We start from the raw sequence: 56,069 nt of genomic DNA on the forward strand, positions 1-56,069 counted from the left end.
TGGCAAATATTTGCCACATTCCCCAAACGCTTCTATTGGTGGTCGAGCTAGACCGCCGCGTTCGGCGCCGTTGCAGCGGCGAAGTGCGACGGCATGGTCGCAGCCCACGCGCCGGCGAGCTCCGCGACCTGGACCTCCTGGCCGGCCACGCGCAGCACACCGTCGTCGGTGGTCTCGCCCAGCACGGCGACCGTGATGTCCGCGGAGTTCGCGCGCTCCACGGCGGCCTCTGCGCGGTCGCTGGTCACGGCGACCACGACGCGGGAGGCGGACTCGGAGAACAACGCGGTGAACGCGTCTTCGTGCACGCCCTCCAGGTTCAGCTCCGCGCCCTTGTCGGAGCCGAGCAGCAGCTCGAACACCGCCTGGGACAGGCCGCCCTCGGACAGGTCGTGCGCGGCTGCGATGCCGGCGGCGTTGCCGGCGAAGAACTCCGCCAGGCGCGCCTCGTTGGCCAGGTCCACCTGCGGCGGCAGGCCGGCCAGGCCCGCGCCGGAGATGTCCTGCCACACGGAGCCGCCGAACTCGTCCTTGGTTTCGCCCAGCAGGATCAGGGTGTACTGCTCGTCCGTGGACGGCAGCGCGTGCGGGATGGCCTTCTCCACGTCCTCCATCACACCCAGCACGCCGACCACCGGGGTGGGCAGGATCGGCGTCTCGCCGGTCTGGTTGTAGAAGGACACGTTGCCGCCGGAGACTGGGATGGCGAGTTCAGCGGAGCCGTCCGCAAGCCCGTGCACCGCCTCGCGGAACTGCCACATCACATCCGGGTTCTCCGGGGAGCCGAAGTTCAGGCAGTTGGTCACCGCAACCGGGGTGGCGCCGGTGACGGCGACGTTGCGGTACGCCTCCGCCAGTGCCAGGCGCGCGCCCATGTTCGGGTCGAGGTAGGTGTAGCGTCCCGACGCGTCGGCGGAGACGGCCACGCCGCGGTTGGTTTCCTCGTTGATGCGCAGCACGCCGGAGTTGGCGTACTTGGCCTGCACGGTGTTGCCGCGCACGTAGCGGTCGTACTGCTCGGTGATGAAGTCGCGGGAGCACAGCGCGGGCGATGCGACCATCTTCAGCCATGCGTCCTTGATGTCGCTTTGCTTCTCAACGTCACCTCCGGCCTGCACACCATCCTGCCAATCCGGGCGCGCGTAGGGACGCTCGTAGACCGGGCCCTCGTCGATAGTTGACGGCGGGGCGTCCACCACGAGCTCACCGTTGTGGAACACCTGCAGGCGGTCCTCGTCCGAGGTGACCTCGCCGATGACAGACGCGAGCACGTCCCACTTGGCGCAGATCTCCATGAACTTGTCTACGTCCTCCGGCGCCACCACCGCGCACATGCGCTCCTGGGACTCGGAGGCGAGGATCTCCGCGGCGGACATATTCTCCGCGCGCAACGGGACGTTGTCCAGGTTGACGGTCATGCCGCCGTCGCCGGACGCGGCCAGCTCTGAGGTGGCGCAGGACAGGCCGCCGCCGCCGAGGTCCTGGATGCCCTCTACCACGCCGGCGGCGTATAGCTCGAGGCAGCACTCGATGAGGACCTTCTCCGCGAACGGGTCGCCCACCTGCACGGCCGGCAGCTTGCGCTCCTCGCCCTCCTCGAAGGTGGCGGAGCCCAGCACGGACACGCCGCCGATGCCGTCGAGGCCGGTGCGGGAGCCGAACAGGATGACCTTGTTGCCGGTGCCGGACGCGAACGCCAGGTGGAGATCATCCACCTTCAGCGTGCCCACGCACAGCGCGTTGACCAGCGGGTTTCCGGCGTATGCCGGGTCGAAGACGGTCTCGCCGCCGATGTTGGGCAGGCCCAGGCAGTTGCCGTAGCCGCCGATGCCGTGGACCACGCCCGGCAGGACACGTTTGGTGTCTTCAGCGTCGATAGGCCCGAAGCGCAGCTGGTCCATCACTGCGATCGGGCGGGCACCCATGGCCATGATGTCGCGGACGATGCCGCCGACGCCGGTGGCAGCGCCCTGGTACGGCTCCACGAAGGAGGGGTGGTTGTGGCTTTCCACGCGGAAGGTCACCGCGTCGCCGCCGCCGATGTCCACCACGCCGGCGTTCTCGCCGATGCCGGCGAGGATCTTCGACGCCATCTCCTCGGTCATGGTCTGGCCGAAGTAGCGCAGGTGCGTCTTGGAGGACTTGTAGGAGCAGTGCTCGGACCACATCACGGAGTACAGCGTCAGCTCCGCGTCGGTAGGCCTGCGGCCCAGAATGGCCTTGATCTTGGCGTACTCGTCGTCTTTCAGGCCCAGCTCGGCGTACGGCTGCTCGAGCTCCGGGGTGCCGAAGGCGTTGTCGACGGTGTCGTTGTGCACGGTCATTTCGGGTCTACGCTCCGATCTTCGAAATCGCGTCGATGGCGGAAGTGAACAAGCCGAGACCATCCGTGGACGGGCCGGTCAGCGTCTCAATGGCGTGCTCCGGGTGCGGCATGAGGCCGACCACGCGACCGGTCTCGTTGGTCACGCCGGCGATGCCGTTGATGGAGCCGTTGAAGTTGTCCGAGTAGCGGAACACCACGCGGCCTTCCTTCTCCAGCGCCTCAATGGTCTCCGGGGCGGCCTGGAAACGGCCTTCGCCGTGCTTAGCGGGGACGTAGATGCGCTCGCCCAGCTGGCTGGTCCACGCGGTGTCGGTGTTCTCCACCTCAAGGTAGGTGTCCACGCAGTGGAAGTTCAGCCCCTTGTTGCGGGTCAGCGCGCCCGGCAGCAGGCCAGTCTCGGTGAGGATCTGGAAGCCGTTGCAGATGCCGAGCACCGGCATGCCCTTCTTGGCAGCCTCCACCACGGCGCCCATCATCGGGGCCTGCGCAGCGATCGCGCCGGAACGCAGGTAATCGCCGTAGGAAAAGCCGCCCGGGACGACAACCGCGTCCACGCCGGTCAGGTCATTGTCCGCGTGCCACAGCTGGCGCAGCTCGGCACCGGCGAGACGGACGGCGCGCAGCGCGTCGACGTCGTCAAGCGTGCCCGGAAAAGTAATGACTCCGATAGTTGCGCTCATCGCACAACCTCGAAGTCCTCGATAACAGTGTTGGTCAGCAGCGTTTCAGCCATGCGCTGCAGCTCGGCGTCGGAGACCGAATCATCCACCTCAATTTCAAAGCGCTTGCCCTGGCGGACGTCGGTCACCCCCTCGACTCCGATTCGGCCCAGTGCGCGGAGCACCGCCTGACCCTGCGGGTCAAGAATTTCGGCCTTGGGCATGACATTAACGACGACTCGTGCCATGAGAATCCTTCACGTTTCGGGAGGTTGAACGACCTTTGCGGTACGCGCGTCAGTATATCGGACGCCCCGACACGGCCCGAAACCCTTGCTGACCGGCAAAAAGTGAACGCATGGTGAATTCTTGGGAAAACCTGTCATCTCGCCGAGCGCAATCTGAGAGTCGCAGTTAGTTTGTTTTTGCTATCAACCGTCTTTCTTGAGTTTCCGAGAGGTAACCATGTCCACACCCCGTAAGAGCCTCGGCGCCGCGTTTGCGATCGCGCTGGCAGCAGGCACCGTCTCCGTCGTCGCCCCGACTGCATCCGCAGCCCCGGACGGCTCCAACGTCGTCATCAACGAGGCGTACGGCGGCGGTGGCAACTCGGGTGCCGCGTACACCCACGACTTCGTCGAGCTGTACAACCCGACTGACAAGGACATCGACATCACCGGTTGGACGCTGGACCAGCAGTCTGCCAAGGGCGGCTCTGGCGCAATCGTTTCTCTGAAGGGCGTTATCCCCGCCGGCGGATACTTCCTCATCCAGGGAAATCCGGGCGACACTGGCGCGGGCGAATCACTCCCCACTCCCGACCAGGAGGCAGGCTTCAACTTCGGAGCCAAGGGTGCAATTGCAGTTCTCGCAGACGCTAACGGCGAGGTAGACCGCGTCGGTTGGGGCAGTGCCACAAAGCCGGAGGGCACAGCAGTCTCCGGCACCGCAAACGGGACATCCGTCCAGCGCAAGACCGTCGGCGTTGACACCGACAACAACGCGAATGACTTCACCGTCGACGCGCCGACACCGCAGAACTCAGGCAACGCTGGCGAGACTCCCGTTGACCCCACCCCGGAGGATCCGACGGATCCGACGCCTCAGCCTGAGCAGCCGCAGCCGGGCGAGATCACCCCGATTGCCGAGATCCAGGGCACCGGCGCCGACTCCCCGCTGGCAGGCAAGACCGTAACCACCGAAGGCGTCGTCACGGCGGTGTACGAAGAGGGTGGCAAAAACGGCTTCTTCCTCCAGACCGCCGGCACCGGCGAGATCAAGAACCCGGGCGATGCCTCCGACGGCATCTTCGTCTACATGGGCCGCAACCAGAACTTCCCGGCAATCGGCGATTCGCTCCAGGTCACCGGCGAGGTGAAGGAGCACTTTTCGCAGACGCAGATCACGGTGTCGTCGATAGGCAAGCTCGAAGAAGCGCTGGAAGCGCCGAAGGCTGTCGAGATTGACACGCTTCCGCTTGGCGACGACGCACGCGAGCCGTACGAGGGCATGCTCGTGCGTCCGACTGGCGCGTACACGGTGACCAACAACTACGAGCTCAACACCACCGGCAACCTGGGTCTCGCGCCGGGGACCAAGGCATTCCGCAACCCGACCGACGAGATCGTCCCGGATAAGGCGAAGGTCGCGGAGATCAACGCGCAGCAGGCTGCAAAGATTGTCTACCTCGACGACGGCCGCACCCGCGACTACTTCAAGACAGACAAAAACACCCCGCTGCCGTACCTCGTCACCTCCGACAACGGCGTGAAGTCCATCCGCACTGGCGATCAGGTGGACTTCCAAACCGACGTCGTCGTCGACTACTCGTGGGACCAGTGGCGCTTCCAGCCGCTGCGGCCGATCACCGGCAAGAACGACGCCGAGGAGCTCCCGATCACGTGGGAGGACTCGCGCGCGACGTCCTACGACGTGCCGGACACCGTCGAAGGCGACAATTCCATCGGCTTCTTCAACGTGCTCAACTACTTCACCTCCCTGGGCAATGACGAGTCGGGCTGCAAGGCGTACTCCGACAAGGACGGCAACAAGGTCGGCACCAACCGCTGCAACGTCCGCGGCGCGTACTCCCAGGCTGCGTTTAACGATCAGCAGGCGAAGATCGTCACCGCGATCAACAAACTCGACGCGCACGTGCTCGGCCTGTCCGAGATTGAAAACGGTGCTCGCGTCACCGGCGATGTCGCGCAGCGCGACAACGCATTGTCCAACCTGGTCAAGGAGCTAAACAAGGCCGCTGGCGAGAACAAGTGGGACTACGTAAAGTCCCCGTCTGCGCTCGGCACTGCCGAGGACTTCATCCGCGTCGGTTTCATCTACCAGCCGGCTGAGGTCGAGCCGGTCGGCGAGTCCCGCATCTTCGACGACCCGGCCTTCACCCGCATGGCGCGCCAGCCGCTGGCGCAGGAGTTCAATACGGTCAAGCGTGACGACGACGACAACTTCGTCGCCGTGGTCAACCACTTCAAGTCCAAGGGCTCCGTGGCAAACGGCGATAAAGATTCGGGCGACGGTCAGGGCAACAACGCCAATGTCCGCGTTGCGCAAGCGCAGGCGCTGCTCGACCACATGGCCAAGCAGGACGATTGGCAGGAGCTGCCGACCTTCCTCGTCGGCGACTTCAACGCCTACACCATGGAAAACGCGCTGAACACGCTGCGCGGTGGCGGCTACACGCTGATCCACCACAAGAAGGACTTCCCGCAGGAGTCCTACCAGTTCAACGGCCAGCTCGGCTCCCTGGACCACGTCTTCGCCAACGACGCCGCCAACGCGCTCGTCCAGGACTCCGCCGTCTGGAACATCAACGGCGACGAGTCGGTTGCGTTCGAGTACTCGCGTCGTAACTACAACGTCCAAGACTTCTTCGGCGACGGCGACAACCCGCTCTACGGCTACGGCAACCCGTTCCGTTCCTCCGACCACGACCCGGTCAAGGTCGGTTTCGGCACCAAGCTCGATGAGAAGGATGATGCTGACAAGTTCGCCCCAGAAGCAAGCGAGGCCGTCACCGTCACCCAGGGCGATGAGCTGCCCGATGCGAAGACCACAGTGAAGGACGCAGACCAGCTGCCGGCGGACACAAAGTTCGAGTGGACCAAGCCTGCGAACACCGACACTGTCGGCGACGACCAGGAAGGCGAGATCACCGTCACCTACCCGGACGGGTCCGTCGACACGGTGAAGGTCGTTGTGAATGTGAAGCCGAAGGCTGAAGAGGAAGAACCGCAGCCGGAGGAAGATCAGCCGCGCTACATCGTCAAGGCAGAAGTCAACGACGCTGGCGAGCTCGTTGTCACCTACGACAACGGTGAAACTGAGAACCTCGGCAAGGTCAAGGGCACTGACGGCAAGAACGGTGCCGACGGTAAAGACGGTCAGCCTGGCAAGGACGGCGCCGACGGTCGCGACGGTGTCGACGGCAAGGACGGTCACGGTGTGAAATCCTTCGAGGTCAACGACGAGGGCCACTTGATCGTTACCTACTCGGATGACGAGACCGAAGACCTCGGCAAGGTCACCGGCGACAAGGGCGCTGACGGCGAGCCAGGCAAGGACGGCGCTGACGGTAAGGATGGTCGCGATGGCGTCGACGGCGAGAAGGGCCCGAAGGGCGACAAGGGCGAGACCGGCGCCGCGGGCCAGGACGGTAACGACGGCGTAGACGGCAAGCCGGGCAAGGACGGCGCTAATGGCGACAAGGGCTCTGACGGCGAGCCAGGCAAGGACGGCGCCGACGGTAAGGACGGCCGCGACGGCGAGAAGGGCCCGAAGGGTGACAAGGGTGACACCGGCGCTGCAGACCAGGACGGTAAGAACGGCGAAAACGGCGTCGATGGCCGCGATGGCAAGGATGGCGAGAATGGCCGCGGTATCGCCGAGGCTGTCCTCAACGAAGACGGCGAGCTTGTCCTCACCTACACCGACGGCGAGACCCAGAACCTGGGCCGCGTGACGGGCACCGACGGCAAGAACGGCGAGAAGGGCGCAGACGGTGCTGATGGCCGCGACGGCGCTGATGGCAAGGACGGCGCCAACGGCACCAACGCCCCGGCCGATGAAGGCTCCAGCGCGAGCGACCGCTGCCTACCGGCGGTGGGCATCACTGCCCTGCCTCTGCTGGCGCTGATCCCGCTCGGTCTGGCAGCCACCATGGACATTCCGGCGCTGGCTCCGGTGAAGGCGCAGATCGAGAAGGTCGGCGAGCAGCTGCCGGTTCCGGTGGAGACTGCCGCCGGTATCGCTGGCGCCGCCGTGGCAATCGCGGCGATCGCCACTTTGGCAACGGCGTGCAGCACCGAGGATGGTTCCTCTAAGTAGGACCGCAACTCACACCACGCGTCAGCCCCGACCCGGGAATCTCCCGGATCGGGGCTTCCCGCATTGAAAACAGTTTCCAATAGTGGTTGGATATCCCCTATGCGAAATCGTTTTCATCTCACTCCTTTGGCCGCGGTTGCGGCTACCGCTCTGGTTGGCGCGCTGGGCGGATGCTCGTCGGAAAGCAATGATGCGAGCGGCAGCGACATCATCGCCACCACGAACGTGTGGGCGGACGTGGCCTCCGCTGCCACGGGCAGCGACGTGGACGCGATCATCACCGGCGATGCTGTGGACCCGCACCACTACGAGCCGTCCGCGAAGGACCTCTCGCGCATCAAGGAAGCGGACACCGTCGTGGCCAACGGCGGCGCGTACGACGCCGCGCTCTACACCGCCGCTGAGCAGGACCGCATCATCTACGCGATCCCGCTTCTCGACGAGCACGAGGCCCACGAGCACGACCACGACCACGACCACGAACATGCCCACGACCACGCGCACATGCCCAACTCCCTGGACGAGCTCGAGCACGCCTGGTTCGCGCCGGAGAAGGTGCTGCAGGTCGCGGAGGACATTGCGGATCGCACCGGTGGGGACGCGTCAGACGTCAAGCAGCGCATCGGCGACATCCAATCCAAGCTCAACGCGGTGCCGCACGTGCACATCGGCATGACTGAGACGATCGCGGCCGGCCTGGTGTGGGGCACGGAGCTGCACGACATCACGCCCGAGGAGTACGTCAAGGCCAGCCTGAACCACCAGGAGCCGTCCGCATCTGCAGTGGCGGCGTTCCTGGAGCAGATCGAGCGCGGCGAGCTGGACATGCTGTTCGTGAACCCGCAGAGCACCAACAGCGCCACCCAACGGTTGGCGGATGCGGCGAAGGCGCATAATGTTCCCGTTGTTGAAATCCGGGAGACGCCCCCGGCCGGCCAGAACTTCCTGGACTACTTCGAGGAGATCGTGGGTCAGATCACCGACATCGCAGCCCATGCTGAGCCGACCGGCCACCACCACTAGGAATTGCCAATTTGATCGCTGAGCTTCGCAGCGCCGCAGTCGAACCACTCTGGCGCGACCTCACCCTCACCGTCGAACCCGGCGAATTCATTGCGGTCCTCGGCCCCAACGGCGTGGGCAAGTCCACCCTGCTGGGCACGCTGATGGGCACGCGCAAGCTCACTTCTGGGCAAGCGAAAGTCCACGGCCCGATCGGGTTCATCCCGCAGCAGCACATGTTTCCGAAGGACCTTCCGGTGCGCGGGCGCGATCTGGTTGCGTTGGCGATGGGGAAAGGGGCGAGGCCGGAGGACGTCGATAGGCAATTGGCTTCGGTGGGGGCGCAAGGTTTTGCCGAGCGCCGCGTCGGTGTGCTTTCCGGCGGCCAGCAGCAGCTCATCCGCCAGGCGCAGGCGTTTGCACAAAACCCGGAGCTTTTGCTTTGCGACGAGCCCCTGCTCTCCCTCGACCCCGCCCGCGCACGCGACACAGTGCAGCGCCTCGCCGAGCACCCGGCGGCCGTGATCTGCGTAACGCACTCGATTAACCCGGTACTGGGCGTGGTGGACCGGGTGCTGTACCTGGGCCCGGAGAGGCACGTGGTGGGAAGTGTTTCCGAAGTGATGCGCTCCGAGGTGCTCAGCGAGCTCTACGGCACCCGCGTGGACGTGGTCGAAGTTGACGGACGGATGGTGGTCCTGTGAGTGCATTTTGGGCGGACACGTCCTACCTGCTCGGGCAGGGGTTCGTGCAGACGACGCTGGTGGCGTGCGCGCTGCTGGGCGTGCTGTCCGGCGTGATGGCGCCGCTGATCGTGCTGCGCCAGATGTCGTTTTCGGTGCACGCGACCTCGGAGCTCGCGCTCATGGGCGCCTCCGCGGCGCTGCTGTTCGGGCTGAACGTCGGCTTCGGCGCGGTGGCTGGTGCTGTGGTGGCAGCGCTAGTGTTGGCCGCGCTTGGACTCAAGGGCCAGCAAGACTCCGCCGTGGGCGTGGCCATGAGCTTCGGCATGGCGCTGTCCGTGTTGTTCATCCACTTGTACCCGGGGAACTCGAACAGGGCTTTGGCGCTGCTGACGGGCCAGATTGTCGGCGTGTCGGCGCAGAACGTGGCGCTGCTGGCGGGGACGACGGTATTAGTAGCCGGCGCGGTGCTGGTGCTGTGGCGGCCGCTGCTGTTCTCCTCCGCGGACCCCGTAATGGCCGCCGCGTGCGGGGTTCCCGTACGGACGATGGCCCTGGTGTTCGCGGTGCTGGTCGGCATCGCGTCGGCGCAGTCAGTGCAGATCGTCGGCGCGCTGCTGGTGATGTCGCTGCTGATCACCCCCGGCGCGTCCGCCGCTCAAGTCACGGCGAACCCGAAGCTTGCGGTGGTGCTGTCCGTGGTGTTTGCGGAGGTCGCGGCCGTCGGCGGAATGGTGCTCTCGCTCGCCCCCGGCATGCCAGTGAGCGTGTTCGTGGCCTTTATCTCGTTCGGGATCTACCTGGTGTGCCGGGTGATCGGCAGGGTGCGGGACTAGCTAGCGGTACTCCCTGTAATCCGCCGGTTGAGCACCCTTGTCCACCGCTGCGGCGGCTGCGGCGAGGAAGTCGCGGCGCACCTTCTTCTGCCCCAGCTCGCGCCCGGAGACCGACAAACGTATTGTGTTGCCCTTCTCCGCGCCGCGCTCGGCGGCCTTGATCACATTGCGGCGCCACCACTTCGCGGCGCCGTACCCCTCACCCACCGACAAGTTGCGGCCCTGCGAGAACTCACCCTGTTCAATGCGGTAGATGCCCTTCGTGGAGGCGGCGACGGTGAACCCGAACTCACCGAGCACCTTCAGAGTGCCGTCCGACATGCGCCAGCGCGGCGGCGCAAACATGTCCAAGTCGAATCCCAGCGCGGACATCTGGCGCGTCGCGCCTTTGAGACGCAGCCGCGCCTCGTGCTCCCCCAGGCTGGCGAACTCGCTGCGGCGCCCCTGCACCGGCTGGTCGAAGCCGTTGAGCATGAGGGCGCGGTGTTCGAGCTGCTCGTTGAGCCAGGAGCGCGTGGCGTCGTCCTTAGCCAGGTGCCACTTCTTGTCGATGTGCGGCGCCACCAACAACGACACCGGCACCCCCTCCCGATCCAGGTCGCGCACCATGCTGGCAACGTCCTCCAACGTCGCGTCGAAGATGGAGGAAATTGAAACAAGTACGCGCCCAGGCATAGGGGAAATTATCGCACACCTAGACAGTTAGTGCCGGGTGAAAAATGTTCACAGAGTTCGCACACATGTTCTATCTCGGCGGACTCGTGTCAGACGGGGTTCTACTATGCGAATTCAAGTGCAATGAAAGGAGGTGCTCCAGATGAGTGCAGTGCTCGACCAAGCGGTCAACCAAATCGTCGACGGGCTGCGTTCGCTCGCCAACGTGATGCGGGAACCGGACTCGCTCCACCTCGCCTCCACCCACGTGGCCATGGAGCGCCTCCACGCCTGCCTGCCGCTGCTGTCCAACGCAGACGCCGCGTTCGCTTTCCTCTGCGACCGGGACGGCGCCGGCGCCCTTGTCGGCGCGAACCACGCCGTGGAGTATCTGACACGGAGCTTGGGCTTGTCCCGTCGAGAAGCATTCGCTCTCTTGGAGCAGGGCAAGAGGCTCTACGGCGAACCCGAGGTGCCCGAGCCGGAGCCGAGCGAAAACAAAGAGGACCGCAAACGCAAGGAGCAGGAGGCGGAAGCGCGGCGAAAGAAGGCGCGCGAGGCGCAGGAGCGGGCACGCCGGGCAGCCGAGAAGGCCAACGCAGAGAAGAAGCGCATCATCACCAACGCGCTCAAAGACCTCAACGAGCACGCCAACCCCGGCTACGAGGAGATCCTCGCCGAAGCAATGGAGGCAGCCGAATCCCTCACCGCCGAGGAGCTCCGGAAGTTCGTCCGCGACCAGGTCAAGCGCGCCAACAAGCGCGGACGCGACTACGACGGCGAGAAAGACCCCCTCGCCGCATGGAAGAAGCGCGGCATCTGGCTCGGGGAACCGGACGCGGACGGCGGCTCCTATTTCAATGGCTACCTCGATGCCGCGTCGCGGGCGAAGCTAGAGGCCTGTCTTGCCGCCGGCGACCACATGGGGTCCAACATGGAAGGCGAGGACGCCGCGAAGCGGGACAGCCGGCGCAAGCACCAGCGCCACTTCGACCAACTCATGAACGTGCTCGACCGCTACGGCGATGCCGCCACAAAGTCCCGCGGCGGCGTGGGCACGGTGGTGATCTCGCTTACCCTCGACGACCTCTTAGAGGCGGACGCCTTCACCGAGTTCCCCACCAACACCTCGGTGTCGCTGACCCCGCTCGACATCGTGCGTTTGGGGCTTGCCGGGGACAGCTTCATCCTCCAGCTCGACTCGGCCACCGGCGTCCCGCTTTCCCTCGGCCGCACCCGCCTTGCCTCCGTGGAGCAGAAGCTTGTGTTACTGGCGATGCAGAGCGTGTGCGCATGGAACGGCTGCACCAAGCCGGGCGTCGAACTCGAGGCCCACCACCTGGACTCCTACCTCAGCGGCGGGCTGACCAGCATCGACAACCTGGTCCTGCTGTGCCGCGAGCACCACATGTGCAACAACGACAACAAAGACGGCGCCGGCAACAAGGGCCACTTCGGCCGCGACTCCGACACCGGCGACGTGTACTACCACCCCGCCAACGGAGATCCGCCGAGGCACACCAGCACCTACCAGTACTGCAATTCACCTGGTCAGAGGCTTGCCAAAAAGGCGAGGTCACGGCACGGCGGCAACCACAACCGCCCGCCGGACCCTGCCCTATTCGACCCGGACGGTTAAACCGCCCCTGCCTTCACCAGCGTCCACGCGTACTCGAACGCGGTCTGCTTCCACTTGGCGTAGCGGCCCGACACGCCGCCGTGCCCCGCGGACATCTCCGTCTTCAGCAGGACCTCGCCTGCGGTGCCCACCTCGCGCAGCTTTGCCACCCACTTCGCGGGCTCGACGTAGAGCACGCGGGTGTCGTTCAGGCTGGTCACCGCGAGGATGTCCGGGTAGTCCTGGGCGGTGATGTTCTCGTACGGGGCGTACGTCGCCATGTAGTCGTACACCTCAGGGTCGTGGTACGGGTCGCCCCACTCTTCCCACTCCCCCACCGTCAGCGGAAGCTCGGGCTTGAGGATGGAGGTCAGCGGGTCCACGAATGGCACGATCGCGAGGATGCCGGCGAACTTCTCCGGCGCCATGTTTGCCACCGCGCCCATGAGCAGGCCGCCGGCGGAGCCGCCCTCGGCCACCAGCTGCTCGGGGGTGGTCAGGCCCAGCTCCACGATGCGGTCGGCGCACGCGATGAAGTCCGTGAACGTGTTGGTCTTGTGCAGCATCTTGCCGTTGTCGTACCACGCGCGGCCCATCTCGCCGCCGCCGCGCACGTGGGCGCACACCCACACCATGCCGCGGTCGAGCAAACTCAACCGTGCCACGGAGAACCCGGGGTCCGTGGATGCCTCGTACGAGCCGTAGCCGTACAGCAGCGCGGGCGCGGGGCCTTCGACGCCCTTGCGGCGCACCACCGAAATCGGCACCTGTTCCCCGTCCGGGGCGGTTGCCCACTCGCGGTAAGCCTCGTACTCGTCCGGGTTGTAGCCGCCTTCGACCTCTTTCTCCTTCAGCAGGGTCAGCTCGCCGGTCGCCACCGTGTAGTCCAGCACCTGCGAGGGCTGGATGTAGGAGGAGTACACGATGCGCACCACCGGGGCCTCCCACTCCGGGTTGCCGCCGAGGCCGACGGTGTAGAGCTCCTCGGAGAACTCCAACTCCTTGAACTCGCCGAAGCCGCCGTCGAGCGACGCCACGGCCAGCCGCGGGATCCCGCCGCGCCGGTACGCCATGAACATGAAGTCGCGGTAGGTGTCGATCGCCTCGACGCGCACGGTCTCGGAGTGCTCCACCAGCACCGGCAGCTCCCGCAGGGGTGGCACAGCTCCGACGGGTGTCGTCGCCACGCAGAAGTTCGCCCCGTGAGCGTTGTGCGTGACCACCCACTGCTCTTCGCCGTCGACGACGCAGAAGTCCGGGTGGTACTCGATGCCGGCCTCGCGCTCCCACAGCACCTCGAACTCGCCGGTGGGATCAGTCATGTCGAGCACGCGGTACTCGGAGGTCAGCGACGAAGACGCGATGATCATGAGGAAGCGTTCCGCGCGATCCGCGCCCACACCGACGCCGAACTTCTCGTCCGTCTCCTCGTGCACCAGCACGTCCTCGGCAGAAGGCGTGCCCAGCTTGTGGCGCCAGATCTGGTGGGGCCGCCAAGCATCGTCGCAGCGGACGTAGAACAGGTAGTCCTCGCCCGCCCAGGTCGCGCCGTAGAAGAGGCCCTCGAGCTCGTCGTCGAGCAGCTCCCCGGTCTCGAGGTTCTTGAACCGCATGGTGAAGCGCTCGTCGCCCTCGGTGTCGAAGGAGTACGCGAGCAGGCGACCGGAGGTGGACACGGACGACGCCCCGAGCGAGAAGAACTCGTGCCCGGCGGCGAGCTCGTTGACGTCGAGAAGCACCTGCTCCCCCGGCATGTCCTCGGTGATCTCGGGTGGGGTCCACGGGTCATCCGCGGTCGGAATGCGGCAGGAGATGCCGTAGTCCTTGCCCTCGATGGTGCGGCCGTAGTACCACCAGTCGCCCTGGCGCTGCGGCACGGACATGTCGGTCTCTTTGACGCGGGACTTGATCTCGCCGTAGACGTCGTCCACCAGCCCGGACCAGGCGGACGTTTTCTCCTCCGTATAGGCGTTTTCGGCCTCTAGGTGCGCGATGACCTCGGGGTTGTCCTTGTCGCGCAGCCACTCGTAGTTGTCCACGAACTCGCGGCCGTGAAACTTGCGGACAATCGGGCGTTTCTCAGCTACGGGTGGGATCATGCGTGCTCCCCCGGCCATGCGGAGAAACGGCGGCCAGAAAGGCGCTCGTACGCCTCGATGTAGCGGTCGCGGGTTGCCTCCACGACGGAGCCGGGCAGCTCCGGCGGCGTGGTGCCCTCCTCCTGGTCCCAGCCGGACTTCGGGCCGGTGAGCCAGTTGCGCACGTACTGCTTATCAAAGCTGGGCTGGCTGCGGCCTTCCTCGTAGCTGTCGGCGGGCCAGTAGCGGGAGGAATCCGGCGTGAGCACCTCGTCCGCAAGCACGAGCTCACCGTTTTCGTCCAAGCCGAACTCGAGCTTGGTGTCGGCGAGGATGATGCCCTTGGTCTCCGCGTAGTCGGCGGCGCGGCGATACACCTCGAGTGTGGCGTCCCGCAGGCGCTCGGCAAGGTCCGCGCCGAGCTTGCCCGCCATGTGCTCGAAGGTGACGTTGATGTCGTGGTCGCCCTGCTCGGCCTTGGTGGCGGGGGTGAAAATCGGCTCGTCGAGCTTGGACGCCTCGACCAACCCCTCGGGCAGCTTCACGCCGCAGATGCGGCCGGTGGCGTCGTATTCCTTCTTGCCGGAGCCGGTGAGGTAGCCGCGGGCCACGCACTCGAACGGCACCATGTCCAGCTTCTTCACCACCATTGCGCGGCCGAGGACATCTTCGGGGATGCGCTCGTCGTCGATCGGGCCAGCCAGGTGGTTCGGCACGTCGGACAGCAGGTCGAAGAAGAACATGGAGGTGGCGGTGAGGATCCGCCCCTTGTCCGGGATCGCCGGTTCGAGGGAGAAGTCGAAGGCGGAGATGCGGTCGGTCGCGACCATGAGCAGGGTCTGCTCATCCACCTCGTAGATCTCGCGAACCTTGCCGCCGGAGATGTGTGAGTAATCTGAAAGCTCTGGACGCATGCGCGCTAGTATATGCGCCGTGAAAAACCGCGCTACCGTTGTCCTCCTCCCGCTTCTTCTCGCAGCGTGCACCGCACCTTCGGAGTTCAGCGGGGAGATGCCGGAGTTTTACCCTTCGCGCGACGGCGCCACGTTCCGTTTCGGGCAGACCGCCAAGATCGTCACCGAGGACGTGCGCTACCACGTGCCGGTGCAGTGGGAAGTCACGGTGGATGAGCCCACCACCACCCGCGCGCCCCGCAGCGCCGAACACGCCCGCTCCATCGTGTGCTTCCCTGTCAGCTTCACCCCGGCTGCCATCGGCGAGTTCCCCATGGATGTCACGGTCGCGTTGCCGGAGCTGTTGCCTATCGACGGCGACCTCGCCGCCAACGTGGCCGACCCAAATTACTGCGGCGATTGGGACATCACCGGCTACACCGGCGAGCTGGAAGCCAACGAAACCTACACCGGCTTTGTGGCCTCCTGGGCTGGCAGCGCCGACCCGGGAATTGTCGGCCGCGGCGTCGAGCTGAAAAGCCGCGACGCCACCCTCACGTGGAAGTAACTACAGGATGTCGCCCGGGGTGTAGGCGGCGGCCTGCGGATGCGCGTCGACAAGCTGTTGCACCCTCGCGAGCACCCGGTCCACCTGGGACTCCGCCGCGCCGATGAAGGCGTGGCGATCCGAAAGTGCCTCCTCCAACTGCGCCTGATCCAGCGGCAGGCGCTCGTCGTCCGCGAGGCGCTCCACCAGGTTCTGTTCCGCGCCGCGCTCGCGCATGTCCAGCGCCATGGACACCGCGTTTTCCTTGATCACCTCGTGCGCCGTCTCGCGGCCCACGCCGGCGCGCACGGATGCCATGAGGATGCGCGTGGTGGCCAGGAAAGGCAGGTAGCGGTCCAGTTCGCGGTTGATCATGGCCGGGAAGGCGCCGAACTCGTCGAGGACGGTGAGCATGGTCTCCAGCTGGCCGTCGATGGCGAAGAACGCGTCCGGCAGCGCCACGCGGCGCACCACGGAGCAGAACACGTCGCCCTCGTTCCACTGCTGGCCGGACAAATCCGCCACCATCGTGAGGTAGCCGCGGAGGATGACCTGGAAGCCGCCGACGCGCTCGCAGGAACGCGCGTTCATCTTGTGCGGCATGGCGGAAGAGCCAACCTGGCCTTCCTTGAAGCCCTCGGTGACGGTTTCGTTGCCGGCCATGAGCCGGATCGTGGTGGCCAGCGAGGACGGGCCCGCGCCCAGCTGCACCAGTGAGGACACGACGTCGAAGTCGAGGGAGCGCGGGTAGACCTGCCCCACCGAATCAAACACGCGGTCAAAGCCGAGGCCTGAAGCGATGCCCTGCTCGAGCTGGGAAAGCTTCTCCTCGTCGCCGCCCATGAGGTCCAACATGTCCTGCGCGGTGCCCATCGGCCCCTTGATGCCGCGCAGCGGGTACCGCTCCAAAAGCTCCTCAATGCGCTCAACCGCAACTAGAATCTCGTCGGCGGCGGAGGCGAAACGCTTGCCCAGGGTGGTGGCCTGCGCCGCCACGTTGTGGGAGCGACCGGCCATGACCAGGGACTTGTACTCGCCGGCGCGGTTGCCCACGGCCTTCAGCAGCGCAATCGCCTTGTCACGTGTGAGCTCGAGGGCGCGGCGCACCTGCAGCTGCTCCACATTCTCGGTGAGGTCGCGCGAGGTCATGCCCTTGTGGATTTCCTCGTGGCCCGCCAGCGCGTTGAACTCCTCGATGCGCGCCTTCACGTCGTGGCGGGTGACCCGCTCGCGCTCAGCAATGGAATCCAGGTCCACCTGGTCGATGACCTTCTCGTAGTCCTCGATCGCGCCCGGTTCCACGGCGACACCGAGCTCCTGCTGCGCCTTCAGCACCGCGATCCAGAGCTGGCGCTCCAGGATGATCTTGTGCTCCGGGGCCCACAGGGTGGCCATCTCCGGGGAGGCGTAACGGTTACTCAAAACATTCGCGTTGTTCGGCTTCACGGCATTCATCATAGGGAGATCGCCCCCTCGATCGCGGGGCGGGCGATGTCCTTGCGGTAAAATGCCCCGGGAAGTTCGATGCCGGAGATAACCTCGTACGCCTCCGCCACGGCTTCCTCGAGCGTCGCGCCCTGCCCGACCACGCCGAGCACGCGGCCGCCGGAGGCAACATACTCGCCGTCCTCCAACGCAGTGCCGGCGTGCAGCACCCGCGAAGGATCGTCCAGCGCCTCGCCGCTCACAACCCCACCGGTCTTGGCCGCCTGCGGGTAGCCCTCGGCGGCCAGCACCACCATGGCGGCGAAGCCGTCGCGCCACTGCAGCGGCTCCACCTCGTCCAGGCGGCCCTCCGCGACGGCGAGCAGCACGTCCGCCAGCGGGGTTTCCAGTAGCGACAGCACAGCCTGCGTCTCGGGGTCGCCGAAGCGGGCGTTGAACTCCACCACTGCCGGGCCTTCCGGCCCCCAAGCGGCGCCGACGTACAAAAGGCCCTGGTACGGGGTCCCGCGGCGCACCATCTCTTCCGCAACCGGGCGCGCGATCGCATCCACGATGGTCTGGACACCGTCCTCGGGCAGCCACGGCAGCGGCGCGTAGGCGCCCATGCCGCCGGTGTTGGGCCCCTCGTCGTTGTCGTAGGCGCGCTTGTGGTCCTGCGCCGGCAGCAGCGGCACCACCGTCTCGCCGTCCACCAGGCAGAACAGGGAGACCTCGGGGCCTTCCAGGAAGGATTCGAACAACACCGGGTTGCCAGCCTCGAGCACCGCCTCCGCGTGCGCCTTCGCCTCGGCGCGGTCCTCGGTGACCACCACGCCCTTGCCGCCTGCCAGGCCGTCGTCTTTGACCACGTAGCGCGGGCCGTACTCGTTCAGCGCGGGTTCAACGTCTTCCGGCTTCTCAACGCGGGTCGCGGACGCAGTCAGCACACCCGCCGCGGACATCACGTCCTTGGCAAAGGCCTTGGACCCCTCGAGTTGCGCCGCGGCCTTCGTCGGGCCGAACACCGGCACGCCCGCTTCAACGAGCGCGTCCGCCGCACCCGCTACCAGGGGCACTTCCGGACCGATCACCACAAGCTCCGCGTTGGTTTCGCGGGCCAGTTCCACGATGGCCTGGGGCGAGGCGACGTCGACGGAACGTACCGTCGCCAAGCGGGACATGCCCGCGTTACCCGGTGCGACCGTGAGATCGTGGCCTTGCATTGCGTTGAGTAGGGCGTGTTCGCGGCCGCCCGAACCGATGACAAGGATGCGCATGCGCCCCAATTTACCGGTAGCGTCGACAAGTATGAGCACCGTATTCAGCAAGATCATCGCAGGCGACATCCCGGGGCGCATCGTGTACCAGGACGACACTGTCGCAGCCTTCCTCACCATCGAGCCGGTCGCGTACGGCCACACGCTGGTCGTGCCGGTCGAGGAGATCGACAAGTGGACCGACATCCCGGCGGACCTGTGGGCGCACATGAACGAGGTCGCCCAAAACATCGGCGCGGTCATCGTGGACAAGTTCGACGCGGAGCGCGCCGGCTACCTCATCGCCGGCTTCGAGGTGCCACACGCCCACATCCACGTCTTCCCCGCCAACGACATGTCAGGCTACACGCTTTCCAGCGCGATGCGCCACGACGAGACCGACGCAGCGAAGATGGACGCCGCCGCGGAAACCATCCGAGAAGCTCTTAAAGCGCAGGAAGCGAAATAGTAAACGTCGAGCCCTCGCCCGGCGCGGTGACCACCTTCACGGTGCCGCCGTGCGCCTCAATGAGGGATTTGGTGATGGCCAAACCCAGCCCGGAGCCGCCGGTCGCACGGTTGCGGGATGAGTCGGCGCGGTAGAAGCGCTCGAAGATGTGCTCCGCGTCCTTGGCCTCCATGCCGCAGCCGTTGTCGGCGACGTCGATGACCATGCGGTCGAGGTTTTTCCGGATGGTCACTGTGACCTCAGCGTCCGGGCCCGCGTGCTTGTAGGCGTTAGTGATCAGGTTCACCAGCACTTGGTGCAGCCGGTCCGGGTCGCCGTTGACCTGCGCGATGTCCGGGGTGTCCGTGATGACTTCCACCGTGCGGTCCGGGAACGCGGCATCGACGGTGCTTTTTGCGGCGAGCACCCATTCCAGCACGTCCATCGGCTTCTTTTCTAGCCGTGCGCCCTCGGCACGGGTCAACGCCAGCAGGTCCTCCACCAGCAGCTGCATGCGGGCGGATTCTTCATCGATCTTGCCCAGGACCATGTCTGGGTCGTTCGCCATACCCTTGCGGTACAGCTCCGTGTACCCGCGAACGCTGGTCAGGGGCGTGCGCAGCTCGTGAGAAGCATCGCCGACGAAGCGGCGCATTTGCTCCTCCTGGGTGCGAGCGTTGTCCAGGGAATCCTGCAGCTTGGACACCATGGTGTTCATCGCGTAGGACAGACTGCCCACCTCGGTCTCCCGCGGCCATGCGGGCACGCGACTGTCCGTCTCGCCGTTGGCGATCGCCAGCGCCGTGTTCTCCACGATCTTCAGCGGCGCGAGCGCGCGGGCCACCATGTAGTTCGCGGCCACGCCGATGCCGAAGAGCGCCAGCGCGCCCACACCGGCTTCCACCCAAGCGAGCGCGCGCAGCATCTTCGCTTCGGTTTCCAGCGACTTGGCAACGTACTGCACTGTGCCGTCGGACTGTTGGTGCGCCATCGCCCGCCATTTCACGCCTTGGCCTTTATCGTTGACGGACGGGATGGTCGTGGGGTGGTCGAGGCGCTCCACCTTCGAGTAATCAGGCGGGTTCACAGATCCTCTGCGCGGCACCAGCTGGTCGTAGCCGGGGTACAGGGTTGCCTGGTTGAACTCGCTGGGCAGGCTCAAGATGTTGAACTGCCAGGCGGGTGTTTGCTGCGCCCACGTCGCCATGCCCTCGCGCAGCTGGTCGTCAGCCCGGTCGAACAGGAAGTGGCGCATGACAAAGTAGATCAGCACCGAGCTCAGTGTGATGCCGATCGTGAGCGCTGCCATCACCACCGCGACAAGCTGGCGCTTGAGCGGCTTTTTCGACGGCGCCGTTAACACCGAGTAGGGCATGGGACTACTGGCGCGGGGTGCGCAGCACGTAGCCGACACCGCGGACGGTGTGGATCAGTTGCACGTCGCCGGTGTCCACCTTGCGGCGCAGGTAGGAGATGTAGGACTCCACCACGTTGCCGTCGCCGCCGAAGTCGTAGTGCCACACGTTGTCCAGGATCTTCGCCTTGGACACGACAACCTCGGCGTTGAGCATAAGGTAGCGCAGCAGGTTGAACTCGGTGGGCGACAGTTCCACGATTTCGCCGGCCTTGGTCACCTCGTGGGTGTCGTCGTTGAGTGTCAGGTCCGCGTAGCGCAGGGTGGTGTCTTCGTTGGAATCTTCGCTGACGTTGCCGCGGCGCAGGATCACTCGCAGGCGGGTGATCACTTCCTCGAGGGAGAACGGCTTGGTCACGTAGTCGTCCGCGCCGATGGTCAGGCCGTGGATGCGGTCTTCCACCGCGTCCTTGGCGGTGAGGAACAGCACCGGCGCATCCAAACCTTCGGCGCGCAGCTTGCTCAGCAGCTCGAAGCCGTCCATTTCCGGCATCATCACATCGAGGATGTACGCATCCGGTTTCCAGGAATGTGCGAGCTCGATGGCGGCGGGACCAGAGTTAGCGGTCTCCACATCGAACCCTTGGAACTTCAGGGAAACCGTTAACAGCTCCACAATGTTCGGTTCGTCGTCTACGACGAGCACCTTGAGGTTCTGCGAGTTCTCTGCCATGTCAATCACTTTCCGTTTCGTTGCAAGTTCTGCGGCAATTTCTGCGTTGCCAACAAGATAAAGCGATTAAACCGCACAACTCTGCACGTTTCCTGTACGTCCACTGAATGGCTCTAGCGGACTTCCCCCGAAATGTCTCCCCGACAAGAAACCGACAAGCCCCAGAAAAGAATTGGAGCTGGAGACGGGACTTGAACCCGCAACCTACGGTTTACAAGACCGTTGCGCTACCAATTGCGCCACTCCAGCAGTGCAGCAAAATCTTACACACGCCCCACACCTGCGTCACAACTGGCCAACCGATAGTGTGAGCGTGTGGCAGAAGGTAACTCATTGTGGGAGAGGATCTCCGGCTCGCGGCAGCGTGTGGCAACGATTGACGAGGCCCGCACGTCCCCGCCGCCGTCCGTCCTCGCGCCCATCAACCTGGCAGATCCAGCCGAGGTCGCGGCGGTGATGAACATCGCGGCACGCATCGGGGAAATCCTCATCGCGAACGCGACGACGTCGGCGGATGCGGCGAAGCAGATCCACACGGTGTGTTCTTCTTACGGCCTGCACTACGTGCATGTGTCGATCACGGTGAACACGATCACGCTCAACACGATCATCGGCGTGGATCAGCGCACCCCGGTGAATGTGTTCCGCGTGGTCACCATGATCAGCGAGAACTACCACAAGCTGCAGGAAGTGGATCGCCTGATCCGCTCGATTCGTTCTGGCGCGACCCCGCCGGAGATGGCGGAGCGGATCCTCAACGACATCGACACCGCGCCGATCCCCCACCGCAACACCCGCAACCTGGCGGGTTGGACGGTGATGGGTTTCTTCGTGGCGATGCTCCTCGGCGGGGACCTTCTCATGATGGCTGTCGGCGGTCTCACTGCGTTTCTCATCATGGGCTTCAACAAGTTGTTGTCCCGCGGCGGCCTGCCGGCGTTTTTCCACAACGTGATCGGCGGCTTCCTCGCCACCGTCCCCGCGGCAATTACCTACGACTTCTCCGCGTCGATCGGCCGCACAATCGTGCCCAGCCAGCTGATTGCGACGGGCATCATCGTGCTGCTCGCGGGTTTGACCCTTGTGCAGTCGCTTCTCGACGGCGTGACCGGCTCCCCGCTCAACGCCTCCGCCCGCTTCTTTTCCGCCATGCTGAACACCGGCGGCATCGTGGCCGGGGTTGCCAGCGGCGTAGCGGTCTCTGAGATGGTGGGCATGCCCTTGCCACCGATCGAACTCCTGCCCGGCAGCGCCGCGTACTCGAACGCCCTGCTCACCGTAGTTGGTGGTGGGATGGCTGCGGCGGCGTTCGCAGTGTGCTGTTTCGCGGAGCGCGCCGCGATCATTCTGTCGTTTGTCACCGCAGCGCTCGGCTCTGCCTGCTACTACATCCTGCTGGCCCCGCTCGGTCTGGGCAGGCTGTCGGCAACCGCCGCCTGCGCCATCGTGGTGGGTCTCGTCGGCGGCCTGATTTCCCGCCGGTTCTTGATCAACCCGGTGATCACAGCAGTGGCGGGCGTGACCCCGTTCTTGCCCGGTTCGTGGATTTACCGCGGCATGTACGCGTTGATGAACGAGCAGATGCTGCTGGGCATGATGAATTTGTTCACCGCCATCGGCACCTGCATGGCCTTGGCCGCCGGTGTGGTGTTCGGCGAGTGGGTTGCGCGCCGCATCCGCCGGCCGCAGCTGTACGTGCCGTACCAAGCGTTCAAGCGCGCGGGCCGCTTCACGTTCGAGCAGCTGCTCAGGGTGCGGCGACGGAGATAAGTTCATCGCGTAGGATGAAAACCCTTGACGCCTGATGCAAGGAGGAGAACGTAGTGCCACCCAAGATCACCGATTCGCGCCCTACTGCCGAGGCGATGCATGCTGTTGAGGAGCAGACGGCTTCGGGTGCCCGTCGGATCGTGGCAACGTACGCCGAGGATTTCCTGGACGGCGTGACTCTGATGTCCATGCTGGGGGTCGCCCCGAAGGGCTTCGTGTACAAGCGCTACGTGGAGGATTTGGAGCAGGAGGCCGAGGAGGAAGCTCCGAAGAAGGCCACCAAGAAGAAGGCGACGAAGAAGAAAGCCACGAAGAAGAAGGCGACTAAAAAGAAGGCCACCAAGAAGAAAGCCACGAAGAAGAAGGCCACCAAGAAGTCGACGAAGAAGACTGCCAAGAAGGCCTAAATGGGGGACAACGAGTTCGTCGTTGTGGCGAACCGCCTGCCGGTGGACAAGGTGGGAGACCACTACGAGGTCTCCCCTGGCGGCCTGGTCGCTGCCCTCGCTCCGGTGTTGCGTGCCCGTGAGGGCTGTTGGGTGGGGTGGCCCGGCAACATCGGGGAGGCGCTCGAGCCGTTCGAGTTCGGCGGCATCTCTCTTTTGCCTGTCTCCCTCGACCAGGATGATTTTGAGGGCTTCTACGAGGGCTTTTCCAACTCTGCGCTGTGGCCGCTTTACCACGATCTGATTGTCCAGCCGGAGTACAACCAGGCATGGTGGGACCGTTACGTTGAGGTGAACCGCAAGTTCGCGGAGGCAGCCGCGAAGGCCGCCGCCGAAGACGCCACGGTGTGGGTGCAGGATTATCAGCTCCAGCTCGTCCCGGGGATGCTCAAGGAGATCCGCCCGGACGTGACCGTCGGCTTCTTCCTGCACATCCCTTTCCCCGCTCCCGCGTTGTTCCAGCAGCTGCCGTGGCGCGAGGAGATCCTCGAGGGGCTGAAGGGCTGCGATCTGATCGGCTTCCAGCGCCACACCGACGAGGACAACTTCCTCCTACTCACAGACGAGATTCGCACCGGCACCTTCCCCATCTCCATCGATTCGGGGGAGATCGCAACTGCGACAGACGATCAGGTCAAAGCGTTACGTAGCGCCGTCGGCAGCCCGAGGCACCTGCTGCTCGGCGTGGACCGCCTGGACTACACGAAGGGCATCCTGCAGCGCCTGCTGGCCATAGAGTCGTTGCTGGAGGAGGGCAAGCTCTCCGACATCGCGTTTGTCCAGATCGCGACCCCGTCGCGCGAGCGCATTGAGCACTACCGCACCACCCGCAAGCAGGTTGAGGAAGCTATCGGGCGCATCAACGGCCGCTTCGGCGAGGTAGGCCGTCCGATCGTGCACTACGTGCACCGCAGCGTGTCGAAGGAGCACCTGGGCACCTTCTACGCCGCCGCGGACATCATGCTGGTCACCCCGTTCAAGGACGGTATGAATCTGGTGGCCAAGGAGTATGTGGCAGCCCACCCGGACGCGGACGGCGCGCTGGTGCTCTCCGAGTTCGCGGGCGCCGCCGTGGAGCTCGACCAGGCGTACCTGTGCAACCCGTTCGATTTGGAGTCCATCAAGGAGGCGATCCTCGAGGCCACCGACCCGGACCCGGCGCGTATGCGCCACATGCACGACTGGGTGATGGAGCACGATGTGGCCGCGTGGGCGAAGTCTTTCCTGGAGGAGCTGTGAAGCGCGCTCTAGCAATCCTGCCGCTATTCACCCTGGCCGCCTGCGTTTCTGCCCCGACATGGCAGGTTGTCTCGCTGCGCACCAGCGAGGACCAGCCCGCCACTGAGGCGTCGGTGGCGCGCGTGCGTATCGACGACCAAAGGTTCACCGGCACCACCGGTTGCGCCGACGTGTCCGGCTCGTTCGAGGGCGAAGACACCATCACCCTGGAAAACATCAAGCTCAGCGACCCAGGCGATTGCTCCGGCTGGGCCCGCCACACGCACGACCAGATAGAACACTTGCTCACCGCGAACACGACCTTCCGGGTGTCCCACCCCGCGGACTTCGAGATGATCCTTGTGGCAGAATCCGGCGAAACGCTAAGGCTGATGCGATGAGACTTCTCGTGTGTTTGGATTTCGACGGCACTCTCGCCGAGCTGGACCCGGACCCGTACGCGGTCCGCATCCACCCAGAATCAGAAGCCGCCATCCGCCGCCTCGCTGCCATCCCAGAAACGGAAGTGGCGGTCCTCACCGGCCGCCATATCGAGGGCATCAAGCAGGTCCTCCCGCAAAACCTACCGGTCACTCTCGCCGGCTCCCACGGCGCGGAGCCGGGTCCGCAACTCGAAGACCAAGACCGCGCCTACCTCGACCGTATCGAGGACCAGCTACACGCCCTCGCCACCAACGGCGCATACGTGGAGGTCAAGCCGTACCAGCGTGTCCTCCACGTGGCGAAGGTGCAAAACCCGGATACCGCACAAGCCATCCTCGCCGCTGCGAACGCCATCGACACCCAGGGCCGCCCGAAAACCCAGGGCCACAACGTGGTGGAGTTTTCCGCGGTGGAGGTCACCAAGGGCACCTGGCTCAACGCGTACAAGCAGGCCTTCGACCGCACCATTTTCGCCGGCGACGACGACACGGACGAGCACGCGATGGCGGTCCTTACCCCTAACGACCTCGGTATCAAGGTCGGCACAAAGCCATCGGGGGCGACCCGCCGGGTACCGGACGTCGATGCCATGGCACAATTGCTCACCCAACTCGCCGACGAAAGGGAAGCATGGAGCGCCACGCGCTAGTCCACCAGGGCCACGAGCGTCGCTGGATTGAAGTCCCGGGAGACGCCACTGCCCTCCTTGTGGTCCTGCACGGCTCGCTGCAGTCCGGCAACGTGCTGCGCAACTTCACCGACCGCACCTTCGAAGGCCTCGGCCCCACCGTGGTCTACCCGGACGGCGTCAAGCACCACTTCAACGATCTGCGGGCGGGATTCAACGAGGATGCGCGCCGCATGCGCATCGACGACGTCGGTTTCCTCATCAAGCTCGTCGAGCGCTACAGCGCCGACACGGTGATCGGCTGCGGGTTCTCCAACGGCGGGCAGATGATTATGCGCCTGCTTTTCGACGCCCCAGGCCTGCTCACCGGCGCCGCCACCTTCGGCGCGTCGATGCCAACCGCGGACAACACGCTGACCACCGCCGACAACTACCAGCCGACGAAACTCCTGGCCGTCCAGGGCACAAAAGACAAGCTCGTGCCTTACGACGGCGGAATCGCCGGCATCGGCGGCAACAACCGGGGAGAAACCCGGTCCGCCCTCAACTCCGCCGAGTTCTTTGCGAACTTAAACGGCTGCACCGGCCACGTAACGTCGACAAGCGAAAAGCTCCGCGTCGACGATTGGACCGGCGAGCACCCGGTGCGCCTCGTCTCCCTCGAGGGTGCCGGGCACATGGTGCCAGTCAACAAGGACCTCGACCCGCGGCTGGGCCACAACCCGAAGTCCCCTACCGGCGGGGAGCTTATCCGCGAATTCTTCTTTGCCTAGCAAACTCGCTTAACACCACGCCCGCCGCGACGGAGGCGTTGAGAGATTCCACCCAGTCCTCCATGGGCACGGACATGATGACATCGCAGTTTTCACGCACCAGGCGCGAGATGCCCTTGCCTTCCGAGCCGACGACGATGACCACGTTGTCGGTGGCTTGGTCGAAGGTGTCCAGGGTGTGCTCGCCGCCCGCATCGAGGCCGACCACGGTGTAGCCGTTGTCCTTGAACTGCTTGACGGTACGGGTCACGTTGGTCACCCGCGCCACCGGCAGCCGCGCCGCGGTGCCGGCCGATGTCCTCCAGGCCACGCCGGTGACCTGCGCCGAGCGGCGCTCCGGGATGATCACGCCATTACCCCCGAACGCCGCGGTCGAGCGGATCACCGCGCCGAGGTTGCGCGGGTCGGTGATGTTGTCCAGCACCACGAACATGCCGGGGCCGTCCACGGACTCGAGCAAATCATCAAAGTCCGCGTACTTATACGGCTGGATCTTCAGCCCGAGGCCCTGGTGCATGCCGTTGCCGGTCATCGCGTCGAGCTGCTGGCGCGGCACCTCGTGCACCGGTATGCCCTTCGAATTGGCCATGCCGACCGCCTCGCTCAGCCGCTGGTCGTGGCCGGTACCAGCGACCACGTACAGCGCCTCCGCCGGCACCTTCGCCTTGAGGCATTCCACTACCGGGTTGCGGCCGACTACCATGTCGGCGACCTCGCGGTCGTGGCGCCCCTGCGCGCGGCGCTGCCGGTCCAGCTTGCGCTTGTGGGCTGCGTGGTAGACACGGTCTTCCGCTTTCGGGGTTGCGCCCTTGCCGCGCAGGCCGCGGCGGCGCTGCCCGCCGGAGCCCTTCGTGGGCCCCTTCTTGTTCTTCTTTTGCTTGTCAGGCCGCTCATACGGTTTCGCCATGATCTACTCCTTCACCTGCCACTGCGGCCCGTCGGCCGTGTCGGTCACCTCGATGCCGGCCGCAGCCAGCCTGTCGCGCACCTCGTCGGCAGTCGCCCAGTCCTTCTCCGCGCGGGCGGTCGCCCTGCGCTCCAGCTCCGCGCGCACCAGCACATCCAGCGCGTTGCTATTGCTTGTCGACGCCGGCCACGCCCCCGGATCCACCCCCAACACCGCCGCCATCGCACGCACTTGAGCTGCGATAGGAGCAGGATCAGAAGCCTTGTTGCCCTCGCGGACTAGGTTGTGGATCTCGGCGAGCGCCTTGGGCACGGAGAAGTCGTCGTTGAGCGCTTCGGCGAACCCGTCGGTCCAGGTCGTGGGCTCGGGCATACCGGCGCGCTTGACAAACTCTTCGATGCGCCGGTAGCCGGCAGCCGCCTCTTGCAACGCCTCCGGCGAGTACTCCAGCACGCTGCGGTAGTGTGCCGAACCCAGGTAGTAGCGCAGCTCAACCGGGCGTACCTGCTCGAGCATCGCGTCGATGGACAGCACGTTGCCGAGAGACTTCGACATCTTCTCGCCCGCCATGGTCACCCAGTGGTTGTGCATCCAGAAGCGCGCAAAATTGTCGCCGGCCGCATGCGACTGCGCCTGCTCGTTCTCGTGGTGCGGGAACTGCAGGTCCAGCCCGCCGCCGTGGATGTCGAACTCGGAGCCGAGGTACCACGTGGACATTGCCGAGCACTCGAGGTGCCAGCCGGGGCGGCCCGGGCCCCACGGGGTGGGCCAGCTCGGCTCGCCGGGCTTCGCGGCCTTCCACAGGGCGAAGTCCGGGTCGTCGCCCGTCATGTCCTCCAGTTTGTTGCCGGAGATCGAACCGTAGTCCCCGCCGGCTTTCACCCAGGCATTCACGTCGAAGTAGACGGATCCTTCGCGGGTGTAGGCGAAGCCTGCGTCGATAAGCCGCTGCATGTAGTCGACCATCTGGGTGACGTGCCCGGTCGCGCGCGGCTCGACGGACGGCGGCAGCACCCCGAGGGTGTCGTAGGCGCGGGTGAACTCGCGCTCGTAGGTGGAGACCCACTCCCACCAGGGGCGGTTGTGCTCGCGCGCCTTGGTCAGGATCTTGTCGTCGATGTCCGTGACGTTGCGTGCGAACGCGACGTCGTAGTCGTTGGCCAAAAACCAGCGGCGGACGATGTCGAACGCGACACCCGAGCGCAGGTGCCCGATGTGCGGCTTGGCCTGCGGGGTGGCACCGCACAGGTAGATCGAGACGTGGCCGGGCCTAATCGGCTCGAAGTCGCGCAGTGTGCGGGTCTTGGTGTCGAAAATGCGTTGCTTCACAACACCGCAGTCTACAGAGACGACTCGTCCACCTTGAGCTCCGAGTAGCGCGCCTCCGGAACGCTGAACTCGTACGGCTTACCCACCGGCTCCCAGACCTGGTCCGCGCTGCACTTCACGTCCTGCGCGTCGCCGTCGAGCATGGTGAAGCCCCACACCAGCCGTCCCTGCTTTCCGGCATCGAGGGTGTACGGGCCGACCACCTGGTTCAGCGACCAGGTGGCCTGGTGCACGTAGTTCCAGCCGTACGCACGGGAGACGTTCTTCACCAGGTCGCCCTTCGGCGTGAAGGTGCCGGAGACCTCCAAGGTCTGCACCCGCTTCTCCTTCACGGTCTGCTCCACCGGCACCGGACCTTCGGTGTCGTTGCCCACGCTCGCGGCGTCGGTCTGCTTGAACCAGCGGCGGGTGGCGTCGACGTAGGTGTCGGTCATGCCCGGGGTGGCGCAGTAGCTACCCGGGGCGAGGTCCTCGTTCCAGCGCTGCGGGAGCTCGAAGTCGTAAGGCTGCGCGTTGGCGGGAGCAGCAAACAGCAACGCTGCCACCAGCGCAGGGATCACCCGCTTCATTTACGCACCCCAGTCAGTGTTCTCGCGGGTGCTCACGCGGACGTGGCGCTCCTTCGGCATCGTCGCGGTGAACGTGTTGCCGGCCGCTTCCCAGGTGCCGCCCTCGCCGCACACGGTCTCCTGGCCCTTGAAGTCGGAGACGATCCAGCCGGCCTGCAGCACAGCGGTCTTGCCTGGGGCGATGTTGTACGGGCCGACCTTTTCGCCGACCTCGTAGGACTGCTCGTTCGTGTAGCTGGTGGAGAAGGTGAACTGGATCAGCTTGGCCACGTCGAAGCTCAGGCCCGCGGTGACGTTCCAGGTCTTGGTCTTGGTTTCGGTGATGGAGCGGGTCACGGGCAGCGGCTCGTCGTTGTAGTTGGCCACGGTCCAGGTGCCGGCGGAGCCGTCGAAGTAGCTGCGGACGATCTCCACGGTCTGGCCGCGGTCGCCCGGGTTGGCGCACTTGTCGCCGATGGTGGTCGGGTTCGTCTCGTCGTAGGTGCGCTGCGGCAGGGCGTTGGCGGCCGGGGCGAGAGCGATAACAGCGGCGGTGGTGAGCAGAGCAATGGTGCGTTTCATGGTTATTCCTTAGAGGTAGGTTTGGGTGGGTACGGGGAGGTTGCGGTACTCGTCCGGGGTGACGTCGATGACCTGCTTGGTTCCGTCCTTGCTGGTCACGGTGGCTTCCGCCCAGAAACCGGACGGCGCCGCCGACTGCGGGTGCGTCACCACGCGGGAGTACTTGCCGTCGCGGCCGGCGGAGATTTCGCTGTAGTTGATGCGCGTCATCGTGGTGCCGTACTCGACGCGGACGCGGTCGCCCGGCTTCAGGTCGATGGGTTTCAGCGGGGTGTTCACCGGCATGTAGGCGCGCTTGACCGCCCCGACGGAGCTGAGCCAGCCTTCCGGCAGCCTGCCATCCTCGCCCATCCAGTTGAGGTACTGGTTGTTCTCCGCGCCGACGACGTAATCCGTCACGGGGCGGAAGGTGTAGTCACCCTTGGACCAGTTGAGGAAGTCCTGCGAGTACCCCGGCTTGCGGAAGGTCGGCGCGACCGCCTCGATGTCGTGCGGGTACCAGGACTTGTCGCCCTCGCGTGCGGGCTCGTTCAGCTGCGGCCACTCTTCGTCGCGGCGGAAGGAAGCATCAGGCTTTACGACGGCGTCCCGTTCCCCCGCCACCTTCTCCAAGCTCGGACCAGAGGTGGCGGTGTACGTGTCGCCGGCAGGCTTCGAGTTCGCGCCCTCAGCACGGGCAGGGATCTCCATGGCCAGGTTGGACACGGAGCCGTCTGCCTTGATGATGTACGCGAACGCGTAGCGCTCCGCCGGGCCGGTGCCACGGATGACGTTCGCGCCCGGGGCGTTGCGCAGCACGCCGTTGTCGCAGGTGACGAACATGGAGATGAAGTCCTTCTCCAGCACGCCGTAATCCACGCGGAACGACTCACCCGGGCCGAGCTTGATCGGGCCGAAGGTCTCGCCCTCGATCCAGCCGTTGGACTCCTTCAGGCCGATGTCGGCCTTCGCGGTGGTGTCCCAGCCGCTGGGCAGGGCCGCCTTCGAGTTGGCCTCGATCTTGCGGTTTGTGCCCGTCTCCACCGTTGCCGTGTAGGGCACGGTTTGGTCGGTGCGGTTGGTGAACTGGAGGGTGCCGTCCGCGAGGTAGCGGCGGGCAGTCTCGCCGTAGCGCCACTCGGGCGTGACACCGGCGCTGCACTCCGTGTCCAGGTTCTCAATGGGGTACCCCTGCGGCATCGCCGGGACCGCCGCCGCGATGGGGGCGTGGGCCACCGCGACCGTTCCGAGCACCGCAGCGAGCGCTGTACGTATTTTTCGCATGCGGTCACGATAACCCTCCAACTTCCTGGACGGAAGCTAAAACCGCAGGTAGGGAACTTTAGTTACGGAATAGGGAACTTTCGTTCCACCAAAGCCGTCGCAATGGCCGCGCGGCCCTCGCCGCTGCCTGTGAACCCCATGTGGTCCGTGGTCGTCGCCGAGACAGACACCGGTGCGCCAAGGGCCTCCGAGAGCACCCGTTCCGCTTCCTCCCGCACCGGCGACATCTTCGGGCTCTGGCCGATGAGTTGGGCGGAGACGTTGACGACGCTGTGGCCGTGGGCGTCGAGAAGCTCTTTGAGCTCCTGCAGCAGCTGTATTCCGCGAACCCCGTCGTACTCCGGGCGGCCGACGCCGACGAAGGAGCCGAGGTCGCCGAGGCCGGAGGCGGACAATACGGCGTCGACGATGACGTGGCTGACCACGTCGCCGTCCGAGTGGCCCTCGCAGCCGTCCTGGCCTTCGTGGAGGATGCCGGCGATCCAGCATTCTTTCCCGGGTTGGATCTGGTGGGCGTCGAACGCCGTGCCTACTCGAAGATTTGTCATAGGTACGACGCTACTTCAGGCTCGCCGAAGTCGTGGACGGCGTAGTACCCCTGCATCTCCTCGAGCTCAATCTCCTTCCATTGCTTTTCCAGCGCGGCGAGGGTATCTAGGGTGTCCTCCGGCTCCTTACTCGGCGGATACTCGAATGTCATGCCGAACCTGTCCTCCATCGCGCGGATCGTGGCCATGCATGCGTCGTAGTCGAAGTCGTTTTCGTACTTCTCCACCGCAGAGTGGCAGCGGTTGTAAAACTCGGCACGGTCCTTGCGTTTCTGGCGGCGTTGCTCCAGCGTCGTCTTCCATCTCGGGTTCACCGGCTGCAGGTAGTCGGTGATGAACCCTTCCGGGGCGGAGACCTGGAAGGTACCGTCCGCGTGCAGCCACACGATTTCGCCGGTGACCGGGTCAGGCGCGTAGTAGACGCGGCGATCGGTCTTGACGTTGTGGTGGTGGGCACACAGGCTGAACAGGTTGGACGCGGTGGTCTTGCCGCCCTCGTCGTACGGGATGCGGTGGTCCAGCTGGCAGTTTTCGGCTTTCACGTTGCAGCCGGGCCAGAGGCACACCCCGTCGCGGGCCTGCACCAGCGCACGGATGGCGGCGGTGGGCACGTATGCCTCAGTCTCGGCATGTTCCGCTTCGTCAAGGTCCACGATGTGAGGCGGGTTGTCCTCCAGCATCTGCTCTACCGCGGCGGTGCCGTCGGCGTCGGTCCACCCGAAGTTCGGGATGTAGTACGAGCTGCCCGGCGTCTTCGAGGTGAACATGTAGAGCACGACCTTCGGCGTCGCACGAATCTCGCCGGTGAGGATTGCCTTGATCGCGTCGTCCCTTGAGAGCTTGTGCTCGCGCGCCACCTGTTCGGCGAAACGCTCCATCAGGCCGACCGTGACGGGGTCGCCCTCCACATTCAGCCCGGCATCGCCGTCGTCCTGGCCGTAGAAGATGCTCCGGCAGGTGCCGAACGGCAGGTCTTTCTCTTTCTTCCGCTCCTTGATCTTCTTTTGGTTCGGCGCGAGGTCGGAATCGATGCGCTGGATCCGCTCGCGCAGACGGCGACGCAGCGAGCTTGGCGACGGCAACTCCGCCCCCACCCGCCTCGGCGTGAATACCTTGACCAGATACTCATCCATGTCCGCGAGAATGTCTGGCGTAGCCAGATCGTTGAGGCGGTTCAGCGTGGACTCGATGGCCGACAACCGCCGAACATCTAGCCTTCGGGTCGCTTCTTGCAACGCACGCAGCTTCGGCAGATCCGCCAGCACCGAATACCCAAGAATCCCGCTTTCAGCCCAACTCTGGCTCTCCCCTACCGCCATCGCGATCGAATGGGCCTCTAGTTCGAAGTCCTCCACTTCCACCAACGGCTTGGCGTAACTGTGGAAGACTGCAAACTCCGCTTCCCGCATCGCCTGGCCAGCAGCAGCGACTGGGCAACCTTCCTTCTCAGTGATAAAAGTTCCGCTCATGTCTCACCCTCCTTCCCGAAACTACTATCGAACATAATGCCGACACATATTTCATGTCAAGGGTTTTCTAGAACTTTTTTCGGACTCTTTTTCGAACACACAAGAAGGTAAGAGTCCCCCACGCGTACCTATAGCAAACGACCCCGACACGGGCCTTAGGCTGCGCCGACCACGCTTTCCGCGAGCTTCAGATCCAGCGGGGTGGTGATTTTGAACGCCATGGGATCCCCCTCCACGGTCGCGACCGGCACCCCGAACCACTCCATCAACGAGGCGTCGTCGGTGGCGACAAACGCGGGCTTCTCCGCGAGGTACTTTTCGTTCGCCTCGCGCAGCATCCGCAGGTCAAAGCCCTGCGGCGTCTGGGCGGCGCGCAACGCGGACCGGTCCAGGGTTGCTTCGACAACGTCCCCCGACACCCGCTTCACCGTATCCGCCACCGGCACCACGGGCACGACGGCGGGGGCGCCGCCCAGCACCGCGTCGACCACGCGGGAGACCATCGAAACAGGAGTCAATGCGCGGGCGGCATCGTGAACGACCACGCAGGCGTCGTCAAGCGAAATTGCTTTAAGCGCGGCGAAGATGGAGTCCGCGCGCTCCGCGCCCCCGTGCACGAATTGGACCGTATAGTCCGCGAGAAGTTCGCGAGCGCGCGCTTCCATCGACGGGCTGACTACCACGACGACATGGTCGACTACCTCGGACATCGTGGCCACGGAGCGCTCGAGCAGCGTGCGGACGCCGAGCTCCACATACGCCTTGGGCACCTCGGCGCCGAGGCGGGTTCCCTGGCCGGCGGCGGCGACGACCGCCACAGTTTCGCGGCGCAATTTACTTGTCGTCGTCCTCGTCGTCGAAGGAAAGGTCGTCCAGGTCCACCTCGTCATCGTCGTCGACCTGGCCCGGATCAACGGAGATGCCGGCCTTGACCTGCTCGTCGATGATGGCCTGGATCTGCTTGTCCATCTCGTCGACCTTCTTCTCGTCCACCGGCTCCGCCAGCGCGAGCTCGCCGACGAGAATCTGGCGCGCCTTGCCCAGCATGCGCTTCTCACCAGCGGAAAGACCCTTACCCTGGTCGCGGCGCCAGAGGTCGCGGACCACCTCGGCCACCTTGTTGATGTCGCCGGACGCGAGGCGCTCCTGGTTGGCCTTGTAGCGGCGGGACCAGTTGCCCGCCTCCTCCACATCGGTCTCGCGCAGCACGGAGAACACCTTCTGCAGGCCTTCCTCGTTGACCACGTCGCGCACACCGACGAGCTCGGAGTTCTTCACCGGAACGCGCACTTCAAGGTCCGAGTGGAGAATCTGCAGCACCAGGTAATCGAGCGTCTCCCCGCGCATCTCGCGCTGCTCGATGTCGGCGATGCGGGCCGCTCCGTGGTGCGGGTACACGACCACTTCTCCGACCTTGAATTCCATTGCGGCTCCTTGCGTCGTTAGGCGAAGTTCAGACCCCAACACCCTACCACCGAGCATTTTGCTTATCGACGACCAAAGGTCGGCTCGCCCAATAGGGGGAGCAAGTGGGAAAACTTGCTGTGCGGACGCTAGAGTAATGCGGAGAAAACCCTCGAATGAGTTTGATGATGGAGGACACCCCCGTGAAGTCCCTGAAGCGCGTCGCTGCCGCCGCCGTCGCTGGCTGCGCAACCCTGGCCCTCGTCGGCTGCTCCGCCGGCCAGATCACCCAGACCTCGAACCAGGTGGCGGCCGTTGACGGCGCTAGCGCCTCCACCGAGGACGGCTCCGTCGCCGTTCACGACGTGACCGTGGTGCTGGCAGAGGACGGCCAGGCCGCCCTGAAGTTCACCGCCACCAACCAGGACACCTCCATGAAGGACCACACCCTGAAGTCCGTCGAGGTGGACGGCAAGCCGGCGACCGTTTCCAGCACCTCCGCTATCGCCTACAACTGCGCGCTGGTCGCGGATTCCAAGGACGGCCTGGAGCGCATGCCGCAGGACAAGAACGACAACTGCATCGAGTACACCGCCACCTCCCTGGTGAACCAGGGCTTCGCCTACGGCGGCAACGTCCCGGTCACCTTCAAGTTCGACACCGGCTCCGTGGACGTGAACGCGACCGTGTCCGCACCGACGCTGGCTTCCGGCCAGGTGGACCGCGAGGTTTAGTTCCTCTTTTAGAATTTGCCGCTGGTTTGACCAGCGGTTTTTTCGTGTTCGAACGCCGTGTCGGGGCCGTGTTATACGGTGTGCCGCATGGCAAAGAAACCCCGTGTGATCCACACCTGCACCGAGTGCGGCTACTCCTCCCCCAAGTGGCTCGGCCGCTGCCCCGAGTGCGGGTCCTGGGGCACGCTCCAAGAGGAGGCGCCGGTTGCGTCGGGCCCGGTGAAGACGTCCTCGCTGACGCCGTCCGCCCCCGCAAGCCCGATCACGAAGGTCGAGGCTGCGGCGACGAAAACTGTGAAGTCGGGCATCCGGGAGCTGGACCGCGTGCTCGGCTCCGGCGTGGTTCCCGGCTCTGTCGTGCTGATGGCGGGCGAGCCCGGCGTGGGCAAGTCCACCCTGCTGTTGGAGGTGGCCTCGCGCTGGGCGAAGCAGGGGCGCAAGGCGCTCTACGTCACGGCCGAAGAGTCCGCGGGTCAGGTCCGGGCCCGCGCCGAGCGCACCGAGGCGCTGGTGGACACGCTGTACCTTGCCGCCGAGTCCAACCTGGACGTGGTGTTCGGGCACGTGGAGCAGCTGAAACCCTCGCTGCTGATTGTGGATTCGGTGCAGACCATGCACGCGGCTGGCGTCGAAGGCGTGGCCGGTGGCGTGGCGCAGTCCCGCGCGGTCACGGCGGCGCTGACCACGCTGGCCAAGACCACGAACATCCCGGTGCTGCTGGTGGGGCACGTGACCAAGGACGGCAACGTCGCCGGCCCGCGCGTGCTGGAGCACCTGGTGGACGTGGTGTTGAACTTTGAGGGGGACAGGCAGTCGTCGCTAAGAATGCTCCGGGGCATTAAGAACCGCTTCGGCGCCACCGACGAGGTCGGCTGCTTCGAGCAAACCTCCGGCGGCATCCGGGAGGTGCCGGACCCGTCGGGGCTGTTCCTGTCGCACCGCGGGCAAACGCCGGACGGGTCGGCGGTGACGGTGGCGATGGACGGCGTGCGCCCCATCCTCGCCGAGGTGCAGGCGCTGACCGTGGACCCGGTGAATAAGAGCCCGCGGCGCGTGGTCACCGGCTTGGATTTCAACCGGGTGCCCATGGTGCTGGCGGTGCTGCAGGCGCGCTGCGGGGAACGCACGAACGATAAGGACGCGTACGTGGCCACCGTCGGCGGGGTGAAGATCACGGAGACGGCCACGGACCTCGCGGTCGCGCTTGCCACTTGGTCGAGCTTGCACGAGAAGCCACTGCCTGCGAAAACGGTGGTTGTGGGCGAGGTGGGTCTGGCGGGAGAGATCAGGCGCGTGCCCAACCTCGGCCGGCGCCTCCAAGAAGCGGCGCGCATGGGCTACACCGGCGCGATCGTGCCTGCCGGTGAGAAGCTGTCTATCGACGGCCTGACGGTCCGCCCCGTCTCCACCCTCGCGGAGGCGCTGTCCTTGCTACAGTAGGCGCCATGAATGAGGGGGAAATTCAGCGGGCTATTCACGTGCTCCGCGAACACACGGCAGATACACACCACGTAGTTGCAGTCATCGAGACGGCGACGTTTCTGTTGCGGGGAGGGTTGCACGACCAGGCGTTGGGCCTGGTCTCCGGCACCGAGCCGTTCATCGAGCATCCGGCGGAGGCGATGGGCGCCCTCGGGGAATTCTTCGCGGCCGCGGTGGACGCTGGGTTGGGGGAATATCCACTCGTGCGGTTCACCTCCCCGCGCTGGCCGGGCACGGGCCCGCGGGTGGCGTCGCTGGCGGAGGCGTTCGGGGGGACGAGCAGGCGCGTGGATGGGTATTGCCTCGACCTGGCGGATTTCGCGGACACGGTGGTGTTTTCGTTGTCGTCCCCCGTCGGGACGCACCTGCCGGAGCCGGACCAGCTGGTGGAGCAGGTGGATGGTGCTGCAGGACCTGGACCTGGGCACGGAGCAGGCCCGCCAGATCTTCGACGCGGCCGGCGCGGTGGCGTTCCACCCGTCGCTGGACTACGTGGTGGTGTTCCAGCTCGCCCTGCTTGCGGACGAAGCGCGGCGACCCCTGGACACCCTGGCGTTTCTGAACGCGCTGTCGCAGCTGCCGGAGCGCATGTGCCCCGGCATGGAAGAAGTAGATCTCGCGCTGGTGAAGGCCGCGAACTACATGGACTTGGGCGCGATGCGCGACGCCGCGGCCTGCCTGCTGCTGGACACGGCCGGCAAAGAGCCTGACACCGCCCTGCGCCGGTATTCGCTGGTGATGCGCAGGCTGCTGAGCACCGACGAGTTCGACGCGGCGCTGTACCTAGTCTCCCCTACCCAGGACATTGTGGACGCTGGGCACGGTTCGCCGTGGTGGCGTCTGCAAGGGGCGTCGGCGGTGGCGCAGTGGGTCGCCTCCGCGGCCGATCCCGGGTTCGGGCAGCTCTGGCCGTCGGCGCGCGCTCGTCTTGAGCGCGCGTTTTCCGAGTACGTGGACAGCGGCGCGTCGGAGGGTCTAGGTTCTCAGTACGTCGGCAACGTGGTTACAGCGCTGCAGAAAACGCAGCGCGCGGCCGAGGCGGTGGACCTTTCGTCGTGGGCGCTGCCGGTTGCCGCAGAGTCGAACAACCCGCGGGAGACGCTGTTTACGCTTTGCGACAACGCAGTGTCGCTGTTTTGCTGCGAGCGCTTTGCGGAATCCGCGATGGTGCTTGAGTCCGTGCACCAGCGGGCGCGCGAGGTAGGTGACGCGGAGGCGATGGGGTGGGCCGTTAACTACCTGCGCGACTTTGGGGTGTTCTCGGGATCGCCCGCGTATTCGCAGGCGCTCGAGCGGCTTAGGTGATGTTGAAGGGGCTGGCGTCGGAGGCATTGTCCCCGATCACGCCGTGCAGGAAGTAGGAGCCGGCCTTCACTTCCGGGCGATTGTCGCACTGCCCCGGCTGCGATGCAGTGGCGGACCAGCGGGCCTCCCAACGGCGCTTCTCGCCCGGCGCGAACTCGACGTTTCCTGCAGCGACTGGCGGGTAACAGTCGGTGTCAGACCAGATGCGGTCGTTGGTGGCCATGTCGTAGACCTCGAAGCGCAGCAGGTCGTCGTCCAGGTTGATTACGCAATCGGTGTCGGTGGGGTTTTCCACTTCCATGTAGAACACCGGCTGGACCCCGACAGCGTACGAGGGCTGGTTGCTGGACGCGTGGATTTGCAGGTCCGCCAACTCGCAGCTGCCCTTCTTCACCGGGGCGGCGGCGGTTTCCTCGCTCGGTTGGGTGGGTGCCTCCGAGGATGTCGGTGTCGTGCTTTCTTCGGAAAGCTGCACCGTCGGCTCGGTGGCCAGGGTGGTGGACGGGGCTTCCGCCACGGTTTCGGGGGTGTTTTCCGTCTCGTCCGTCTTTCCGCTGCGGGCGAACGCGGACAGGCCCCACACCAAAAGCGCCACAACCACCAGCAGGATGACGAGTGCCGCCACGCGGCGGCGCATGTAAATCTCTGGAGGCAGTGGGCGCTGGTTCGACATGCCTATAACTTAATCGCCGAAGTTTTCGTAGGTGGTCTCGACACGGCCGTCGGACAGGCGGTAACGCGCACCGACCACACCGACCGTCTTGTGCTCCAGCCCGGAAATGACGGCCGGGATGCGCGCCACCAGGTGCTCTGCGCCGTTGCGGGCGTGCGCCTGCTCCACCTGTTCGCCGCGGGTTTTCGCCTCCGCCACGGCCGGCGAAATCTTCTCCACGAACACGCGCGTCAGCCCCGGAGGGATGTCACCGGACTCGAGCGCGGACACCGCGGCGCCCACAGCGCCGCACTTCTCATGGGCGAGGAAGAGCACGAGGTCCACCCCGAGGCCGTCCACGGCGTACTCCACCGACGCCGACACGGCGGAGTCCACGCAGCCGCCGGCGGTGCGGATGACAAAGATGTCGCCGAAGCCGGCGTCGAACAGCAGCTCAATGGGCACACGGGAGTCCGAGCAGCCCACCACGCACACTGCCGGGTTCTGGCCGGAGGTGAGCTGCTGGCGGGTGGCTGGGTCGCGGCGCGGGTCCGCGGTGTTGCCGGTAGCGAAGCGCTCGTTGCCGGCTTTCAACAGCTCCCATACCTCGCGGGGTGTGGTGGCGGCCTGGAGATCGGTTACGTCAGTCATGACCACTATTGTTGCACGCATTGTGACGAAACTGCGCCCAAACAAGATCATCGACTGGTACCGAGCCAACGCCCGCGAGCTGCCGTGGCGAAACTCGTCAACGTCCGCTTGGGGCGTGCTGCTCAGTGAGGTGATGAGCCACCAAACTCAGGTCGAGCGCGTCGCCCCCATCTGGCAAGAGTGGATGGAACGCTGGCCCACCCCGGCGGCGTTCGCGCAGGCTGGCACGGACGAGATCCTGCGGGCCTGGGGCAGCCTGGGCTACCCGCGCCGGGCCCTGCGCCTGAAGGAATGTGCGCAGGTCATCGTGGATGAGCATGGCGGCGAGGTGCCGGAGGACGTCGATAAGCTGCTGGCTCTCCCCGGCATCGGCGACTACACCGCGCGGGCCGTGGCGTGCTTCGCGTACGGCAAAAACGTGCCGGTTGTGGACACGAACGTGCGGCGCGTGGTCGCGCGCGTGGAGCGCGGCGAGGCGCTCGGGGCGCCCGGCAAGAAGGAGATCGAACAGGTTGCGGCTCTGCTCCCTGCGGAAAACGGCCCAGAGTTTTCGGTGGGTCTGATGGAGCTCGGTGCGCTCGTGTGCACCGCGCGGGCGCCGAAATGCGAAAAGTGCCCGGTGAGTTCTGAGTGCGCGTGGCTCGCAGCCGGCAAGCCTGAGGCCGAGGTGAAGAAGCGAACTCAGAAGTTTGTTGGCACCGACCGCCAAGTGCGCGGCAAGATCATGCGGCTGTTGCGCGAGTCTGAAAGCCCCGTTGAGCAAAAGCTTATCGACGCCCTCTGGCACGACCCCGCGCAGCTCTCCCGCGCGCTATTTTCCCTGCTCGAAGACGGTTTAGCTGAGCAGGACGAGAAGGGCTACTTCCACCTGCCGCGGTAGTGCAGCCCACCGGGTAGCTTCACGTACACGCCACCGCGGGAGTTGAAGGTGACCGGCCCGATCTTCCGTGATGCGGACACGCCGGACTTGGAGTAGTTGAGCCAGCTGCCGTCGCTGATCTTTTGGCGCTTGCGGTACTGAATTCCCATGGAGGGGAGCTTACACTGCTTCCCATGCGTAAACGGTGGTGTCTTTTTGCTGTCCCGCTCCTGATTTGCCCCTCTGCTCACGCTGAGGATTTGAGCGCGGAATCGTTGTCGTCCCTGTCGTCGGTTGGCTCGTCGACTTTCGAGGTGATCGGCGACGCGTCGTCGCTGTCTTCCATCCCGGAGCTGTCCTCGCATGCGCTGGGCGGCGCGGCGGGCGACACTGCCGGCGAGCTCGACGCGAAGAAGCGGGTGCCGGGCACCAACGGCAAGCGCATCCGCTACACCTCCGTGAACGAGCGTGGCGAGAAAGTGCCGGTCACCGGCGCGTTGTACGACCGGCCGTTTGCGAAGGGCCTGGTTGTTCTCGCTCCGGGAACGCGCGGCCTGGGCGACCAGTGCGCGCCGTCGGCGGCGTCGTCGATGCTGTCCTCGCTCGGCCCGGGCGGCACGGTGAACATCAACTACGAGGCACCGATGGTGCAAATGCTTCTCGACGACGGCTACCGCGTGGTAGTCACGGACTACATGGGCCTGGGCACCGACGGCCTGCACACCTACCTCAACCGCATCGACCAGGGCCGGGCGGTGATTGACGCCGCCCGGGCAGTATCCAAACGTGGCGAGAAGGTGGCATTCTGGGGCTACTCGCAGGGCGGCGGCGCGGCTGCGGCGGCCGCGGAGCTCGTCGGTGACTACGCCCCGGAGCTCAACGTGGTCGGTACTTTTTCCGGCGCTCCCCCGGCCGACCCGCTGGCCGTGCTGCAGCAGGCGTCCGCGTCGATGCTCACCGCCGTGGCGGGCTTCGCCGCCGCCAGCTACTCGGAGACCTACCCCGAGTTCCGCGACGCCATCCAGGAGTACCTCACCGACGACGGCAAGAAACTGCTGGAGGATCTGAAAACGTCGTGCGTGGTGGATGCGTCGATGCGCGCCCCGAAGATCACCGGCGACATCTTCGTCGACGGCAAGACCTTCGCCGACATCGCGGAGGAAGACGAGCGCATCGGCAAATACCTCGAACACAACAAGCTGGGCAAGGTGAAGCCGAACGCGCCGATCATGGTGCTGACCAACCCGGACGACGACCTCGTGCCGGAGCCGCAGGCCACCCAGTTGGCCGAGGACTACTGCGCGATCGGCGCCGATGTGGAGTACCGGCGCGTGGTGGTGCCGGGCTCGCCGACGCAGCCCTTGTCGTCCGGCCGCCGCGAGCTCACCCCGCGCGCGCCGGGTTCCGGCCACGCGCTGCCGCTGGTGCTGCAGACGGGCAACGTCTCGGACTGGCTTTCCGACCGCTTCAAGGGCAAGCCCTTGAAACAGGTGTGCCCCTCCGACCACCCCGAGTATGAGGTAGTGGAGGGGCTCAACGCCGTGGAGATCACTGCGATCGTTGTCGCAGTCCTCGGCGCCCTGGGCTTGTGGGCTTACACCGGCTCGGGGCCGTTGCCCTCGTTGCCTTCGCTACCGTCCTTGCCGTCACTGCCCTTCTGATCGTCGCGCTCATCCGGGAACTCTGAGGCCTCGGACTCCGGCTCGGTGCGCTCCGGCTCGATGTCGCGGACCTCGTCCTCCGGCTCCACGTCGAAGGCCTCTGCAGGCAGCGGGCGCGGGCGCGGGGTGAAGGTGAACGTCGCGTCCGGCGCGGCCTTGCCGCGTTCCTTGCGTGCAGCCTCGACGTCGCCGTCCCAACCCTCGACGTCCACGGTGATGATCTCGCCGGCGCCGATTTCGCCGAACAGGATCTTCTCCGACAGGATGTCCTCGACCTCGCGCTGAATCGTGCGGCGCAGCGGGCGCGCACCCAGCACCGGGTCGAAGCCGCGGACCGCGAGCAGGTTCTTCGCGTTCTCGGTCAGCTCGATGCCCATGTCCTGCGCGGCCAGGTTCTTGTCCACGCGGCCGATGAGCAGGTCCACCATCTTGACAATCTCGTCCTGGTTGAGCTGCTTGAACACCACGATCTCGTCGATGCGGTTCAGGAACTCGGGGCGGAAGTGCTTCTTCAGCTCGTCGTGGACCTTGCCCTTCATCCGCTCGTACTGCGCCTCGGAATCCGTGGCGGTGTCGCCCGTGAAGCCCAGGCCGACAGGCTTGGAGATGTCGGAGGTGCCCAGGTTGGAGGTGAAGATCAGCACCGTGTTCTTGAAGTCCACGTTGCGGCCCTGGCCGTCAGTGACGTGGCCTTCTTCGAGCACCTGGAGGAGCGTGTTGTAGATCTCCTTGTGCGCCTTCTCGATCTCGTCGAAAAGCACCACGCTAAACGGCTTGCGGCGCACCTTCTCGGTGAGCTGGCCGCCCTCCTCGTAGCCGACGTATCCCGGAGGTGCGCCGAAGAGGCGCGAGGCGGTGAAGCGGTCGTGGAACTCGCCCATGTCCACCTGGATCAGCGAATCGTCGTCGCCGAAGAGGAACTCCGCGAGTGCCTTGGACAGCTCCGTCTTACCCACACCGGACGGGCCGGCGAAGATGAAGGAGCCGGACGGACGGTTCGGGTCCTTCAGGCCGGCACGGGTGCGGCGGATGGAGCGGGAGACCGCCTTGACTGCCTCGTCCTGGCCGATGATGCGCTTGTGCAGCTCATCTTCCATGTTGAGCAGACGGTTCGACTCGCTCTCGGTGAGCTTGAACACCGGGATGCCGGTCCAGTTGGCCAGCACGTCCGCGATCTGGTCCTCGCCGACCTCGGCGATCTCCTCCAGGTCGTCGGAGCGCCACTTCTTCTCCTTGGCGGAGCGCTCCTCTCCCAGCTTGCGCTCGGTGTCGCGCAGGCCGGCGGCTTTTTCGAAGTCCTGGGCGTCGATCGCCGCTTCCTTCTCCTTGCGAACCTCGGAGATGCGGTCGTCAACCTCGCGGAGGTCCTCCGGGGCGGTCATGCGCTTGATCCGCATGCGGGCACCGGCCTCGTCGAGAAGATCGACGGCCTTGTCCGGCAGGAAACGGTCGTTGATGTAGCGGTCCGACAGCGTCGCTGCCGCCTTGAGGGCGTCGTCGGTGTAGGACACGCGGTGGTGCGCCTCGTAGCGGTCGCGCAGGCCCTTGAGGATCTGCACGGTGTCTTCCACGGACGGCTCGTCCACCTGCACAGGCTGGAAGCGACGCTCAAGAGCCGCGTCCTTCTCAATGTGCTTGCGGTACTCGTCCAGCGTGGTCGCGCCGATGGTCTGGAGCTCGCCGCGCGCCAGCTTCGGCTTCAGCAGCGAAGCCGCGTCGATGGCGCCCTCTGCGGCACCCGCGCCGACGAGGGTGTGAATCTCGTCGATGAACAGGATGATGTCGCCGCGCTGGTTAATCTCCTTGAGCACCTTCTTCAGGCGCTCCTCAAAGTCGCCGCGGTAGCGGGAACCCGCCACCAGGGAGCCCAGGTCTAGGGAGTAGACCTGCTTGTCCTTCAGTGTCTCCGGGACCTTGCCGTTGGCGATGTCCAGGGCGAGGCCCTCAACCACGGCGGTCTTGCCCACACCGGGCTCGCCGATGAGCACCGGGTTGTTCTTGGTGCGGCGCGACAGCACCTGCATGACGCGCTCGATCTCCTTGTCGCGGCCGACAACCGGGTCGAGCTTGCCTTCCTTCGCGGCCGCGGTGAGGTTGCGGCCGAACTGGTCCAGCACCAGCGAGTTGGAGCGCTCGCCGCCCTGCGGGCCGCCACCAGCGCGCGGACCCGCACCGGCACCTGCGAAGCCCGGTTGCCCCTGCTGCGGGGACTCCGGGTTCTGACCCTCGCCGCCCTCGTAGCCGGACAGCAGTTGGATAACCTGCTGGCGCACGCGCGGCAGATCCGCGCCGAGCTTGATCAGCACCTGGGCCGCCACGCCGTCGCCCTCACGGATGAGGCCGAGCAGCAGGAACTCGGTGCCGATGTACTTGTGGCCCATCTGCAGGCCCTCGCGCAGGGAGAGCTCCAGCACCTTCTTCGCGCGCGGGGTGAACGGGATGTGGCCGGTCACCGGCTGGGTGCCGTGGCCGATGATGTCGATGACCTCGCGGCGCACGTCGTCGAGGTTGATGCCCATGGACTCGAGCGCCTTCGCTGCGACGCCCTCGCCCTCCTTGATCAGGCCGAGCAGGATGTGCTCGGTGCCCATGTAATTGTGGTTGAGCTCGCGCGCCTCCTCCTGTGCAAGGACGATGACGCGACGGGCCCGGTCGGTAAACCGCTCGAACATGTGGCTGACCCCTTCTTTCCTAAATCAGTTGTCCACCACCATAACGCCGGGGTCCGACATCACTTCCCCGGTTTGTTCGCGCATACCCGCCTGATCGTCGATAATCGCAGGTGAGAGGCGATGTTCACCCTTAGCGAACAGGCCGGAAATACACATCCTCGTGGGCCTTGCAGCCGGGGTTGAAAGGGTGCCCGCACGAGGGGCAGGACGCGCCGTATTCGGCATGCGTCATCATGCGCCCGCACGCGCCGCACATCACGGAGGGCAGTTGCCTATCGACGGGCACGAAACCGTGATCGGCCAACTCATCGTGGCATAGCGAACAGGCCCACAATTTCTCGCAGGCCCCGCACGTGTTGGCAACGACGTCGCGCTCAGAGTGCCAGTGAGCGCAACGCCCTTGCCCATCGACGTCGATTCCGTGGATCAGAGCAGATCCTTCAGCACCGGATCGGCGAGGTTCAGCACAGCCTCGCGTGCGCTCTTCGCAGTGCGGGCATCAACGGCGAAGTTGGCCATCTGGCGGCAGGTGTCGAAGTCATGCAGGCGCAGCGCGGCGCGCACGGCGTTGACCTTGCCCGGGGCCATCGACAGGGACTTCACGCCGAGACCCACCAGCACGAGCGCCATGAGCGGGTCGCCGCCCGCCTCGCCGCATACGCCGACCGGCTTGCCGGTGGCGTCGCCGCCGCGGCAGGTTTCGCGGATCATGGACAGCACCGCGGGCTGCCACGGCGACAGCAGCTCGGCCAGCTCGCCCTGCATGCGGTCCGCGGCCATCGTGTACTGCGACAGGTCGTTGGTGCCAATGGAGGCGAAGTCCACCTCTTCCAGCACCTGCCAGGCGCGGATGGCGGCCGCCGGTGTTTCCACCATCACGCCGACTCTCTTCAGCCCGGTGCCGCGGGCGCGCTCGGCGAACCACTTGGCTTCCTCGACGGTGGCGACCATCGGGGCCATAACCCACAGCTCTGAATCGGGGACGTTGTGAGCTGCGTTTGCAAGCGCCTCCAGCTGGGTATCCAGGAGATCTTCGCGTGCCTGCGAGAGGCGCAGACCGCGGCGCCCCAGCGCGGGGTTTTCTTCTTCGCCGAGGTCCGCGAACGACAGCGGTTTGTCCGCGCCGGCGTCCAAGGTGCGCACCACCACGCGGCGGTTGCCGAAGGCCTCGAGCACCTTCGTGTAGGTCTCGGTCTGCTCTTCCAGGCTGGGCGCTGCGTCGCGGTCGAGGAAGAGGAACTCGGAGCGGAACAGGCCGGAGCCTTCGAGGTCGTAGCCCGCAGCCGTCTGCGCGTCCTCGGCGGTGCCGGTATTCGCCAGCAGCTTGATCTTGTACCCGTCGCGGGTCGCGCCCTCGCCGGAGGAGCCGGCCAGGGCAGCCGCACGGCGGCGGGAGCGCTCCTCCAGCTCGTCGACGTCGGATGCGTTCGGTGCGACGATCACCTCGCCGACGCCGCCGTCGAGGGCGATCAGCGGTGCGTCGACAGTCGCCTCCGCGATGCCCTTGACCTGCACAGCGCACGGAATGCCCAGCTGCGCCGCCAGGATGGCGGTGTGCGACGTCGCGCCGCCTGCCTCGGTGACGATGCCGAGGACCAGGTTCTTGTCCAGCGTCGCCGTTTCCGCCGGCGCGAGGTCGTGCGCGATCAGGATGGACGGCTCGGTCAGGTCCGGGATTCCCGGCTCCGGCAGGCCGCGCAGGCGCGCGGTGGCGCGGTCGCGGATATCGTAGAGGTCGGTGACGCGCTCTGCCATGTAGCCGCCGATCTTGCGCAGCTTGTTGGCGTAGAGCTCCACCGCGTCGTGGATCGCCTTCGTCGGGCCGGTGCCCTTCTTCAGCTCTTTGTCGATGCCGCGGATTAACCCCTTGTCGGTTGCCAGCCCCGCGGTCGCCTCCAACACGGCTTTCGCCGAGTCCGAGTTGGCGTGCTCGGCGCGTGCGGAAAGCGAAGCCGCGACGTCGTTAAGCACTGCGCGAATGCGCTCACTGTCGGCCTCCGGATCGGTGGAGGCGGGCTCGTGCTCGTCGATGCCCACTGCGGGCGTGACCACGGCGATCGGGCCGGACGCGGTGCCGGCCGAAACGCCGATGCCGTGCAGGACGGTGCGGTTAGACATTCGTGTTCACCTCAGTTGTGACCTCGAGAATAGGATCTCCGGCGCCGACCGTGCCGTCCGCAACGTCACCCACGCCGCCGAGCTTCTTCGAGTTCACCACTGTAGTGATAACTGTCGTGTCCACGCCGTGGCCGGCGATGGCGGCGAAATCAACCTCCGCCAGCGGGTCGCCCGCGTTGACCATCTGCTTCTTCTCCGCCAGCGGGGTGAAACCCTCGCCGCCGAGCTTGACCGTGTCCACGCCGATGTGGACAAGCAGCTCCACACCATTATCGGTCTTGATGCCGTAGGCGTGACCCGTCTTGGCCACAGAAATCACCTTGCCGGCCGCCGGGGCGACCACGGTGAGCTTGGCGTTTTCGGGGGTGACGCCGACAGCCTGGCCGAGGGCGCCGGAGGCAAACGCGGCGTCCGAAAGCGCTTCCATCGCGACAACCTCGCCGGCGATGGGCGCGAGCACGGTGGCATCCGCATTGCTTTCCGACGTCAGCTTCGCCGGATCATCCGTGGCCGTGACTTCGTCCTCGACCAGCTCGGCCTCCTCGGCCTCGTCCGCATTGCGCGCGGCAGCGGCGCGGGCGAGCGCCTCCGCCTTCTCCTCCGGGGTGCGGTAGTCGGTGACAAGGATGATGAAGAACGCGGTAAAGAACGCCACCGCGATGGCGACCATGTAGACCCACACCGGGTCGAACACAAACATGGTCGGGATGGAGGTGAACACGAACGCGTTCGTCTTCACGCCACCGAACGGGGTACCCAGGATCGCGATAGTCAGGCCACCAGCGAAGCAGCCCACCAGCATGCGCGGGTAGATCTTCTTGTAGCGCAGGTGGATGCCGTAGAGCGACGGCTCGGAGATTCCGCCGAGCAGGCCTGCGGCGAGCGCGGAGCCGGACGTCTGGCGCATGAGCGGGTCGTGGTCGCGGATGGACAGCGCGAGCACCGCGGCGGTGGCGCCGAAGCAGGCGAAGTTCCAGGCGCCCATCGGGCCCTGGATGAAGTCGTATCCGAGGGTGTCAATGTTCACCAGCATCAGCGCGTTGAGCGGCCAGTGCAGGCCCAGCGGCACCAGGAACGGGTAGAGCATCGGGATCAGCAGGGCGAACACGAACGGCGCGTTGCCGTTCATCCAGGCCAGGCCGGTGCCGATCCAGGCGCCGAGCAGGTAGCCGAACGGGCCGATAAGAAACGCGGTGACCGGGATCATGATCAGCATGGTCAAAAACGGCACGAAGACCATGTGCACCGCGGACGGGATGATCTTCTGCAGGCCCTTGTACACCAGGGCAGCCACGGCAGCCATGATCAGCGGCACGAACACGTTGCCGTCGTAGCCGTTGAGGATCATGGGCAGGCCGAAGACATCGACGACGTCGGTCGGCGCGCCGAACAGGTCGATCACTCGCGCGTCCGGGTGCTCGTCAAGATCCATGAAGTTCGGGGTGAACAGCGCGAGCATGATCGCGGCCGGCACCCACGGGTCGATGTCGAGCTTCTTGCCCGCGTTGTAGGCCACCGCCACCGGCAGGAAGAAGAACACGGAGCTCCACATGGCGTCCACGAACTGCCAACCCGGAGTCTTCACTTCCGCGCGGAAGTTCACCAGATCGAACGCGTCCAGCACCGCCGCGAAGGCAATGATCAGCGAGGCGCCGAGCAGCACACCCAAAATAGGGCGGAAGGAGTCGGAGAGGTACTCAAAGAAGGCGTCCAGCCACGGCATCTTGCCTTTGGCGCGTTCGCGCTGCTGGGCTTTGAGGTCCTCGTTGGACACGTCGCGCCCGGCCATCTCGGGCAGCTTGTTCATCGCATTGTACACGGTGGCCACGTCGCCGCCGACGATGACCTGGTAATGGTTGCCGCCCTGCGGGACGGCACCCATGACCTTGGGGTTTGCCTCGAGGCGGTCCTTGTCGGCCAGGGAAGCGTCGTAAAGCTCGAAGCGCAAACGTGTCGCGCAGTGCGTCATCGACGCGATGTTTTCCGCCCCGCCGATGCCGGCGAGGATGTCGGCGGCCTGGTCTTGCAGGCTCGCCTTGGTGGTTGCCATGCTGATGCTCCTTTCAACCACAACGGTTGGTCGCATCAAACGTTAGTTGGTTATAACCACCACACACAACTGCGGAAGTTAGGCCTCCGGCTTCACCATCGGGAAGAGCACCGTCTCGCGAATGCCCAGGCCGGTCAGGGCCATCAGCAGGCGGTCCACGCCCATGCCGCAGCCGGCTGTCGGCGGCATGCCCTGCTCCATCGCGGCGAGGAAGTCCTCGTCGAGCTGCATCGCCTCGTCGTCGCCGGCGCTGGCCAGGCGGGCCTGGTCCTCGAAGCGCTCGCGCTGGACCACCGGGTCCACCAGCTCGGAGTAGCCGGTGGCCAGCTCGAAGCCTCGGACGTACAGGTCGAACTTCTCGGTCACACCCTTTTTGCTTCGGTGGTCGCGGGTCAAAGGCGAGGTCTCCACCGGGAAGTTGACCACAAAGGTCGGCTCGTAGAGCTGATCAGAGCACAGCTCCTCCCAGATCTCCTCCACCAGCTTGCCGTGCAGCCAGCCGGCGTTCTCCGGCACCTTCAGGCCGATGGTTTCCGCAATGCCCTTCAGCGTGTCCACGTCGGTGTCGACGGTCACTTCCGGCTGCCCCGGGAACTTGCGCTGCAGCGCCTCGTTCAGGCTCGGGTACATCTCCAGGACCTTCCACTCGCCGCCGAAGTCGTACTCCGTACCGTCCGCGAGCGTGACCTTCTGGGAGCCGAAGACTTCCTCGGCGCAGAACTGCACAAGGCCCTTCATGGTGGCCGCGCCGTCCTTGTACGTGCCCCACGCCTGGTAGGTCTCCAGCATGGTGAACTCCGGGGAGTGGGAGGAATCCACGCCCTCGTTGCGGAAGTTCCTATTGATCTCGAAGACGCGCTCAATGCCGCCGACCACAGCCCTCTTGAGGAAGAGCTCCGGCGCGATGCGCAGGTACAGGTCGATGTCCAGCGCATTGGAGCGGGTGATAAACGGACGTGCCGCGGCGCCGCCGTGCAGCGTCTGCAGCATCGGCGTCTCAATCTCCACGAAGTCCAGGCCAGTGAGGTACTTGCGCACCGCCGCGATGACCTTGATGCGGGTCATGGCGTTGGTGCGCGCGTCCTCGCGCATGATCAGGTCGGTGTAGCGGCGGCGCACCCGCTGCTCCTCATTCATGTCCGCGAACGCCACCGGCAGCGGGTTGAGCGCCTTCGACGCCATGTGCCAGGACTTCGCCATCACGGACAGCTCGCCGCGCCTAGATGAGATGACGCGGCCGCGCACGGAGACGATGTCGCCCAGGTCCGTGTCGGCCTTCCACTGCCCGAGCGACTCTTCGCCGACCTCAGCCAGGGAGAGCATGACCTGCAGCTGGGTGCCGTCGCCTTCCTGCAGTGTGGCAAAGCACAGCTTGCCGGTGTTGCGCTGGAACATGATGCGGCCGGCGACGGCAACCTCGTCCTGGGTTTCCTCGCCGGGCTCCAGCGTGCCGTCGTACTTGGCGCGCAGGTCCTTCAGAGACGTCGTGCGATCGACCTCGACGGGGTAGGCGTCCCGCCCTTCGTCGATAAGCCTCTGCCTCTTCTCCCTGCGGATTTGCTGCTGCTCTGAAAAGTCCTGCGTAGTCACGGCGAATAATCGTAGCTTATTCGCACACGGGGAGGTCCAGTCGCTGGTTTTCCGCGTCGAAACCGTTGACGATGAACAGGTACTCCGGCTTGTCCTGCGGCGTCATCACATACGCCGGCGGGTTCGCGTCCGGCAGCTCGTAGGAGTAAATCGTGCACTCGCCGGAGCCCAGCACCACAGCCTCGCTGGGGTCCGGCACAGCGTCGTCGCGGTCAGACTCGGAGGCGTACTGCGCCACGGAGACTCCCAGCTCATCATTTGCGCAACGGATCTTGCCCACCTGGTCGATGTCCAGCGAACCCGGCTCGCACGCGAGATCCTTCCAGCCCTTCTGACCGGCGCGCTCGGACACGACATTCGGGTAGTCCTGCGCGATCTGCGTCTCCGCACCGGCCCAGTCCTCGCCGCGGTGGGTGCTCCAGTACCACAGCGCCGCCAGCGCAATCAGCAGCAACGCGAGGATGGCAATGATCCACGGCCACGGCGCCGTCTTTTTCTGCTTCGTCGGAACCGAGCGCACGTAATTGCCGTCCGCGCCGTAAGCGTAGGGCTCCGGTGGCTTGCGGTAGCCGTCCTGCGGGCGCGGCGCCACGGACTGGTCAGGCTTTTCAATAGCCACCTGCTCCGCCGGGGCGGTCTCCAGCACTCCGGCGCAGGTGCGGGCGCCGGTACGCGGCGCGTCGCCAGTCATCAGCGCGACCACGTTGGCGAACTTCTCCACGTTGCCTTTCGCCGCGGCCTCGTCGCTCTCCGCCGGGTCAGTGCTCGGCCCCACCAGGGTGAGCTTGACCGGGGTGGTGGACCACTGCGGCTGCACCAACAGGCGATCCGGGGTGATGGAGCGGGAGACGAAGCCAGACAGGCCCTTCAGGTCGTAATCGTCGATCGCCTCGGCCACCGGCGCAAGCAGATCGCGCACCTCCTGCGGGGTAAACGCGGCGCCCTTCTCAGCGATCACGTCCGACAGCGGGGTGCCGGTAGGCACCTCGCGCAGGACGAACAGCTTGCCGTCCTCGGTGGTGCCCACGCTGCGCGGCTGGAACGCGCCCGGGTGCGCCGCCAGCGCAAGGCGAGAGTTCAGGGTGTTCACGTCGTCGCCGACTGCGGAATCCACAGGGGCGTTGAAAACCTCCACCTCCACGCCGTGGCCCGTATCGTCGGTGGCGGTGTACAGCGTGGACGTCTCAGTGGTCCCGGTCTGTTCAACCTGCTCCGGGGTGAAGGTGAACCCGAAGCGTTCTGCGAGCATTCCGGCGATGGTGGCGTTGGACATGCGCGAGAGTCTACCGGGTGTCATGCTTCGACGTGTTTGAAGCCGACCCCGAGCGGCAGCCCGACATTGTCGGTTAAGCGCACCCCGTCCAGATCCACCGCGCCCAGCAGCCGCGCGTCTCCCTCCTCGGGCGCCTCCCGCATGGCGAGGTCTCGCAGTTCCAGGTATGCGGGTGCGACGCCGGCGGCGTCGAGGACACCGCGCGCGGTTTCGATGACTTTGGCTTTTCCGTGCTCCGCGGCGTGCGCCCCGGCCGTCAGCGCGGCCGAGAGCGCGAGCGCAGCATCCCGCTTATCGACGGCGACAAGCGCGTTCCTGTTCGACAGCGCCAAACCATCGGGTGTGCGCACCGTGGGCACGCTGTGGAGCTTGCACTCCATGCGCAGCCCGGATACCGCGTACTGGGTAGCCACCAGCACCTCGAAGTCCTTCTCCCCCAGCACCACGTCCGTGGCGTGGGTGGCGTTGATCGCGGCGAGGATCCGCGCGACCTCCTTCTGCGTGTCCTGCGGGTCCTCCAGCGGCTCCACGCCGGAATCCACCCGCACGGTCGTGGCCAGCTCCCCGTGGAAGACCACATCCACCTTCTCCCGGGCGAAGACCTCGGGGACCTCGTCGGCGGAGAACGTCACCACCACGTAGGAACCGAGCAGCGACTTCGCCGCCCGGATGAGCTCCACGTGCCCGCCGTGAATGTCCGTGCCCAGCGGCACAACCACCACCGACTTGCCTATCTTGCGGAATGCCCGGCCGTAAGTGGCCAGCATCCGTTCGTCGGTGACCACCACCGCCTGACCTGGTTCGAAAGCCATTTATCCTCCCTCGTATTTCTGAATCACCCACAACTCGGTGTCGGTGTCCTGGTCCACCTCGCCGCGCCTGCGCGCCAAATCCACAAACAGGCGGCGAACGCCCGGATCCGGCAACGCGTGGACGAGCTTGTCCAACTGCTGCGTGCTGTAGGCGCTTCGGGGCGCCGGCGGGGCCTGAAGAAACTGGTGCGCCACCGCATCGAACCCCGGCACCGCGTCGGCGAGGATCGCCTGCGCGTCGTCGCGGATAACGGATTCCATCGACCGTAGCTCCTGGGCGGCGGCGATCGCGGGGCGTGCGTCGTCGTTAATGCGCAAGCTCACCCCGCCTATCTCCGCGATGAGCAACCCCACCACCGTCTCGCCGAGCTCGTCGGCGGCTGAGGTGACCCACACGTTGCCGAAGATGTTGTGGGCGCACATAGTGATGGCCTGGGCAACCTCTACGTCATCCAGCAACTGCTGGCCCTCGTCCAGCGCGGTGTGCAGAAACATCTGCCGCGGGCGGGCGTGCTCGGCCAGGACCTCGCAGGCGGTGCGGATGTCGGCCGCTGGGGCGTCGAGAAGCACAAGATCCACGTGCGCGACCGCGCCGGGGTCATTGGCGATATCCAGCGGACGCACCGTGTGGCCGGCGCGCTCGAAACGCTCCGCCAGCGGTGAAGCACCAAACACCGCCCCCACCAACAGGCGAGGCGGCATCTACTTCCCCCGACGGGCGAGCAGCTCGGCCACGGAAACCGCGTTCTCGCCCCGCTCATCGGCGCGGCGACGGCCCGGACGGCGCTCCGGCTGCGGCTCTGGGGTTTGCTCTGACTTCGCCTTCTCCGCCTCCCGCTCGCTGATCAGGTCCGACAGCGGGTTGCGCGCCGGGCGGGCCGACGGCTGAGTGCCGATGCGCCCCGCGATCGCGTCCGAGCTCGGCGCGCCGGTCGGACGGGAGGGGCGCACGCGGCTGATCACGACAGTGTCGTCCGTGGACGGGCTGTGTGCCGGCTGCGGCTTCGGCTCAGGTGCGGGTTCCGGGGTTGGCTCCGGCTTGGGCTCCGGCCTCGATTCCAACTCGCTGATGCGGCGGGCGCGGGCCTGCACGGCGGCCGGCTCGTACTCGAAGACGCGGCCGTTGAGCTCCTCCAGCTGGGCGCGCAGCGCCTGGATCTGCTCCTGCAGCTCGCGCAGCGTCTCCACGTCCACGGAGGACGCGGGATTGGACTCGAGCGCTTCCCGGTGACGCTGCTCCTGCTCCTGGATGCGCTGCTCGGCGGCTGCGGCCTCGGCCGTGGCGGCGTCGCGGTCCCGGCGCACCTTGGAATTGATCAGGATCCCGGCGGCACCCGCCCACAGCGCGAAGATCAGTGCGACCTTCAGCGCGTTGGCGGAGTTGGTGAACAGCATGACCACGGTGCCGATGACAGCGACCACAAAAGGCACGATGACCCACAGGCTCGCGCGGTCTGGGGACGCATTCTGGGCACTCATGCCCAACACTCTAGCTAACGCCTTGGCCCTCGTTGGGCGGCGACACCTCGCAGTTTTTCTCCAGCCAGACCCCGGCTGCGCACAGCGCCAATCCGCCCAGGGTGCCGGCGACCAGCGGCGGGACGTCGCCAGGCGCCGCTTCGAGCACGCCAAGTTTGGTCACCACGAAGCTCAGCGTGCCGCCGTACAGGCCGCCGAACACGGCTCCCACCCAGGCACTGGCCTTGCCGAAGACCATGAAGTTCGCCGCCTGCATGGGGTTGAGCTGGCTGCGGTCCAGCCCGACCTTGCCTTCCTTGCGGCGTTTGCGCACCACCAGCGCGAGCCACGCGGCGATCACGGCCATCACCCACAGCGACAGCGGCACCACCATGCTCAAAGACTCCAGCAGGTTGTAGAACCGGCGCACCAGAATCACCGCCGCTGCCGCGAAGAACCCGGCAACCGCGATCAAGCCCTCGTACGGCGTGCGCTTCACAGTTTGCGCACCCCCTGGTCTTCGAGGTTTTCAAGCAGCTGGCTTATCGACGCTCCGTTGAGCTCCGCACCTGGATCAATCTCGAGCCAGGGCTCGAGCACGAACTGGCGCAGGTGCGCGCGGGGGTGCGGCACGGTCAGCTCCGGGTCGTCGGAGGTGTAGCCCTCGATCCAGATGATGTCCACATCCAACGTGCGCGGGCCCCACCGCTCTTCGCGGACGCGGTGGGCGCGCTGCTCCAGCTCCTGGCAGCGGGCTAGTAATTGCCGCGGGGTGTCGGTGACGTCCACCAGCAGGGACTGGTTCAGGAATTCCGGCTGGTTTGTGTTTCCCCACGGCGCGGTGGCGTAGACGGAGCTTGCTGCGAGGGTTTCGCGGGCGAACTCGTCGGCGACCGTCTGCAGGTGGGCGCGCGCGTCGCCCATGTTGGACCCGGAGGACAGCACGGCACGCATCGGCTACATCCGCTTCCGGGAGCGGCGCGCCACCACCGCGACGTCGTCGAACACGGCCGGGATCGGCGCGTGAGGCTTGTGCAGGGTGACCTCCACGGCGTGCAGGGCGTCGTAGCTGCGCATCGCGGTTTCGGCGATTTCCACCACCACCGTCTCAATGAGCTGGCGCGGGGTGCCGGTGGCGATCTTCAACGCGGCTTCGGAAAGCTCGGCGTAGTTGACAGTCTGCGTCAGATCGTCGTCGCGCGCCGCGCCGGCGAAATCCAGCCAGCAGGTGATGTCCAGCGAAAACGCCTGCCCGAACTCGGTTTCGTGCTCGAGCACGCCGTGGTTGGCGTGGAACTGCAGGCCCTTCAGCTCAATCCGGTCAGCCATTTTTCCACCTTTCCGCCACGTCAACGGCGTCGCGCGAGACCGCCACCTCGTGCACCCGCACGCACCAGGCCCCGGCCTGGGCTGCAAGTGCGGTGACTGCTGCGGTGGCGGGGTCGGCGTCGATAGGCGAATGCTCCAGGCCGCGCTGTTGGCGGATTTCCATGAGGAAGCGCTTGCGCGACGCGCCGACGAGGATGGGGAACCCGCTGGCGATGAACTCCGGCAGCGAGTTGAGCAGCGCCCAGTTGTCCGCGGCCGTCTTGGCAAAGCCCAGGCCCGGGTCCAGGGTGATCTGGCTTTCGTCCACGCCGGCAGCCGTCGCCTTGTCGACGAGCTCCGCCAACACCTCGTGCACATCCCCCACCACGTCGCCGCCGTGGTCCGCAGAACCGGATGCGTTGACGAACGCGTCCGCGCGCCAGTGCATCAGGCACACCGGGAGTTTCGTTTCCGCCATCACGCGGTACATGTCGTTGTCGGCGAGGCCGCCGGAGACGTCGTTGATCAGATCCACGCCCTCCTCGGCCGCGGCCAGCGCGGTTGCGGCGCGCATGGTGTCCACGGAGGTGCGGATCCCGTCGGCATGCAACGCACGGATCACAGGCCGGATGCGCTCCGCCTCCACCTCCGCCGGGACGCGGGTGGCGCCGGGGCGGGTGGATTCAGCGCCGACATCGATGATGTCCGCGCCCAAGCGCACCAGCTCGTGGGCGTGCGCGATGGCGTCGTCAGTGGCGAGCCACTTGCCGCCGTCGGAGAACGAATCTTCTGTGACGTTGACAATGCCCATCACGCTGGTGCGCCCCGGCACGGTCAGATCGGCAACGGTAGTCATCTTCTATCCCCTAATCAGGCTCAGCACTTCCGCGCGCGAGGCCGCGTTGTTCTGGAAGCCGCCGCGCACCGCCGAGGTGGTGGTGGTCGCGCCCGGCTTGCGGATCCCGCGCATGGCCATGCACAGGTGCTCGCACTCGATGACCACGATCACCGCAGAAGCATTGAGCTTATCGACGATCGCGTCCGCAATCTGCGCCGTCAGCCGCTCCTGCACCTGCGGGCGCTTCGCGTACATGTCCGCCACCCGCGCCAGCTTGGACAGGCCGGTGACCTTGCCCTCCGGGCCCGGGATGTAGCCGATGTGCGCCTCGCCGTAAAACGGCACCAGGTGGTGCTCGCACGTGGAGTAGATCGGGATGTCACGCACGAGCACCAGCTCGCGGTGGTTCTCGGAGAACGACTTC

The 56,069-nt window shown here is 65.8% G+C and carries 54 protein-coding genes and 1 tRNA gene (1 of these 55 cut by a window edge); 18 read left to right on the plus strand and 37 right to left on the minus strand.

Going from position 1 to position 56,069, the window contains the following annotated elements:
• Positions 1–47: 47 nt before the first annotated feature.
• Genes purL through purS form a run of 3 tightly spaced genes read right to left on the minus strand, consistent with a single transcriptional unit; the run spans position 48 to position 3,233 of the window.
• Positions 48–2,324: a phosphoribosylformylglycinamidine synthase subunit PurL gene (gene purL, locus HMPREF2791_RS04635; RefSeq protein WP_070844568.1), complete on the minus strand. Its 2,277-nt coding sequence runs from the start codon at positions 2,322–2,324 to the stop codon at positions 48–50.
• A gap of 7 nt (positions 2,325–2,331) precedes the next feature.
• Positions 2,332–3,006, minus strand: coding sequence for a phosphoribosylformylglycinamidine synthase subunit PurQ (gene purQ, locus HMPREF2791_RS04640; protein ID WP_070474608.1), 675 nt, complete (start codon positions 3,004–3,006; stop codon positions 2,332–2,334).
• Positions 3,003–3,233 carry a phosphoribosylformylglycinamidine synthase subunit PurS gene (gene purS, locus HMPREF2791_RS04645; protein ID WP_074432067.1) on the minus strand — a complete coding sequence of 77 codons (231 nt, stop codon included), beginning with the start codon at positions 3,231–3,233 and terminating at the stop codon, positions 3,003–3,005. The genes purQ and purS overlap by 4 nt, the downstream gene beginning before the upstream one ends.
• 217 nt (positions 3,234–3,450) lie before the next feature.
• Between purS and HMPREF2791_RS04650 the strand changes: the two genes are divergently transcribed.
• From HMPREF2791_RS04650 to HMPREF2791_RS04665, 4 genes are all read left to right on the plus strand, one after another.
• Positions 3,451–7,326, plus strand: coding sequence for an ExeM/NucH family extracellular endonuclease (locus HMPREF2791_RS04650; protein WP_070844569.1), 3,876 nt, complete (start codon positions 3,451–3,453; stop codon positions 7,324–7,326).
• Between the two features lie 99 nt (positions 7,327–7,425).
• Positions 7,426–8,349 carry a metal ABC transporter solute-binding protein, Zn/Mn family gene (locus tag HMPREF2791_RS04655; RefSeq protein WP_070844570.1) on the plus strand — a complete coding sequence of 308 codons (924 nt, stop codon included), beginning with the start codon at positions 7,426–7,428 and terminating at the stop codon, positions 8,347–8,349.
• A gap of 11 nt (positions 8,350–8,360) precedes the next feature.
• Entirely contained in the window at positions 8,361–9,032 is a 672-nt protein-coding gene (locus HMPREF2791_RS04660) for a metal ABC transporter ATP-binding protein (protein WP_070474616.1), read from the plus strand.
• Positions 9,029–9,847, plus strand: a complete 819-nt coding sequence (locus tag HMPREF2791_RS04665; RefSeq protein ID WP_070474619.1) for a metal ABC transporter permease — start codon at positions 9,029–9,031, stop codon at positions 9,845–9,847. Before HMPREF2791_RS04660 ends, HMPREF2791_RS04665 begins: the two co-directional genes overlap by 4 nt.
• Here the strand turns inward: HMPREF2791_RS04665 and HMPREF2791_RS04670 are convergent, their stop codons facing one another.
• Complete coding sequence (locus HMPREF2791_RS04670; protein ID WP_070844571.1) at positions 9,848–10,522, minus strand: DUF2334 domain-containing protein; 675 nt, start codon at positions 10,520–10,522, stop codon at positions 9,848–9,850.
• Positions 10,523–10,664: 142 nt separating this feature from the next.
• Between HMPREF2791_RS04670 and HMPREF2791_RS04675 the strand changes: the two genes are divergently transcribed.
• Entirely contained in the window at positions 10,665–12,140 is a 1,476-nt protein-coding gene (locus HMPREF2791_RS04675; protein WP_070844572.1) for a DUF222 domain-containing protein, read from the plus strand.
• Here HMPREF2791_RS04675 and HMPREF2791_RS04680 read toward each other — a convergent pair.
• Both HMPREF2791_RS04680 and HMPREF2791_RS04685 read right to left on the minus strand, forming a co-directional pair.
• Complete coding sequence (locus HMPREF2791_RS04680; protein WP_141764916.1) at positions 12,137–14,218, minus strand: S9 family peptidase; 2,082 nt, start codon at positions 14,216–14,218, stop codon at positions 12,137–12,139. The genes HMPREF2791_RS04675 and HMPREF2791_RS04680 overlap by 4 nt on opposite strands.
• Complete coding sequence (locus tag HMPREF2791_RS04685; RefSeq protein WP_070844574.1) at positions 14,215–15,111, minus strand: phosphoribosylaminoimidazolesuccinocarboxamide synthase; 897 nt, start codon at positions 15,109–15,111, stop codon at positions 14,215–14,217. The genes HMPREF2791_RS04680 and HMPREF2791_RS04685 overlap by 4 nt, the downstream gene beginning before the upstream one ends.
• 19 nt (positions 15,112–15,130) lie before the next feature.
• On the opposite strand from HMPREF2791_RS04685, the gene HMPREF2791_RS04690 reads away from it, so the two are divergent.
• On the plus strand, positions 15,131–15,658 hold the full coding sequence (locus tag HMPREF2791_RS04690; protein WP_070844575.1) for a hypothetical protein: 528 nt from the start codon (positions 15,131–15,133) through the stop codon (positions 15,656–15,658).
• On the opposite strand, the gene purB is transcribed toward HMPREF2791_RS04690, so the two are convergent.
• Entirely contained in the window at positions 15,659–17,092 is a 1,434-nt protein-coding gene (gene purB, locus HMPREF2791_RS04695; RefSeq protein ID WP_141741350.1) for an adenylosuccinate lyase, read from the minus strand.
• Entirely contained in the window at positions 17,092–18,339 is a 1,248-nt protein-coding gene (gene purD / locus HMPREF2791_RS04700) for a phosphoribosylamine--glycine ligase (RefSeq protein WP_070844576.1), read from the minus strand. Before purD ends, purB begins: the two co-directional genes overlap by 1 nt.
• A 31-nt stretch (positions 18,340–18,370) precedes the next feature.
• Between purD and HMPREF2791_RS04705 the strand changes: the two genes are divergently transcribed.
• Entirely contained in the window at positions 18,371–18,787 is a 417-nt protein-coding gene (locus tag HMPREF2791_RS04705; protein WP_070844577.1) for an HIT family protein, read from the plus strand.
• On the opposite strand, the gene HMPREF2791_RS04710 is transcribed toward HMPREF2791_RS04705, so the two are convergent.
• The 3 genes from HMPREF2791_RS04710 to HMPREF2791_RS04720 form a co-directional block, all read right to left on the minus strand.
• Entirely contained in the window at positions 18,765–20,141 is a 1,377-nt protein-coding gene (locus HMPREF2791_RS04710) for a sensor histidine kinase (protein WP_070844578.1), read from the minus strand. The two genes, HMPREF2791_RS04705 and HMPREF2791_RS04710, sit on opposite strands and share 23 nt — an antisense overlap.
• A 4-nt stretch (positions 20,142–20,145) precedes the next feature.
• Entirely contained in the window at positions 20,146–20,853 is a 708-nt protein-coding gene (locus HMPREF2791_RS04715; protein WP_070474645.1) for a response regulator transcription factor, read from the minus strand.
• 173 nt (positions 20,854–21,026) lie between these two features.
• Positions 21,027–21,102 (minus strand) — tRNA-Thr (locus HMPREF2791_RS04720).
• A gap of 207 nt (positions 21,103–21,309) precedes the next feature.
• Here HMPREF2791_RS04720 and HMPREF2791_RS04725 point away from each other — a divergent pair.
• Genes HMPREF2791_RS04725 through HMPREF2791_RS04750 form a run of 6 tightly spaced genes read left to right on the plus strand, consistent with a single transcriptional unit; the run spans position 21,310 to position 26,132 of the window.
• Positions 21,310–22,623, plus strand: coding sequence for a threonine/serine exporter ThrE (locus HMPREF2791_RS04725; RefSeq protein WP_141741351.1), 1,314 nt, complete (start codon positions 21,310–21,312; stop codon positions 22,621–22,623).
• Between the two features lie 53 nt (positions 22,624–22,676).
• Positions 22,677–23,030 (plus strand): hypothetical protein, encoded by a 354-nt coding sequence (locus HMPREF2791_RS04730; protein ID WP_070474650.1) that lies wholly within the window; start codon positions 22,677–22,679, stop codon positions 23,028–23,030.
• Complete coding sequence (locus HMPREF2791_RS04735; RefSeq protein ID WP_070474653.1) at positions 23,031–24,308, plus strand: alpha,alpha-trehalose-phosphate synthase (UDP-forming); 1,278 nt, start codon at positions 23,031–23,033, stop codon at positions 24,306–24,308.
• Complete coding sequence (locus tag HMPREF2791_RS04740) at positions 24,305–24,688, plus strand: META domain-containing protein (RefSeq protein ID WP_070844579.1); 384 nt, start codon at positions 24,305–24,307, stop codon at positions 24,686–24,688. Before HMPREF2791_RS04735 ends, HMPREF2791_RS04740 begins: the two co-directional genes overlap by 4 nt.
• The gene (locus HMPREF2791_RS04745; RefSeq protein WP_070844580.1) at positions 24,685–25,380 is read left to right on the plus strand and encodes a trehalose-phosphatase; all 696 of its coding nucleotides are present in this window, start codon (positions 24,685–24,687) and stop codon (positions 25,378–25,380) included. The genes HMPREF2791_RS04740 and HMPREF2791_RS04745 overlap by 4 nt, the downstream gene beginning before the upstream one ends.
• A complete protein-coding gene (locus HMPREF2791_RS04750) occupies positions 25,362–26,132 on the plus strand; it encodes a CE1 family esterase (protein ID WP_070844581.1) in 771 nt (256 codons plus the stop codon). The genes HMPREF2791_RS04745 and HMPREF2791_RS04750 overlap by 19 nt, the downstream gene beginning before the upstream one ends.
• On the opposite strand, the gene rlmB is transcribed toward HMPREF2791_RS04750, so the two are convergent.
• The 9 genes from rlmB to HMPREF2791_RS04795 all read right to left on the minus strand — a co-directional run bounded on the left by rlmB (position 26,107) and on the right by HMPREF2791_RS04795 (position 34,203).
• A complete protein-coding gene (gene rlmB, locus HMPREF2791_RS04755; RefSeq protein ID WP_070844582.1) occupies positions 26,107–27,039 on the minus strand; it encodes a 23S rRNA (guanosine(2251)-2'-O)-methyltransferase RlmB in 933 nt (310 codons plus the stop codon). The two genes, HMPREF2791_RS04750 and rlmB, sit on opposite strands and share 26 nt — an antisense overlap.
• 3 nt (positions 27,040–27,042) lie before the next feature.
• Positions 27,043–28,368: a cysteine--tRNA ligase gene (cysS, locus tag HMPREF2791_RS04760; RefSeq protein ID WP_070844583.1), complete on the minus strand. Its 1,326-nt coding sequence runs from the start codon at positions 28,366–28,368 to the stop codon at positions 27,043–27,045.
• 11 nt (positions 28,369–28,379) lie between these two features.
• Positions 28,380–28,937, minus strand: a complete 558-nt coding sequence (locus HMPREF2791_RS04765; protein ID WP_070844584.1) for a hypothetical protein — start codon at positions 28,935–28,937, stop codon at positions 28,380–28,382.
• Positions 28,938–29,498, minus strand: coding sequence for a hypothetical protein (locus HMPREF2791_RS04770; RefSeq protein WP_070844585.1), 561 nt, complete (start codon positions 29,496–29,498; stop codon positions 28,938–28,940).
• Positions 29,499–29,507: 9 nt separating this feature from the next.
• Positions 29,508–30,761: a hypothetical protein gene (locus HMPREF2791_RS04775; protein ID WP_070844586.1), complete on the minus strand. Its 1,254-nt coding sequence runs from the start codon at positions 30,759–30,761 to the stop codon at positions 29,508–29,510.
• Positions 30,762–30,823: 62 nt separating this feature from the next.
• Positions 30,824–31,309 (minus strand): 2-C-methyl-D-erythritol 2,4-cyclodiphosphate synthase, encoded by a 486-nt coding sequence (gene ispF / locus HMPREF2791_RS04780; RefSeq protein WP_070844587.1) that lies wholly within the window; start codon positions 31,307–31,309, stop codon positions 30,824–30,826.
• A complete protein-coding gene (locus HMPREF2791_RS04785; RefSeq protein WP_141764918.1) occupies positions 31,306–32,778 on the minus strand; it encodes an HNH endonuclease signature motif containing protein in 1,473 nt (490 codons plus the stop codon). The genes ispF and HMPREF2791_RS04785 overlap by 4 nt, the downstream gene beginning before the upstream one ends.
• A gap of 155 nt (positions 32,779–32,933) precedes the next feature.
• A complete protein-coding gene (gene ispD, locus HMPREF2791_RS04790) occupies positions 32,934–33,611 on the minus strand; it encodes a 2-C-methyl-D-erythritol 4-phosphate cytidylyltransferase (protein WP_246825432.1) in 678 nt (225 codons plus the stop codon).
• A gap of 1 nt (position 33,612) precedes the next feature.
• Positions 33,613–34,203 carry a CarD family transcriptional regulator gene (locus HMPREF2791_RS04795; RefSeq protein ID WP_070844590.1) on the minus strand — a complete coding sequence of 197 codons (591 nt, stop codon included), beginning with the start codon at positions 34,201–34,203 and terminating at the stop codon, positions 33,613–33,615.
• A gap of 167 nt (positions 34,204–34,370) precedes the next feature.
• Here HMPREF2791_RS04795 and HMPREF2791_RS04800 point away from each other — a divergent pair, with 167 nt between their 5' ends.
• From HMPREF2791_RS04800 to HMPREF2791_RS04810, 3 genes are all read left to right on the plus strand, one after another.
• The gene (locus tag HMPREF2791_RS04800) at positions 34,371–34,916 is read left to right on the plus strand and encodes a hypothetical protein (RefSeq protein ID WP_070844637.1); all 546 of its coding nucleotides are present in this window, start codon (positions 34,371–34,373) and stop codon (positions 34,914–34,916) included.
• Positions 34,917–35,003: 87 nt separating this feature from the next.
• Entirely contained in the window at positions 35,004–36,356 is a 1,353-nt protein-coding gene (gene radA / locus HMPREF2791_RS04805) for a DNA repair protein RadA (RefSeq protein ID WP_070844591.1), read from the plus strand.
• Between the two features lie 441 nt (positions 36,357–36,797).
• Positions 36,798–37,703, plus strand: coding sequence for a hypothetical protein (locus HMPREF2791_RS04810; RefSeq protein WP_070844592.1), 906 nt, complete (start codon positions 36,798–36,800; stop codon positions 37,701–37,703).
• Here the strand turns inward: HMPREF2791_RS04810 and HMPREF2791_RS04815 are convergent.
• Both HMPREF2791_RS04815 and HMPREF2791_RS04820 read right to left on the minus strand, forming a co-directional pair.
• Positions 37,696–38,376, minus strand: a complete 681-nt coding sequence (locus HMPREF2791_RS04815; RefSeq protein WP_070844593.1) for a hypothetical protein — start codon at positions 38,374–38,376, stop codon at positions 37,696–37,698. The genes HMPREF2791_RS04810 and HMPREF2791_RS04815 overlap by 8 nt on opposite strands.
• Positions 38,377–38,385: 9 nt before the next feature.
• Positions 38,386–39,006 carry a carbonic anhydrase gene (locus HMPREF2791_RS04820; protein WP_070844594.1) on the minus strand — a complete coding sequence of 207 codons (621 nt, stop codon included), beginning with the start codon at positions 39,004–39,006 and terminating at the stop codon, positions 38,386–38,388.
• Here HMPREF2791_RS04820 and HMPREF2791_RS04825 point away from each other — a divergent pair.
• The gene (locus tag HMPREF2791_RS04825; protein WP_070844595.1) at positions 39,005–39,886 is read left to right on the plus strand and encodes an HhH-GPD family protein; all 882 of its coding nucleotides are present in this window, start codon (positions 39,005–39,007) and stop codon (positions 39,884–39,886) included. The genes HMPREF2791_RS04820 and HMPREF2791_RS04825 overlap by 2 nt on opposite strands.
• On the opposite strand, the gene HMPREF2791_RS11815 is transcribed toward HMPREF2791_RS04825, so the two are convergent.
• Positions 39,865–40,035, minus strand: a complete 171-nt coding sequence (locus tag HMPREF2791_RS11815; RefSeq protein ID WP_141764919.1) for a DUF4236 domain-containing protein — start codon at positions 40,033–40,035, stop codon at positions 39,865–39,867. The two genes, HMPREF2791_RS04825 and HMPREF2791_RS11815, sit on opposite strands and share 22 nt — an antisense overlap.
• A gap of 90 nt (positions 40,036–40,125) precedes the next feature.
• Here HMPREF2791_RS11815 and HMPREF2791_RS04830 point away from each other — a divergent pair, with 90 nt between their 5' ends.
• The gene (locus HMPREF2791_RS04830) at positions 40,126–41,526 is read left to right on the plus strand and encodes an alpha/beta fold hydrolase (protein ID WP_070844596.1); all 1,401 of its coding nucleotides are present in this window, start codon (positions 40,126–40,128) and stop codon (positions 41,524–41,526) included.
• Here HMPREF2791_RS04830 and HMPREF2791_RS04835 read toward each other — a convergent pair.
• From HMPREF2791_RS04835 to folE, 14 genes are all read right to left on the minus strand, one after another.
• The gene (locus HMPREF2791_RS04835) at positions 41,460–44,198 is read right to left on the minus strand and encodes an ATP-dependent Clp protease ATP-binding subunit (RefSeq protein WP_070844597.1); all 2,739 of its coding nucleotides are present in this window, start codon (positions 44,196–44,198) and stop codon (positions 41,460–41,462) included. The genes HMPREF2791_RS04830 and HMPREF2791_RS04835 overlap by 67 nt on opposite strands.
• A gap of 130 nt (positions 44,199–44,328) precedes the next feature.
• Complete coding sequence (locus tag HMPREF2791_RS11565) at positions 44,329–44,628, minus strand: CHY zinc finger protein (protein ID WP_371335890.1); 300 nt, start codon at positions 44,626–44,628, stop codon at positions 44,329–44,331.
• A complete protein-coding gene (gene ptsP / locus HMPREF2791_RS04840; RefSeq protein ID WP_070844598.1) occupies positions 44,625–46,316 on the minus strand; it encodes a phosphoenolpyruvate--protein phosphotransferase in 1,692 nt (563 codons plus the stop codon). The genes HMPREF2791_RS11565 and ptsP overlap by 4 nt, the downstream gene beginning before the upstream one ends.
• A complete protein-coding gene (locus HMPREF2791_RS04845) occupies positions 46,309–48,366 on the minus strand; it encodes a glucose PTS transporter subunit IIA (protein WP_070844599.1) in 2,058 nt (685 codons plus the stop codon). Before HMPREF2791_RS04845 ends, ptsP begins: the two co-directional genes overlap by 8 nt.
• 78 nt (positions 48,367–48,444) lie before the next feature.
• Positions 48,445–49,956, minus strand: coding sequence for a lysine--tRNA ligase (gene lysS, locus HMPREF2791_RS04850; RefSeq protein WP_070844600.1), 1,512 nt, complete (start codon positions 49,954–49,956; stop codon positions 48,445–48,447).
• 16 nt (positions 49,957–49,972) lie between these two features.
• On the minus strand, positions 49,973–51,229 hold the full coding sequence (locus HMPREF2791_RS04855) for a hypothetical protein (RefSeq protein WP_070844601.1): 1,257 nt from the start codon (positions 51,227–51,229) through the stop codon (positions 49,973–49,975).
• A gap of 20 nt (positions 51,230–51,249) precedes the next feature.
• Positions 51,250–52,041 (minus strand): pantoate--beta-alanine ligase, encoded by a 792-nt coding sequence (locus HMPREF2791_RS04860; RefSeq protein ID WP_070844602.1) that lies wholly within the window; start codon positions 52,039–52,041, stop codon positions 51,250–51,252.
• Complete coding sequence (locus tag HMPREF2791_RS04865) at positions 52,042–52,716, minus strand: 6PGD fold domain-containing protein (RefSeq protein WP_141741345.1); 675 nt, start codon at positions 52,714–52,716, stop codon at positions 52,042–52,044. It abuts the gene before it with no gap.
• A gap of 27 nt (positions 52,717–52,743) precedes the next feature.
• A complete protein-coding gene (locus HMPREF2791_RS04870) occupies positions 52,744–53,520 on the minus strand; it encodes a DUF6779 domain-containing protein (protein WP_070844638.1) in 777 nt (258 codons plus the stop codon).
• A gap of 10 nt (positions 53,521–53,530) precedes the next feature.
• Positions 53,531–53,998 (minus strand): DUF3180 domain-containing protein, encoded by a 468-nt coding sequence (locus HMPREF2791_RS04875; RefSeq protein ID WP_070474716.1) that lies wholly within the window; start codon positions 53,996–53,998, stop codon positions 53,531–53,533.
• The gene (folK, locus tag HMPREF2791_RS04880; protein WP_070474718.1) at positions 53,995–54,453 is read right to left on the minus strand and encodes a 2-amino-4-hydroxy-6-hydroxymethyldihydropteridine diphosphokinase; all 459 of its coding nucleotides are present in this window, start codon (positions 54,451–54,453) and stop codon (positions 53,995–53,997) included. Before folK ends, HMPREF2791_RS04875 begins: the two co-directional genes overlap by 4 nt.
• Positions 54,454–54,456: 3 nt before the next feature.
• Positions 54,457–54,828 (minus strand): dihydroneopterin aldolase, encoded by a 372-nt coding sequence (folB, locus tag HMPREF2791_RS04885; protein WP_070474720.1) that lies wholly within the window; start codon positions 54,826–54,828, stop codon positions 54,457–54,459.
• Complete coding sequence (gene folP, locus HMPREF2791_RS04890) at positions 54,821–55,663, minus strand: dihydropteroate synthase (RefSeq protein ID WP_070844603.1); 843 nt, start codon at positions 55,661–55,663, stop codon at positions 54,821–54,823. The genes folB and folP overlap by 8 nt, the downstream gene beginning before the upstream one ends.
• 3 nt (positions 55,664–55,666) lie before the next feature.
• On the minus strand, positions 55,667–56,069 hold the 3' portion of the coding sequence (gene folE, locus HMPREF2791_RS04895) for a GTP cyclohydrolase I FolE (RefSeq protein WP_070474724.1). Its footprint extends 173 nt past the window's final position; the window shows 403 of its 576 coding nt (coding positions 174–576); its start codon lies beyond the right edge, outside the window; its stop codon occupies positions 55,667–55,669.

The organism is Corynebacterium sp. HMSC034A01 (assembly GCF_001838175.1).
Classification (GTDB): domain Bacteria; phylum Actinomycetota; class Actinomycetes; order Mycobacteriales; family Mycobacteriaceae; genus Corynebacterium.

Coding starts and splice junctions, on each gene's coding strand:
- HMPREF2791_RS04685 (WP_070844574.1), bottom strand. CDS start 15,111: ATGCGTCCAGAGCTTTCAGATTACTCACACATCTCCGGCGGCAAGGTT.
- HMPREF2791_RS04835 (WP_070844597.1), bottom strand. CDS start 44,198: ATGTTCGAGCGGTTTACCGACCGGGCCCGTCGCGTCATCGTCCTTGCA.
- HMPREF2791_RS04710 (WP_070844578.1), bottom strand. CDS start 20,141: ATGCCCTACTCGGTGTTAACGGCGCCGTCGAAAAAGCCGCTCAAGCGC.
- ptsP (WP_070844598.1), bottom strand. CDS start 46,316: ATGTCTAACCGCACCGTCCTGCACGGCATCGGCGTTTCGGCCGGCACC.
- HMPREF2791_RS04810 (WP_070844592.1), top strand. CDS start 36,798: ATGGTGCTGCAGGACCTGGACCTGGGCACGGAGCAGGCCCGCCAGATC.
- HMPREF2791_RS04785 (WP_141764918.1), bottom strand. CDS start 32,778: ATGAGCGGAACTTTTATCACTGAGAAGGAAGGTTGCCCAGTCGCTGCT.
- HMPREF2791_RS04750 (WP_070844581.1), top strand. CDS start 25,362: ATGGAGCGCCACGCGCTAGTCCACCAGGGCCACGAGCGTCGCTGGATT.
- ispF (WP_070844587.1), bottom strand. CDS start 31,309: ATGACAAATCTTCGAGTAGGCACGGCGTTCGACGCCCACCAGATCCAA.
- HMPREF2791_RS04715 (WP_070474645.1), bottom strand. CDS start 20,853: ATGGCAGAGAACTCGCAGAACCTCAAGGTGCTCGTCGTAGACGACGAA.
- purD (WP_070844576.1), bottom strand. CDS start 18,339: ATGCGCATCCTTGTCATCGGTTCGGGCGGCCGCGAACACGCCCTACTC.
- purS (WP_074432067.1), bottom strand. CDS start 3,233: ATGGCACGAGTCGTCGTTAATGTCATGCCCAAGGCCGAAATTCTTGAC.
- HMPREF2791_RS04745 (WP_070844580.1), top strand. CDS start 24,685: ATGAGACTTCTCGTGTGTTTGGATTTCGACGGCACTCTCGCCGAGCTG.
- rlmB (WP_070844582.1), bottom strand. CDS start 27,039: ATGGCGAAACCGTATGAGCGGCCTGACAAGCAAAAGAAGAACAAGAAG.
- HMPREF2791_RS04650 (WP_070844569.1), top strand. CDS start 3,451: ATGTCCACACCCCGTAAGAGCCTCGGCGCCGCGTTTGCGATCGCGCTG.
- folB (WP_070474720.1), bottom strand. CDS start 54,828: ATGGCTGACCGGATTGAGCTGAAGGGCCTGCAGTTCCACGCCAACCAC.
- HMPREF2791_RS04825 (WP_070844595.1), top strand. CDS start 39,005: ATGACCACTATTGTTGCACGCATTGTGACGAAACTGCGCCCAAACAAG.
- HMPREF2791_RS04815 (WP_070844593.1), bottom strand. CDS start 38,376: ATGTCGAACCAGCGCCCACTGCCTCCAGAGATTTACATGCGCCGCCGC.
- HMPREF2791_RS04860 (WP_070844602.1), bottom strand. CDS start 52,041: ATGGCTTTCGAACCAGGTCAGGCGGTGGTGGTCACCGACGAACGGATG.
- HMPREF2791_RS04725 (WP_141741351.1), top strand. CDS start 21,310: ATGAACATCGCGGCACGCATCGGGGAAATCCTCATCGCGAACGCGACG.
- purB (WP_141741350.1), bottom strand. CDS start 17,092: ATGAATGCCGTGAAGCCGAACAACGCGAATGTTTTGAGTAACCGTTAC.
- purQ (WP_070474608.1), bottom strand. CDS start 3,006: ATGAGCGCAACTATCGGAGTCATTACTTTTCCGGGCACGCTTGACGAC.
- HMPREF2791_RS04800 (WP_070844637.1), top strand. CDS start 34,371: ATGGAGGACACCCCCGTGAAGTCCCTGAAGCGCGTCGCTGCCGCCGCC.
- purL (WP_070844568.1), bottom strand. CDS start 2,324: ATGACCGTGCACAACGACACCGTCGACAACGCCTTCGGCACCCCGGAG.
- radA (WP_070844591.1), top strand. CDS start 35,004: ATGGCAAAGAAACCCCGTGTGATCCACACCTGCACCGAGTGCGGCTAC.
- folK (WP_070474718.1), bottom strand. CDS start 54,453: ATGCGTGCCGTGCTGTCCTCCGGGTCCAACATGGGCGACGCGCGCGCC.
- HMPREF2791_RS04795 (WP_070844590.1), bottom strand. CDS start 34,203: ATGGAATTCAAGGTCGGAGAAGTGGTCGTGTACCCGCACCACGGAGCG.
- HMPREF2791_RS04670 (WP_070844571.1), bottom strand. CDS start 10,522: ATGCCTGGGCGCGTACTTGTTTCAATTTCCTCCATCTTCGACGCGACG.
- HMPREF2791_RS04675 (WP_070844572.1), top strand. CDS start 10,665: ATGAGTGCAGTGCTCGACCAAGCGGTCAACCAAATCGTCGACGGGCTG.
- HMPREF2791_RS04855 (WP_070844601.1), bottom strand. CDS start 51,229: ATGTCCAACGCCACCATCGCCGGAATGCTCGCAGAACGCTTCGGGTTC.
- HMPREF2791_RS04655 (WP_070844570.1), top strand. CDS start 7,426: ATGCGAAATCGTTTTCATCTCACTCCTTTGGCCGCGGTTGCGGCTACC.
- HMPREF2791_RS04770 (WP_070844585.1), bottom strand. CDS start 29,498: ATGAAACGCACCATTGCTCTGCTCACCACCGCCGCTGTTATCGCTCTC.
- HMPREF2791_RS04870 (WP_070844638.1), bottom strand. CDS start 53,520: ATGAGTGCCCAGAATGCGTCCCCAGACCGCGCGAGCCTGTGGGTCATC.
- folP (WP_070844603.1), bottom strand. CDS start 55,663: ATGACTACCGTTGCCGATCTGACCGTGCCGGGGCGCACCAGCGTGATG.
- HMPREF2791_RS04845 (WP_070844599.1), bottom strand. CDS start 48,366: ATGGCAACCACCAAGGCGAGCCTGCAAGACCAGGCCGCCGACATCCTC.
- HMPREF2791_RS04765 (WP_070844584.1), bottom strand. CDS start 28,937: ATGAAGCGGGTGATCCCTGCGCTGGTGGCAGCGTTGCTGTTTGCTGCT.
- HMPREF2791_RS04680 (WP_141764916.1), bottom strand. CDS start 14,218: ATGATCCCACCCGTAGCTGAGAAACGCCCGATTGTCCGCAAGTTTCAC.
- HMPREF2791_RS11815 (WP_141764919.1), bottom strand. CDS start 40,035: ATGGGAATTCAGTACCGCAAGCGCCAAAAGATCAGCGACGGCAGCTGG.
- HMPREF2791_RS04735 (WP_070474653.1), top strand. CDS start 23,031: ATGGGGGACAACGAGTTCGTCGTTGTGGCGAACCGCCTGCCGGTGGAC.
- HMPREF2791_RS04775 (WP_070844586.1), bottom strand. CDS start 30,761: ATGCGAAAAATACGTACAGCGCTCGCTGCGGTGCTCGGAACGGTCGCG.
- HMPREF2791_RS04820 (WP_070844594.1), bottom strand. CDS start 39,006: ATGACTGACGTAACCGATCTCCAGGCCGCCACCACACCCCGCGAGGTA.
- HMPREF2791_RS04705 (WP_070844577.1), top strand. CDS start 18,371: ATGAGCACCGTATTCAGCAAGATCATCGCAGGCGACATCCCGGGGCGC.